Source organism: Desulfonatronum thiodismutans (assembly GCF_000717475.1).
GTDB lineage: Bacteria > Desulfobacterota > Desulfovibrionia > Desulfovibrionales > Desulfonatronaceae > Desulfonatronum > Desulfonatronum thiodismutans.
The window spans coordinates 1-57,671 of the sequence record NZ_JPIK01000013.1 but is presented as its reverse complement, the minus strand read 5'-3'; the positions used below and the strand labels follow the sequence as shown (position 1 = coordinate 57,671).

Sequence of the window (57,671 nt, the reverse complement as noted above, 5' to 3'; positions counted from 1 at the left end):
TTATGGCCAGGACCTTCAACCTCGAAGCGACTTCTGGGACCTTATACTGACCTTGGAAAGGACCTTCGCGCCGTTGTGGGCTGATCGGGCCAGGCTGCGGCTCAGTTCCCTGGACCCGGCCATGCTCGGAACCAAGGCATTGGATGCTATTTCCGGTTCGCGCCTGCTCTGCCCGCACCTGCACCTTTCCCTGCAAAGCGCGAGTCCAGCGGTCTTGAAGGCCATGGGCCGGAGCCATTACCAGCCCGAGACCATCCAGGAGTTCTGCGACCGACTGGAGCGTCGGCTCGGCCTCTACGGCCTGGGCGCGGACCTGCTCACCGGCTTTCCCGGCGAAGAGGACGCCCATTTCCGGGAAACTCTGAAGTTCTGTGCCGCATTGCCCCTGACTTACGCCCACGTTTTCCCCTTTTCCCCTCGGCCCGGAACCCCGGCGGCGAATCGCGCGGACCAGGTTCCGGAAGAGGTTCGCCGGGAACGGGCCCGCCAATTGCGCGCTCAGACAGGCACCAAGCGCCGAGCCTTTCTCCGCGCTCTGGCCAAGCGGCGCGACGCGGTGACCATGGTGGTGGAAGGAACCGCCCCGTACCAGGGCAAATGCGAATACTACGTGCCTTGCAGGCTGATCCAACAGTCGGAGGGAACCAAGGGAAAAGCGAACAAAGACGTCGCTCGGAAAGACGGCGAAACATTGTTTGGAACAATGAACGCCCTTCCTCGGACTCGGGAACTGATTCGTGTCCGCCCCCTTGGCGTGGTGCTCAAGGGACGAGAATGGGGCCTGGAGTGCGTACCTACGGAAGAGCCGAGCGACCGAGAATCAGGGAACGAGAACTAAGTGTGAATGTGGCGGTTATTCCGGCAGGATCGTGACGTTCAGCGGGATGACGTGCAGGTCTTGGCGACGGGGTTCGGTCTGGTCCAGGCTCCATTGCAGGCGGGAGGCGGGCAGGTCCAAGGCCGCGGCGATATCCGCGACAAGGCCGCTCATGTTGATCACCGGATGGCGGATGAAGACCTTGGGCAGACCGTAGGTCAGGTTGCAGGCTAGACATTTGCCCGGGCGCTGCACCAGGTGAAACTGAAAGCTCAAACGGTCCGCCGCACCGCCGTCAAAGGCCAGCTTGACGTCGAAAGCCGTTTCGTCGGCGTCGCCGTACAGGGCCTCGAAAAAATCCGCGCTTCGTTGCACGGGGAAAATTCGCTCCAGCCGTTCCGGTGTAAAAATGCCTTGGAGGTGATGGGAGTCCATAAAACTGCTATCTCTACGGTTACATTTTTTGCCGAAGCCCCTGCACGGAATCCGCCGGACTCGCCATACGCCCGGCGTCGGTGCTGACCAGCGGCGGATAATGCCAAGCAAGGACCAAACGTGTCAACAGTCGCGCGGAATCCCATAAAAAAAGCCCCATTCGAAATCGAACAGGGCGAAACGCCGCTGACGCGACGCAAGGAAGGACGGGTTTAGTTCCACGCCTGGGAGGTCGCGGGGAGCTCGGACAGCGAGGGCAGGACGACCTCGGCGGGCACGGGTTGCTCGCCGCAGACGTCCACTTCCAGATAATCGGCCTGATGTTCCACGATGTATCTGGCAAAGGCGTTGTTCAAGGCATGGCCGGAGCAATACACTTCGAAGTCGCCGGTCATGGGCATCCCGAGGACAAAAAGATCCCCGATGAAATCCAATACCTTGTGCCGAACAAACTCATCGGGGTAACGCAGCCCTTCCGGATTGATCACGCCATATTCATCCAGCACCACCGCGTTATCCAGGGAGCCGCCCAAGGCCAACCCGTTGCGCCGTAAATATTCGACCTCGCGCATGAACCCGAAGGTCCTGGCCTTGGCCACATGCCGGGTGAAGGTTTCGGGGTTGCACTCCACGAAAATCTTCTGGATACCGACCATGGGATGGTTGAAGTTGATAGTGTAGTCCACGGTCAGACGCTTCGAAGGGCGAGCCTTGATCCACTTGCCGTCCTGCTGAAACTCAATGGGTTTCTTCAGGGTCAAGAGTTTTCTAGGCTTGCTCTGCCGCCGAAAACCAGCGGCTCGAAGTAAAAAAATAAAGGAAGCCGAGCTGCCGTCCATGATCGGCACTTCGTCTCCCTCCACTTCCACGAACAAGTTGTCGATTTCCAAGCCGCGGACAGCGGCCAGAAGATGTTCCACGGTGGCGAGTCGCTGATCGCCGAACCCGAGAGTCGTGGCCATGGTCGTCTCCACCACGGCATCCGCAGAGGGCCTGTGGAAGCGAACCCCGTCCTCGCCGTGCAAGGCAAAGACGATCCCGGTATCTTCGGCAGCCGGGCGCAACACAAGGCGGACTTTGCGCCCTTTGTGCAAGCCGATGCCTGAACACTGGATGGATTTTTTGATTGTTTTTTGACAGATCATGCGCACTCCTTCTGCGTCACAACCGTGCAAAGAACATACCGCGCCACAAAAATGGAGTTATTCTTTGAAATAATTTATTTTAATTCTTGATCGTCTTTCAAAATTCGTTGCTTTCGCAACTAATGGCGTTTTTTTTTCACAACACCAAAAACACAAACGTTACCAACGCAACCGGGCCTGGGCATATCGCTCATGACCCGCGAGATCCCTATGAATCGCGATGTCCGTCCATCGGGGCGACATACCCGCGATTCGATCACAAAGGTTCTTAGCCTGGTTTGTACCGACCTCCAAAAGCACGACCCCGCCGTTGACAAGTACTTCCTGAGCGTCCCACAGCAAGGGAGGAAAGAGCTCATCGCCTTCCAATCCGCCGAATAGAGCGAGATGAGGCTCGAACCCCACGACTTCCTTGCTTAGGCTTTCCGCCTCTTTCTCCCCGATATACGGCAGGTTGGCCACGATCAGGTCCAGACTGCGCCCTTTCACGTGTCGCAACAGGTCTCCTCTGGTTCGTACACAGCGCTGATCCACGCCGTGTCGCCGCAAATTTCCGGTCGCGACGTTCAGTGCGCCAAAAGAAATATCCGTCGCCACGGCCCGAGCTTGGGGAAAAAGTTTGAGCAGGATCGCGCAAAGAGCTCCACTGCCGGTCCCGACATCGGCGAAGCAAAAGGTCTGACCCGGATCGAACAGCTTCAACACAAGCTCAACGCCTAACTCGGTATCCGGACGAGGGATCAACACTTCAGGAGTGACGTGGAAGTCCAGCCCGTAGAATTCGCGACGCCCCAGAATATAGGCCATGGGCTCGCCCGTTCCCCGTCGTGCCAGAATTGGGCGAATCCGGGCCAATTCCGATTCGCTCAAAGGCTTGTCCAGATCCAGAAAAAGATCCAAGCGATTCAGGCCCAAGGCATGGGCGATCACGAGTTCCGCGCTTAGACGTGGAGAGTCGACGTTTTTTTCGGTGAGATACCGTGTGCTTTTGGCAAGAATTTCACGGAGGATGGGCCGCGTCGGCGACATGATCAATATCCGTCGTCGGATTCGGCTTTCAAGGCTTCGGTCTGATAGTGCTGAACCAGGGCGTTCACCAACTCGTCCATCTCCCCTTCAAGGACGGATTCCAGGCGATACAGGGTGAGATTGATGCGATGGTCCGTGATTCGCCCTTGAGGGTAATTATAAGTCCGAATCCGCTCGGAACGGTCACCGCTGCCGACCTGATTCTTTCTGTTCTGATCGTAGGAAGCTTTTTGTTCGTCCTGCTTGGCCTTGAGCAGCCTGGAGCGGAGGACTTTCATGGCCTTGGCCCGGTTCTTGTGCTGCGACTTTTCGTCCTGACAAATAACCACCAGCCCCGTGGGAATGTGGGTCACGCGCACGGCGGAGTCCGTGGTGTTTACACTTTGCCCCCCGGGACCGGACGAACGGTACACGTCCACGCGCACGTCGCCTGGATCGATATGCACGTCCACTTCCTCGGCCTCGGGTAAAATGGCTACGGTCACGGCGGAAGTGTGGATCCGGCCCTGGGATTCCGTAGCCGGAACGCGCTGGACCCGGTGCACACCGGACTCGTGCTTGAGCCGGCTGTAGACCTTGTCTCCGGAGATGGCGGCGATGACTTCCTTGAAACCGCCGGTGCCGCTCTCGCTGGCTTGGATCAATTCCGTGCGCAGGCCGACTCGCTCCGCGTACCGCATATACATGCGGAAAAGGTCCGATGCGAAAAGAGCCGCCTCTTCACCGCCGGTCCCGGCTCGGATTTCCAAAATCACGTTCCGATCATCCAAAGGATCTTTGGGGAGCAGAAGAATCTGCAACCGGAGCCGCAACGACTCTAACTGCTCCTCCAAATGTGTCGCTTCGGCCCGAGCCATTTCACGGATTTCCGGGTCCGAGTCGCTGAACAGATCCTTATTGGAATGAGCATCGTCCGATAGACGAGTGAATTCCCGATAGACGGAAACTATCTCGCCAAGCTCGGCATGCCGCTTGGTCAGTTGCCGATATCGCTCCTGATCGTTGAAGACCTCGGCGGAACTGAGTTCACGTTCCAATTCCTGATATTTTTCCTGCAAGCTTTCGAGCTTGGCGAACATGGCGAATCAATCCATCTGGAAAGGGGAAAGAGCGAGAGCACGACTTCCAAGTTGCCCTAATCTTCAGAGCAGTGAATGATGAAAAACGCCCTCGTCATCAGCGGATCATGTCCGCGGGAACGAAGGCGTATTTCCCGTAGTGCTGGGAAGCGACCGACCTGTTGAGCGACGAGTCTCTTGAAATCAGGCCTTGCCGCCGACGGAAGCATACTTCTTTTTGAAGCGATCGATCCGCCCGGCCGTGTCCACGAAACGTTGCTTGCCGGTGTAGAAGGGATGGCAGTCGGCGCAGATTTCCATCTGGACATCGTTGCGTTGAGTGGTCAGGGCTTCGATCTCATAACCGCAGGCGCAATGGATCTTGCGCTTGCTTGTTTCAGGATGAATCTCTTTTTTCATTGGAAATGACTCCTTGGTGTATTTGCGAAAACGAATTAACTAGCTTGAACTGCTCGTTCTGACAAGAGCTGGGACTGACAAAAAAAACCAGGGTCTCTCGACCCTGGCTATGACCATCAGATAGAGGCGCAGGCTCTAAGCCTGCGGTTTGGGAGATCTGCCGATGTGCCGCGCATACCCTAGGGCCACCGTGCGGTAGACCAGGTGCGCCAGCTTGGACCAAGGCAGATAGGCGAAAAGCATGAAAATGCTCACCAAGTGGATGTAGTACATCGGGTAAGCAGCGCCGGGAACGTTGGCCAAGCGCAACAGCTGACTAAACATTCCGGACAGGGCCACGACCCAGATCACTCCCAGCAGGTACCAGTCGTAGTAGTTCGACTTGAACTTCGCGTCGTCCAGGTTCAGACGCCGCTTGGTTACCATCACCAAGCCGACGATCAGGGCAATAGATGCGATATTGGCCAAGATCTTAAAGGGGTTCCACAGGCTCATGGGGGTCATCAGATCCAAGCCAGTGAATACGCCCAGCCAGTAGGCTACGCCCACGTAGGCAGTAACGATGAACAGGCCGACAAATCCAAAGAAGATCCCCATATGTCCATAGTAGCGGTCAGTGTTGTCTCCACCGCACTCCTTCCACTTAGTGTGGGAAAGGATCTCGTCGATGATTACCTGCCACGTAGACTTGAGCACGGTCATTACGGGAACCCCGCCCATGGGAGCTTGTGGTGAATCATTGAACGTTTTGATCAGGGAGAGAACACCTCGAGCAAAAATCACCAAAACGGCTACTGCGATCAAGCCGAACAGCGGGTCAATAAACGCCGTCTGGGGGAAAACCAAGCGGTACAGAACCTGACCATTATCATCCACCGGCGTACCAAAAAAGCCGGAGGTCACGAACCAGGCGATCAGGAAGATCACTGCGGGGATTCCGGCCAGGATCGGCAGGTACTTTGCCGAACTCATGAACTTACCCATGATCGTCGGCTGGGCGATGTTCTGGTAGGCCATGTTGCGCATGGCCGCCATCAGGTCCGCGGGTTTCGCCCCGCGGGGACACTGGTCCGAACAGGTGCCGCAATTGTGGCAGAGCCACATGTCCAGATCACCCACCAGCTTGTCCTTCAACCCCCACTGCGCCCAGACCATCTCCTTGCGCGGGTAGGGATTTTCCTCCGGCGACAGGGGGCAGACCACGGAACACGTGGCGCATTGATAGCATTTCTTGAGTGATTCTCCACCCGCGGCCTGCATCTCCTGAATAAACTGCAGATCGGGCTCAATGCGTTTAACTTGTGCCATATTCCGTCACCTCCTAGAAGCCTTTGTATGGGTTGGCGCCGATGTCGTCGATGATGTGGTTCATAAAGTCGTCGATCATCTGCGGGACCTTGTCGTATTCGTCAATGGCCACCTGCTTCTGCTGGACACGCTCGGGCTCCAACTGCAAACGTCCGAGTGTCTCGGCGATGTTCTCCATCCGCTTGTTGCAGAGCTCGCTGCCCTTGGCAAAGTGACACTGGTAGTCGTCGCCGTATTTGCAGCCCAGCAGCAGGACGCCGTCAATGCCCTTGGACATGGAGTCAGCGACCCAGATGCTGTTGATGGAGCCCAGGCAACGGACGGAGATAAACCGAACGTATGGGGACCATTTCTTGCCTTGGAAAGCAGCCATGTCCAGAGCCGGATAGGCGTCGTTCTCGCAGACGAACACGATGACCCGGGGACCACCTTCGTCGATGTCGTCCGGCACCTCGTTTTCCTTGATCATCGAGGCAATCATGTCCACGTTGTACTCCTCAAAGGAGATCACGCGTTCCGGACACGCACCCATGCAGGTTCCGCAGCGGCGACAACGGGTCGGGTTGGGCTGTGGCGTACCCTTTTCATCGTCGTCCAGGGCGCCGAAAGGACATTCCTCAGTGCAGCGCTTACACTGGGTGCACCGAACCATGTTGAACTTGGGAAAGGAAATGTCTCCGGACCGCGGATGCACGGCCATGCCCCGATTGATGGACTCAAGGCACTGGATGGCCTTGAGCACGGCCCCGGAAGCGTCGTCCTCAGCGGCCCCCATGAGCATGGGCTGGTGCACGCAACCGGCGGAGTAGACGCCGGTCCGACGTGTCTCATAGGGGAAACAGATGTAGTTGGAATCGGCGAAGCCGTTGAACAGGTTCAAATCCGGGAAAGCCGGCCCCTGTCGGTAGGCAAAGTTCATGATCGGTTCGGCCAGGGTCGTGGGCACCATACCCGTGGCCAACACCAGGACGTCGACCTTGATCTCCAAGGGTTCGCCCAACAGAGTGTTGTCCGCCTGAACAATGATACCGCCGTCGGAATCTTCCTTGACCTCGATTACGTCGCCCTTGGTCAGAAAAATCCCGGGATCGTCCTGAGCGGCCTTGTAGTACAGCTCCTGCAGTCCGGGAACGATCATGTCCTTGTAGATGATGAACGCCTTGCCGTTGGGGTTCTTTTCACGCAGATAGCCGGCCTGTTTCAGCGACACCATGCAGCAAACCGAAGAACAGTACGGCAGGTGACCTTCCTCGGTGGAGCGCTGTCCGGCGCACTGGATAAAGGCAACGGACTGAACGGGCCGCCCGTCCGAGGGGCGCAGCAATTCGCCTTTCTTGGCCATCAACTCCATGTCCACGTTGGTGATCACGTTGGTGAACTTGCCGTGCCCAAGGGGAGCCAAAACATTTTCACCCTTCTGGATTTCCGGGGTATCAACGACAGCGATCTCTTCGCCTTCCTTGCTCTCTTCCTTCGGGGCTTCGGCCTCTACGACCCGCGCCTCGGGATCGAACGGTTTCCATCCGGTGGCCAGGACCACGGAACCGACGGGAATTCGTTCCTCGCCGTTGCCCGTGGCGATAACAGCGGTATACTGTCCAGGGGCTCCTTCAAGCTTGCTCAAGGTGGATCCGGTAAAAACGCGAATCTTATCGTTGGCGGAAACGTCGTTAATTTTCTTCTCTACGCCCGTCGGAACGGCCTGGGTGTAGGGGAAGGAGTACGGCACCTGCTTGTACATCTGAGCCGCAAATCCGCCCAATTGACCCTGCTTCTCCAAAAGGACCACGTCGTAGCCCAGCTTGGCGCCGCCCAAGGCTGCGGTGAGACCGGTGTTCCCTCCGCCGACCACCAGGATGGTCTTGGTAACTTCCGGAATCTCCGGCTGCGGAACCACGTACTTCTGCAACTTGATAATACCCATCCGAATATAGTCCTGAGCCATCATCCGCAGGGTCTCCGGCACTTCACCCTCGGCAGTCGTGTCGGCTTCAGGACGGGCATATGTCCAGGCACACTGTTCGCGCAGATTGACACGCTCCACCACTGCCTTTTCGCCGAACTGGAAAATGTCCCATTTCACCCGGGGAGAACAGGCGCAGACAGCGACACCGTCAATGGTTTCCGCATCCACGTCCGCCTGGATCATGGCCTTTCCTTCCTGGCTGCACAGCACCGGTGCGGTCTTGACCACCGGGCAGCTGCCGCCGTATTCACTTTGAACGAATTCCGCGAGTTGCCCTGCATTCAGTTGAGGGCCAATGTCGCAACCTTCGCAAATATATACACCAATTTTGCTGGACATTGCTTACCTCCCTACCACGGTTTGAATTGCTTTCAGCGCTGCACCGGTCGCGGTCTGGGCCGAGCGCATGACGTCCAGGGGCATTTTGGCGCACCCCGCCGCAATCACTCCGGCTTCCTGCGAAATACAGAATCCATCGTCGTCCTGCTGCATGCCCGCGGGAAGGGTCTGTCCAGCAACGCTCGGTTCCATGCCGGTGGCCAAGACCACCATGTCGTACCGCTCTTCCTTCTTGATTCCCTTGATGATGTCTTCGGCGGTCACCAGAACGTCGCCGGTGGCGCCGTCTTCCATGACCTGGGCGACCTTGCCCTTGACCATCATAACTTTCTCATCCTCACGGATCTTCTGGAGAAACTTGTCGTATCGCCCAGGGGTCCGGATATCGATATAGTAAATCACGATCTGCGCATCCGGATACTGGGCCCGCAAGTAGGTGACCTGTTTCAGCGATGCCATGCAGCAAATGTAGGAACAGTAGGAGAGGTGGCTCTCATCGCGTGACCCGGCGCACTGCACGAAGGCGATCCGTTCCGGGGCCTTGCCGTCGGAGGGACGAAGGATTTGACCATTGGTGGGCCCGCTGGGGCTGGCCAATCGCTCCATCTGCATATTGGAAATAGCGTTCTTGATCTTGCCAGCGCCCAAAATTTCCAACTTGGACACATCGTACGGCTTCCAGCCCGTGGCCCAAACCACGGCCCCAACGTTCAGGGTGATTTCCTTTTCCCGGTCGTCCAACTCAATGGCGTCGTACGCGCAGGCCTCGACGCACTTGGAACAGCTCTTTCCGAGACAGACCGCGGGATCAATCACGTAGCGCATCGGAAACGAATTCAGATGCGGACGATACACGGCCTTGCGCTTTTGCAGGCCGAGTTCGAACTCGGAATCCGTTTCCACGGGACAGACCTGGGAACATTTATCACAGGCGGTACAGTTGGTGTTCACGTACCGCGGGCTGATCTTGATCTTGGCCGTGTAGTTACCGGGAGAACCTGAGACGGAAACGACTTCGGCCAGGGTGAAAAATTTGACTCTAGGGTTGTTCTTGATCCGCTGATAGTTAATTTCCAGCCCGCAGGAAGGGGGACAGAGCTTGGGGAAGTATTGATTCAACTGGGAAACGCGCCCCCCAAGACACGAATTTTTCTCGATGATATACACATCATGCCCGACTTCGGCTGCTTCCAGTGCGGCAGTGATTCCGCTGAAGCCGCCTCCCACGACAAGTATTCCTGAATGTTCCATAAGTTTCCTCCGTACAGTTTGCCTGACACTGGGCCCCAGGTCCTGAATTGGCCTAAACCTCGGCTGGAATCGTGATTTTCTCCTAAAATTCACGCCTCCAACAGAGAATTAGACCAGGGATACCCTGATTTGTCCAGTGGGGGGAGAAAGAAAAAGCTGCGGGCCTCGCGGCCCGCAGCTGATATTCCGTGATTTACGGAATGACCTGGACCAAAGGCACCTTGTAGAAGGTGGTCTTCTTTGCGACCGGGTCGTACTTGGAGTTGGTGAAGCACTTCCACTCGTCGTCGTTCAAGTCGGGGAAGTCGGTGCGATAGTAGAAGCCGGGGTACCGGGTTTCCGTGCGGAACTGAATGTGCTGCATGTGCAGACGGACGGTCCACAGGCGGTGGTACTGCTCCCAGCAACGCAGCAGTTCGTGCAGGTCGCGGGCGGCCAGCTTCTTGGAGTCCTCATCCAGCATGTCCAGCAGAGTCATGCCGGTCTCCAGCAGCTTCGCGGAGGTCCGGTAGTAGGTGGAGGTTCCCGCGCCGTACTCGTCCGTGGCCTTCATCAGACGATCCATGAAGTTGCGGGGAGTGATGTACATCGGGTTGACCACCGGATCAGTGGAAGCGGACTTGCCGGCTTCGTAGTTGTAATACGGAGCATAGATCATCTTCTTCAGATCATCGTCCGTTTCCTTGATCGCCGGCTTGTAGTCCTTGTGATCCACGACCCAGCGCACCAACTGCTTGGCTGCGATGCGGCCCTCGGCGTGGGAGCCGGAGGAGAACTTGTGGCCGGAAGCACCAACGCAGTCACCGGCGATGAACAGACCGTTGACCGAAGTCATCCGGTTGTACACCTTGCCGTTGTCGGCCTTGATCTTGTAGCTGTCCGGAACCCATTCCTCGTCCGGACCGGAGCACCAGATGCCGCAGCAACCGGAGTGCGAACCCAGCAGGTAAGGCTCGGTGGGCATGATCTCGGAACCGACCTTCTCAGGCTCGATGTTCATGCAAGCCCACAGGTTGGCCTGGCCGACACACATGTCGAGGAAGTCTTCCCAAGCTTCGGACTCAAGGTGCTTCTGCTGCTTCTTGTCCAAAGTGGCGAAGGTGGTCTGCAGGGCAGTGGCGGTGTCCATGTAGATCGGACCGCGTCCGGCCTGCATTTCTTCCAGCATCATGTGGTTGCGCAGACAGGTCGGGATAATGTGACCCTTGGCATAGCCCTTCTCACGGTATCCCTTGATCATGTCGTCGTTGGTCACGCAGTAGTCTTCGCCCAGGGCGTTGACGGCCTTAGCCTTGAACAGCAGAAACCACGCGCCGACCGGGCCGTAACCATCCTTGAAGCGGGCCGGGCAGAAACGGTTTTCCATCATGGTCATTTCACCACCGGCCTGAGCGACCAGGGTGTAGCCGGAACCAGCGTTCCAGACCGGGTACCAGGCGCGGCCTTTACCTTCACCGACGGAACGGGGACGGTACACGTTCACCGCGCCGCCGCTGGCCACGAGGCAAGCGTTGCACTTGAAGACGTACACTTTGTTTTCACGCAGGGAGAAGCCCACGGCGCCGGCAACCCGATTCGGGGTGTTGGCGTCCAGGAGCAACTTCACCACGAAGATGCGCTCCAGGTAGTTGTCCTGACCAATGGCGTTCTTGGCGGCCTCGGCCACGAGAACCTTGTAGGATTCGCCGTTGATCATGATCTGCCACTTACCGGAACGAACCGGCTTGGCGCCGGTGCGCAGGGACAGGCCCTTGGCCTTGGCCTGAGCGCCGTCCAGGTTGTGTTCGCCTTCTTTGACCCAGCAGGGCAGGCCCCACTCTTCGAACAGGTGCACGGAATCGTCAACGTGGCGGCCCAGGTCGAAGATCAGGTCTTCGCGGACAACGCCCATCAAGTCTGTGCGGACCATGCGTACGTAGTCGTCCGGGGTGTTGTCGCCAAGGTAGGTGTTGATGGCGGACAACCCCTGGGCAACAGCGCCGGAGCGCTCCAGAGCGGCCTTGTCCACAACGATGTAGCTCACGCCGTGCTTGTCGGCCCAAGGCTTGATCTCAACGGCGGCGCCGCAAGCGGCCATACCGCCGCCCACGATCAGCACGTCTTTTTCGATCGTAACAACTTCCGGTTCAGCGATCGGTACCCCTTGGGGTGCGATTTTTGAAGGAATTGTGGTCATGCGAAATCCTCCTGAAAGATTTTTTGGGTTTACTCAATGAGTCAGTGAAGACTTGCACGCACTAGGCGCCGCAGGTCGGCTCGGTCCAGCACTGGGTGTAGTCGGTGTTGGTAAACTCGAACTTCTTGTTCACCACTTCGGCGGGCTTCTTCAGTTCGGTCTCGGTGAAGAGCAGTTCGTTTTCCAGGTCACCGGGAGCGGGCTTGCCCTCGTAAGGCTTGATGGAGCCTTCAGCCGTGGTCCGGATGGGGAACTTGAAGCGCTTGATGTTCCCGTTACGGAACTTGATGGTCCACATGATGGCGTCGCCGGAACGCAGCGGGATGCTGGTGCCGCCCATGGGGGCGAAGTCGGCGTAAGGGCGGGCTTCAATGGCGCCCTGGGGGCAGATCTTCACGCAGGAGTAGCACTCCCAACAAGCATCGGGTTCCTGGTTAAACGCCTTCATTTCCTGGGCATCCAGGATCATCAGGTCGTTGGGACAGATGTACATACATGCTGTCTTTTCACCACCCTTGCAACCGTCACATTTCTCCGGATTGACAAAAGTAGGCATAATTCGTCCTCCTCAGGTGTTGTAGTGTTGAAAAACAACCAAGCCTATATGAACAGCCGGGAGACCGACGTCTCCCGGCTGTACGGCTAATGAATTGAAATCGATCAACCAGCAGCGGCCTTGTGCATTTTGATCTCGACCTTCTCGGTCAGGCTGGCGTAGTACTCGCGCAGGATGACCAAGACTTCGTCGCGACCGAAGTGATCCGGCACCTCGCCGCCCTCGGAGAGCAACTTGCGCAGCTTGGTTCCGCTCAGGATGACCCGGTCTTCCTTGGTGTGCGGGCAGGTGCGCAGAGAGGCCATGCCGTCGCACTTGAAGCAGTAGAAGGTCCAGTCGATCTTCAGCGGCTTGCAGACCAGGGCCTGACCGGGAGTGGGGCAGGCTTCCTTGGCGTAAGGAATCTTGTCGAAGATGGTTTGGGCTTCGAACATGCCGTAATAGTCACCCACGCCGGCATGGTCGCGACCGATGATCATGTGGGAGATGCCGAAGTTCTGGCGGAACGTGGCGTGCAGCAGGGCTTCACGGGGACCGGCATAACGCATGTCCATGGGATAGCCGCCGTGAACCACGTTCTTTTCCACGAAATAGCCCTTGATCAGGGTGTCGATGCACTTCACGCGCCATTCAGCGGGAATGTCGCCGGGCTTCAGGTTGCCCACCAGGGAGTGGATGAACACGCCGTCGCAGACTTCAATGGCGATCTTGGCCAGGAATTCATGGGAGCGGTGCATGGGGTTGCGCAACTGCAGGGCGGCAACCGTGCTCCAGCCGCGATCCTCAAAGGCCTTCCGGGACTCGGAGGGGCGCATGTACACGCCGGGATAGGTCTTGGGGTAGTGACTCTCGGAGAGAACCTTGATCTTTCCGGCCAAGCTGACGGCCTTCTGCCCCATAACCATGTCCACGCCCGGATGCGGATCCTCGGCATGCACTTTCCAGAAGTCCTCGGGAGTCTTGGTGCCTTCGCCCATGAAGACCTTTTCGCACTCGAACTTCTTCTCGGCCTCGGTCAACTCGTACTTTTCGTCGACCTTCATGGTAGCCAGGATTTCATCATACTTGGCGTCGTACAGAGCGATCTCGTCGCCTTCCTTGATGGCGGCGGCATCTTCCTTGGAAACGGAGAGGGTCACCGGGATGGGCCAGAAGGTCCCGTCGGTCAGCAACATTTTTTCGCAGACGCCCTTCCAGTCGGCCTTGGACATGAACCCGGTCAACGGGCTGAAGGCACCAATGCCCATCATCAAAACGTCGCCCTTCTCACGAGGAGCGAGTTCGATCTTCTTCAAGCCCTGAGCTTTTTTCTTTTCCGCTTCCAGCTCAGCGCCCTGAAGCAGACATTCCGTCAGTCCTTTGCCTCCATGCGGCGGAACCAATCCAGACATAGTTTTGTCTCCTTTTCCAGTTGTTTGGGTTATGGTTTAAGACATCCCCGGCTGGCGACGATGCGCCACAAAACTATCGCGGACTTGCTCCGTCGCGTGCCGAAAACGGGGTACTCGCTATAATACCGAAGCGCTTGTGCAATATTTAACAAGCGCTTCCAAAAGTGTCAACAGAGAAAGTCAAAGCAACCACGCGGACGCTGACGGGCAACGTGGACTGGACAGTATCGCGGAGGATAATGAAAAAAACAAAAAGAAAGTAAGGCGAATCATTGAAACTAGATGTCCATGCGGGAAACTCCAGCGAGTTTCGTAAATTTAAACTCGGATTCAGTCAATCGAGGGGAATGGCGACCGACCTTGCTGTAACCGCCAGCCCGCCGAACCGATCAATCAGCACCAACGGCAAACGGTTTGCACTCCGAGTAAGAAGAAACAGGGCTTGCTGGTTGACGGTCCGTTTACCAAACCTTGCGTTTTGCCAGCTTCTTCTTAATGATTGCGGACTATCTACCCCAAGCGAAATCCTTTTTCAACCCCCTTTTTTTGTTTTTCTCAGTCTCGTCGAAATGCTTCAGCACCTGATGATTGATTCCAAGACTTGTATCCCGATGCAAATCTGGATAAATACGAGCGTTTCACGAAAGGACAACCATGAACAACCGCCCCTCCCCCCCCTCGCAAAACGACCCAGATAGACCAGGAAGCACGCCTGAAAACACTTCCGGGGCCATGCCCGACCTCCGTGCGCCGGACGACGACACGGAAAGACGGGAACCTCTTTACCGCCTCGAAGAGCGGTTGCTGCGGGAAGAACGCAACGTCGCCGCCGCGTTGCTGCGTCGATCCCGACTCCTCGCTGAAATTGCCGTCCGGCGAAAGGGTGATGCTTCACGCGCCGCTTCGAATCGCAGCGCCATCCAAAACCTGGAAAAGTCCTTGTGGACCGTCTGGGAGAACGTTCTCCAGCCGGAGGAAGGTGGTCGCTCCAAACACTGGCATCAATTGCTCTCCCAGTGCAACAACCTCGGCTACATCCTGGGCGAACAAAAAGACGTTCCAAGCGGCAGACCCTGGATTCTTCGCCCAGGAGCCCCCGGCGGAGCCGTGACGCTTCCCGGACCCACGGACGTTCTCCGGGCCGAAATCGCGATATACTGGGCCGCGGCGACCAATGCCGCCGCCCGAGCAAACCCCGTGCGGACCAACGACGACGTAGTCGAATTGATCAAGGCTTTGAACCAACTCGGTGCCGGTCTGGCCTGGGAACGCGACCATGTCACCCACTCTCCGGGACGATCCGCCGATCTGGACTTCGATCAAAAAACCGTCCATGTCGGACAAAGCCCTTTCATTTTGGCTCTGTTGCTTGCTACGGCGTTGGCCCGCCCGGGCATCGCCAAATTCAGCGGGTCCGGTTCACTGAAGATGCTTCCCTTAAAGCAGTGGCAACAGTTCCTCCCTCGCCTTGGAGCCCGGCTCCACCAGCTCAACCCGCACTCTCCCGGGCTTCCGGTCCGCCTTGAGTCCAACGGAACCCCCGAGCTGGCCCAGATTGACGATGAAACACCCGAGGAGTTGATCGTCGCCCTGCTGGTTGCCGCTCCTTTTTATTCGCGAGGACTGCGCCTGACCTGGTCCGGGGCCGGGATGCCCGAAGGTATTGGCGCGAAGCTCAAGATCATCTCCGAGATGTACGACCTGTACGGCGTCCCCCACAACGTCCAGCCCGACGCGATCACGGTTTCCCATGCCCTGCCGCGCCTGCCGGGCGGTACATATAATGACGCATCCGGTTCGCATTCCACCTTCCGTGTGCCTTTGGACCCCGACCTGAGCGCCATGCTGCTGATCTGGTCGCGTTTCACAGGATGGACCATGCGCCTGGAAGGGCTTTGGCCCAAAAAAGACTCGTCCGCTGACCCACTCCTGACCCTGCTTCGATCCTGCGGACTCGCCGTGAGCATCGATCCAAAGGGAATCCGGGCCGAAGCCGGACCATGGCCCGCTGAACCGATCCTGGACGTTCGCGGACGCTCCCAGGCCATGCCCCTGGCCGTAGTCCTGGCCTTGGGAGCGCCAAGCGCGGCCGTTCTCAAGGGCTTGCCCTCGGAGTACGACCGAGAGGTGATCGAGACCTTCTCGAACTGGTCCGGGCGTACGTGGCGACAGGAAGGCTCATCCCTGTTTTTTCAGCCAGTACCGCGAGGAACCGAACGCGGCGATCCGCGCTTCGAGCCTCCGGACGCCGCATGGGCCATGGCCGCGGCCATGCTCGCCTTCAAGCACCCCGGCATCCAGTTGACCAGCCCAGGAGAGCTGACCGGGACGTGGCCCGGATTCTGGACCCTCTACAACCATGTCCTCACCGCGTCCGCCAAACGACCCGAGCAACAACAGGGCCAACGACCCGAGCATCAACCGGGACAACGGGCGGAACGCGCCACAACCAATTCAAGCCGGCCCGCCGGACGAAATCATCCGGCCGGGTCGGGCGAGAGAGGAGACGCTCCGCCCAATGCCATCCAACGCACCAAACGCCGCGTCAAGCTCTGAGGCTGAGGCCATTGCCGCCCTGGAGGCCGAGCTGGACGACTTCACGGCCCAACAAATCGCCTGCGCCGCAAGATTCAAGGAACTGCTGTTCAGTGAAAAACCTTCCGAGGGCGTCGTCTATTCTCAGGAGATTTTTCGATTGCAGCAGGACAAACTGCGTCTGCAAGTGGAAATCGACTGCCGCCGCAACAAGATCAACCGCATTCGGCTCTTCGGACTTGCCGCTGAAAAGCAAAGCCACCCGTCCTGACGCCGCTCTTCAACCCTGACATGAGGACCCCCATGGGACGCAATCTGACCCAGAAAATCATCGGCGAGCACCTTGTATCCGGCGTCATGACGCCCGGATCGGAAATCGCCCTGCGCATCGACCAGACCTTGACCCAGGACGCCACCGGGACCATGGCCTACCTCCAATGGATGGCCATGGGGCTGGATCGGGTCCGGACAGAGCTTTCCGTAAGCTACGTGGATCACAACACGCTGCAAATGGGCTTTCAAAACCCCGACGACCATCGGTTTCTGCGGACAGTAGCCGCCCGCTACGGAATCATTTTCTCCCCGCCCGGCACCGGGATCTGTCACCAACTGCACCTGGAAAACTTCGCCAAACCCGGCAAGACCCTGATCGGCTCGGACAGCCACACCCCCACGGCGGGGGGGGTCGGCTCCCTGGCCATGGGCGCGGGAGGGCTGTCCGTGGCCCTGGCCATGGCCGGCGAGCCCTATGTCATTCCCATGCCCAAGGTCTTCCGGATCTATCTGACCGGTCGGCTGCAAGGCTGGGCCGGGGCCAAGGACGTCATTCTCCGCGTGCTCCAGCTGCTCTCGGTCAAGGGCGGCGTCGGCGCGGTCCTGGAGTACTCCGGTCCAGGAGTTGCCACGCTGACCGTACCGGAGCGGGCCACCATCACCAACATGGGCGCGGAACTGGGTGCGACCTCCTCGGTCTTCCCCAGCGACGACCAGACCCGCGACTTCCTGGAACGCATGGGGCGGGGCGAAGATTTCGCTCCGCTGGCCGCGGACCCGGACGCCGCCTATGATCGTGTCGTTGAAATCGACCTGGACGCCATCGAACCCATGGCCGCCAGACCGCACATGCCCGACCTGGTCGTTCCTATCCGGGAGCTGGATGGACTGCCCGTGGATCAGGTGGCCATCGGCTCCTGCACCAACTCCTCCTATACGGATCTCAAGACCGCGGCCCTGGTGCTGCAAGACAAGCATGCCGCACGGACCACCGACCTGCTCATCGCGCCCGGCTCCAAGCAGGTTCTCAAGCTGTTGAACCGCGAAGGCCTGCTGGACGCCCTGCTGGACAGCGGGGCCCGGCTCCTGGAGTGCGCCTGCGGACCGTGCATCGGCATGGGCGGCTCGCCCACGTCCGAAGGGGTCAGCCTGCGGACCTTCAACCGCAACTTCGAAGGTCGCAGCGGCACCCAGGACGGTCAGGTCTATCTCGTCGGTCCGGCAACCGCGGCCCAGGCCGCCCTGCACGGTCGAATCACCGCCCCTTCCACCTGGGGCCCGGCTCCGGACAAGCCGCTTCTGCCTCGGGATGTGCCCTCCATCCGCCGCCAGTTCATCATGCCGCCGGATTCCGCCGACGAGGCGGCGAGGGTGGAAATCCTCCGCGGGCCGAACATCGTTCCCCTGGAGGAATTCCCGCCTCTGTCCGAAACGATCCGGGCCCAGGTGCTCATCGTTCTCGGGGACAACATCACCACGGACCACATCCTGCCCGGCGGCGCGGCGGTCACGGCCCTGCGCTCCAACCTCCCGGCCATCAGCGAGTACATCTTCAACCGCGTGGACCCGGAATTCGTGGTCCGGGCCAGGCAGGCCCAGGTCGGGATCATTGTCGGCGGCGAGAACTACGGGCAAGGCTCCAGCCGCGAACACGCGGCCCTCGGCCCCCGTCATCTGGGTGTCCGGATCGTCCTGGCCAAGTCCTTTGCCCGGATTCACAAGGCCAACCTGATCAACTTCGGCATTCTGCCCCTGGTCTTCGTCGATCCGGCGGATCACGACCGGATGACTCAGGGACAAACCGTTGAACTGACCGCTGCCAACCTGTTCGCGGGTCCGGAAACGACCCTGGCCACCCAGGACGGCCAAGCCATCCCGGTCCGGCATGATTTGACCCCCAAGGAACTTGAGATTATCAAATTTGGCGGGCTCCTGAACCAGATCAAGGCCCTCAAGAAATAGAATCAATCTTTTATTCCCGCGTGCTCACACAGCGGGACAACACATCAAGGAGCAGCAATGCTTGACGCCATTCGTCGCAACGCCCAGTCCTGGGGCGTAAAGGTCATATTCGGGATCATCATCCTGGTGTTCGTCTTCTGGGGGGTCGGCAGCTTCCGCAGCGAGCGGGGCGACGTCCTGGCCGAAATCGACGGCAGCCCTCTGTTCCTGGAAGACTTTCAACGGGTCTACCGGCAGACGCTGGACAACCTGCGCCAGGAGAACCCGAACGTTAGCGTGGACGAGCTGGAGCGGATGGATTTCCGGGGACAGATTTTCGGCCAGATGGTCAATGCCAAGCTCATGGAGCAGGAGGCCGCCCGGCTGGGCCTGAATGTTTCCGCCCAGGAACTGCGCCAGGCCATTACCGCCATGCAGGTCTTCCACGACCTTAAGGACCGTTTTGACCCGGCCCAATACCAGGCGGTTCTGCGGGCCCATAACCTGACTCCCGCCCAGTTCGAACGCGACTTCCGCGGCGACTTGGTCATCCAGCGCCTCCAGGACTTCATCGCCCTCCCCGCCGCGGTTTCCGACCAGGAAGTCCGGGACATTTTTACCTTTGCGCAAGAAGAAGCCGTCCTGGAATATCTTTCGTTCCCCTGGACCACGGAACTGGACGACTTCGATGTCGACGAGGAAGCCGTGGAAGCCCACTACCAGTCGCAACTGAACACCTTTCAGGTTCCGGCCCGTATTCAAATTGCCTACCTGAACATCAGCCCTTCCGAACTGGCCGATCCCACCCGCGTCACCCAGGAGGAAATCGAGGACTTCTATACCGCCATGGCCCATGAATACGCCCTTCCGGAGCAGGTCAGGGCCCGACATATCCTGATCTCTCCCGAGGACGGCACGGAAGAGGCCCAAGAGAAGGCCCGAGAGGAATTGCTGGAGGTGTTGGTCCGGATTCAGGCCGGGGAGTCCTTTGCGGACATGGCCCGGGAGCACTCACAAGACGCCACCGCGGCTCAAGGCGGCGATTTGGGCTGGTTCGGACGCGGGGAGATGGTTCCCGAGTTCGAGGACGCGGCCTTTGCACTTGAGCCCGGTCAGCTCAGCGAGCCGGTGCGCAGCCCGTTCGGGTGGCACCTGATCCTGCTTGAGGACCTCCGGGAAAGCGGTGTCGTGCCCCTGGAGGAAGTAGCCGCGACCATCCGCGCCAGACTGGCCGAGGAACATGCCCTGGAGCGGCTGCCCGAGACCCTGGACCTGGCAATGGAGCAGATCATCATTGGCGAATCTTTGGAAAAAGCAGCTGAGAACCTCGACCTCCAGCTTCAAACCTCGGAGTTCTTTCCCATGGGCCAGTCCCCTGTCGGCCTGGACCTGTCGCCGGAAGCAGTGGCCGTGCTTTTCGGGCTCCAGGACGGGGCCATTACCCAGACCCCGATCCTCATGGCCGACGGCTATCTGCTGGCCCAGCGCATCGACTTCGAACCCCAGCGAGTTCGTCCTCTGGAAGAAGTCCGGGAACGGGTCGTAGCCCAGTTACGCATGGAGAAGGCCAAGGAAGCCGCACGGGCCAAGGCCGAACAGGCTCTGGAATCGATTACCGCCGAAGCCTCGGAGATACCCAGTGAGCTGCGAACCAGCGCCCCTTTCGGTCGCCAGGGCTTCATTCCCGGCCTGGGCTTTCACCCGAACCTGGGGGCGGACGCCTTCGGTGCCCCGGTTGGCGACTGGCTTCTCCAGGTCTACGAGATGCAGGACGCGTTCATCGTCGCCCGGGTCCAGGAGCGCATCGCCCCATCGGAAGAACAATGGATCGCCGAACAGGACGAGTGGCGCGAAGCCCTGCTCCAGTCCCGCCGACGCGAGTTCATGCAGGCCTTTGTGGCCGAATTGCAAAGCAAGGCCGAAATTCGGATTCTGCGCCAGGACGTTCTGCGTCCCGCGCCGCGCTGACGCCCGATTGATTTGCCCCCCCTCGTCCCGTCACCCCAAGGAGGTTGACCATGTCCGATTCCCCGCTCAAGTTGTTCGTCGCCGCGCTGCTTGTCGCCGTTGGATTGGCATTGGGAGGCTATTTCATCGGAAAGGGATTCGTGGAAGGGAGGCTGGGTGATCGCTTCGTAACGGTCCGTGGGCTGGCTGAAACCGAGGTCAAGGCCGACTTGGCCATCTGGCCCATGCGCTTCGTGGCCACGGGCGACGACCTGACCAAGGTTCATGCCCAACTGGCCGCTGACGCCGATAAGGTCGTCCAGTTCATGGTCCGGCACGGCCTGCCCAGAGAGGCCGTGGAAGTGCAGTCCCTGGAGGTCACCGACCTGCTGGCCCAGGCCTATCGCTCCGGCCCGGTGGACTCCAGGTTCATCCTGACCCAGGTTCTCGTGGCCCGCACCGAAAACGTGGACCTCATCGCTTCGGCCAGCCAGAGGGTCAGCGAACTTGTGGACGCCGGGGTGGTGCTCAGCGCGGAATGGGGTGCCGGCGGTCCGGTCTATCTGTTCACCGGGCTCAACGACGTCAAGCCGGAGATGATCGCCGAAGCCACGGTGAACGCTCGCCTGGCCGCGGAGCAGTTCGCCGCGGACTCCGGCAGTCGGCTCGGCGGCATCCGCCGGGCCAACCAGGGCCTGTTCCAGATCCTGCCCCGGGACAATGCGCCGGACATGCAGGAACACAAGCAGATCAACAAGACCCTGCGCGTGGTGACCACGGTGGAATACTACCTGGACCAGTAGTTCCATATCCAATTCAACAATTCTCTTTCGGAGTCGCTATCGGGATCGGAATCGGGATCGAATTCAGGCCATTGGCACACAAAGGTTATCGATCCTGGTAGCGATCCCGACCCCGACTCCGACTCCGAAAAGAGAATGCTGACTTTCTCTCTCCCTCGTGTCCTCCCCCGCCGACCCCGCCTCACAGGCCTCGCCCCTGACCGCCGTGGTTCCCCGTGACCAGGGCGGTGCCAGGCTGGACCAGTTCTGGATGGGCCATGCCGAGGACCTGGGCGTGGCCCGCTCCCGCATCCAGTCCTGGATCAAGATCGGCTTGGCCCTGATCAACGGCGTCCCTTGCCTGCGTCCCGGACGCCGACTTGCTCCCGGGGACCGGCTGGAACTGCGGGCAGCTTCTCAGTCCTCCGAACTGAAGCCCGAGAATCGTGAATTGCGCGTTCTCTACCAGGACGACGACCTGGTCATCCTGAACAAGCCCGCCGATCTGGTGGTCCACCCCGCGGCGGGCCTGGACCAGGGCACTCTGGTCCATCGCTTGCTCCACCATTTTCCGGAACTCGCCGGGAAGGATGCCGGTGGTATGGATACATCTCGTCCCGGCATCGTGCATCGCCTGGACAAGGACACCACCGGCCTCCTGGCCATTGCCCTGAACGAACCGGCCCGGCTGCGTCTGGCCTCGGCCTTTGCGGCGCGGGAGGTGGAAAAGGTCTACCTGGCCCTGGTCCACGGCCGCCCTCGTGCCCAAGGCGTCGTGGACGCCCCCATCGGCCGGCACCCGACCTCCAAGACCCGCATGGCCGTGACCGAAAAGGGCGGCAAACCGGCGCACAGCGCGTACACGGTGCTCTGGACCGCGCCCGAGGACCGCTTCAGCCTGGTCCAGGTGCGCATAGCCAGCGGTCGGACGCACCAGATCCGGGTGCACATGCGCCATGTGGGCCACCCGCTGCTCGGCGACCCGACCTACTGCCCGGCGTCGTTCACGGGCTGGCAGCACGAGGTTCCCGGTATGAACGCCCTGCTCCGTCGCCCCATGCTCCACGCCTGGAAACTCGGCCTGCCCCATCCGCGCACCCACCAGCCTCTATCCTTCGTGCTTCCGCCGCCCAAGGACATGCTCCGGGTGATCCTGGCCGGCTCCCGAACCACCCAGCGCGTCGGCCTGACAGGTATGCCTGGATGCGGTAAAAGCCTGTTCCTGGCCGAACTGGCGGCCCTGGGCCTGCCAACCTGGAGCGCGGACAAAGCCGTGGCGGAACTGTATCAGCCGGGGCGGGACGGTTGGGAACTCTTGCGGAGAAATTTCGGGGATCGCTTTATTCCGGACCCCGAGGGGCCGGTGGACAAACGCGCCTTGTTGAACTCCTTGCGGGAAACACCGCGCCTGCGCCGGGAACTGGAAGCCTTGATCCACCCCCTGGCTAGGCGCCATCTCGAAGACTTCTGGCAAACCCACCGCAAGCAAAGGGTCGCGGCTGCCGAGGTGCCCCTGCTGTTGGAAACCGGGTGGCCTTCGGATTTCGACCTGATCGTCGGTCTGGCCTGCGATCCGGATCGCCGCCGAAATTGGCTGCTGACCGATCGAGGATGGGACGAAAACCTGCTGGCCGACGTGGAATCCTGGCAGTGGCCGGAAGCGAAAAAAATCCAGGCCTGCCATCTCGTCGTGGCCAACCCGGGCTCGCGAGACCAACTCGCCGGGAGAGCACGCGATCTGACCGTCGTCCTGCGGTGGCTGCGCAGACAAGCCGCCCGCCGTCTTCTGTCCCGGATCACCGCCCTGGTAGCTCCGGAACGGGATGCTTCCCGCGATCAGGAATGATGATAATCAGTTAGTTCGAGCCCAATTCGATAGTTGCCTTGCACCTGGATTCCCGCCTTCGCGGGAATGACTTAAATAGGCACACTCTTCCAAGCTCGTCATTCCCGTGAAGGCGGGAATCCAGTACATGCTTGCCGCAAATGTGCGAACAATTGCAACGAGGACACCTCAAAAGCCGCATAAGGGAAGAGCATGTTCCCGCTTCGAGACAACATCCCCAGCCGAAGCCCATCCTACGGCATGTGGCTGATCATCATCGCCAACACCTTGGTTTTCATCCTCCAGTTGACCATGACCGACCGGGAGTTGCTCCGCTTCACCCACGTCTTCGGCATGGTTCCGGCACGGGTCACCGACCCGGGCTGGGCCCATTGGATCGGCTACTCCCCGAATTGGACCATGACCCTGGTCACGCACATGTTCCTGCACGCCGGATGGCTGCACTACCTGCTGAACATGTGGATGCTCTGGATTTTCGGGGACAACGTGGAAGACGTGATGGGCACTCTGCGATTCGTCCTGTTCTACCTGCTCTGCGGAATGGGGGCGATTCTGGCTCATCTGCTTTTCAACCTGGACTCCCCCGTTCCCGTTGTCGGCGCCTCCGGAGCCATCGCCGGAGTCATGGGCGCATACCTCCTGCTCTACCCCCACGCCAGGGTGGTGGCCTTTGTGCCCATCCTCTTTCTGCCCTTCTTTTTCGAAATCCCGGCGGTGATCTTCTTAGGCATCTGGTTCCTGATCCAGATCGTCTCCGGCCTTTTCTCCTTGGTATTCCAGGGCATCGGCGGCGGCATCGCCTGGTGGGCGCACATCGGCGGATTCATCATGGGCATGGCCCTGGTCCGAATATTCCAAAAACGCGGTGCCTGCCTCCACTGCACCACACTGGAACAGTGGTTTCGGGATCATAGCCGGTGAACCAGGATGGCTTCCTCACTCCCCAAACGCCCGTTGCATCAAATACCGACCCAGCCCGCCCAATTCCTTTGGTGTGTACCCGAACACCGCGCTCCAGACCTCGTCAGACTCCATGCACAGGTACAGGTCCTGGAACCCGGCCCGGCGCAGCGCTTCGACCACGTGGCGCAGTTGGCGGACCCGCGGGGGACGGAGCAGGCGTTGCTTGCCGTCCAGACCGGTGATGAATTCGGCGTAGATGTAGCGGGCCTGGGGATGGTTTTCCTCGATGCGCTGCTTGAGTTCCGGCATGAAGCGCAGCGATCCCAGGCTGATATAGGCCACGTCCTCGGGCCGGAGATGGTCCGCGATCATCTCCACGGTTTGCGTGTAGCCGTGCTCCCAACCGGGAAACGGGATCACCGGGTCGAAGTGCAGGCAGACGCGGAAGCCGGCCTGGGCGCAGGTCCGAGCGGCGCGCAAGCGCTCTTCCAACGACGCGCTGCCGCCCTCTTCGCTGGCCTGGATCTCCGGCGCGTTCATGGACCAGGCCGGCAGGACCCGGTCCGGCCTGATCACCCGGTCCATCCAGCTCAGATCCACGACCTTGGATTTCAGTTCCAGGCAGGCTTGTGGATACGCGCCAAGGAACTCGACCAAATCGCGACTGTAGCCGGTCAACGGCTCCAGGGTCAGGGAATCGGTGAATTCCCCCGTGCCCAGTCTCCAACGCCGATCGGATCGCTCCCTGAAGGCCGACTCCAGCTCGGCGAACAAATCCGCCTGATTGGCCCAGACCTTGAGCACCCGGTCCTGAAAGTAGGCCTGAAGGATGCAGTAGGAACAGGACAAGGGGCAGTTCTCGCCGATATGCACGATCCGGTACCCGCAGCAGTGATAGTGCCGTGTCCCTGGGCAGGAACGCAAAAACCGGCCTTTGTAGTGCTTCAGATACACCACGCCCTGTCCCGCCTCGGCCTCGCCCCCGTCTCGCCCGGCACTTGCCCCGCGCCGCCCGATCTGGAGCGAACCCGCCGCCCCTTCATCATGGCCGCGAACCTCCACGGGCAGATGTGCCAGCCGCCCCAACACCCGCTTGGTCATGGGCGTATCCAGAACGGATTGATCCACAAGAACGCCCTTCAGGTCGCGAAGGTGCGCCGGCAGGGTAACGGGAGAAGCGGGATGTTGCATGTTCGTGGTCCGGTTGGAGTTGACTTCACGGCTTGCTTGGGCAAGGGAGTTTTTGCCGGATGCGGAGCACCGCGTCCAGTGCTCGAGATGTGATTTCCGGCCCATCGTCTTCGTCGGTCGCTTCCAACCAAGCCATCATGCCCACTCCCCCCGCCCCGCCCATCAGCGTCACCATTCTAACCAAGGACGCCCAACGCCTGCTCGTCGAATGCCTGCGGGCCGTCTCCGGTTTTCCGGACGTGGTCGTGCTGGACAACGGCTCCACCGACACCTCCCTGGACATCGCCGCGACCTTCGCCAACGTCCGCGTTTTCCAAGAGCCCTTCACCGGCTTCGGCCCCCTGCACAACCGGGCCTCGGAGTTGGCCGCCCACGACTGGATCCTGTCCATCGACAGTGACGAGATCGTCACCCCGGAACTCTTCGCCGAGATCGCCTCCCAAGAACTGGACCCGGACTGCGTCTACTCCTTCCCCATGGAGAACTACTTCAACGGTAAGCGCATCACCACCTGCGGTTGGCACCCGGACCGGCACGTCCGCCTGTACCATCGCGGGCGAACCCGGTTCACGGACGCGGCGGTGCATGAAGGCGTGATCACCGCCGGCTTGCGCGAAATCCGCCTCAATCATCCGGTCCGGCACTACTCTTACGCCTGCGTCGCCGACTTCCTGACCAAGATGCAGCGCTACACCGATCAATTCGCGGCCCAGCACGTTGGGAAAAAATCTTCCGGCCCGCTGAAGGCCGTGCTGCACGGCGGCTTCGCCTTTATCAAGTCCTACCTGCTCCAGCGCGGGTTTCTCCAGGGCTACGAGGGCCTGCTCATCTCGGCCTACAACGGCCACACCGCGTTCTACAAATATCTCAAGCTGTACGAGGCCAATCAGCGTGCTCGCCGTCCTGATGTACCATGACGTGGTCCCCGACGCAGGGAAGTACGCCAACGACCCCGCCCTGCTCCGCGCCCACCTCGAATACGTGCGCGACACCCATCCCGTGGTTCTGCCGGGAGAGCCGCTCCAGCCAAGCAAGCTCAATGTCTGCCTAACCTTTGACGACGCCCATGTCGGCTTCTTTCATTTCGCCTATCCGCTGTTGCGGGAGCTGGGGCTGAAGGCGGTGGTCGGCGTGTCCACGGACGTGATCCGGGAAGAAACCACCGCCCCGATGCAAGACCGCCTGCGCGTCTCTTCCCAAGCCGGGCGCAACGGGAACACGGCCTGTTTCTGCACGTGGCCGGAGCTGCGGGAAATGCAGGACAGCGGAGCCGTCCAGATAGCCTGCCACTCCGCCGGGCACGTGAACCTGACCGGATCGGGCGTGGACCTGGACCGGGAGATTCGAGGAGCCGGAGAAATCATCGCCGATCACCTTGGCCGATTCCCGAACACCTACGTCTATCCATCCGGCCTGCTGAACCGCCGGATCGACCGCCTCACAGCCCGCCATTACCTCTACCGGATGCGCATCGGCGCGGCCCTGAACCACGGCTGGCGCAACCCCGGAGGCGGCCCGCTCTACCGGCTCCAGGGCGACGGACTGCACGACGAGCGCGGCCCCCTGGGGGCGCTCTGGAAGCCGAGGCTTCGGTATTACTGGAATATATGGCGCGGAAGATGACCCGCACGGGCCAGCCCTCCCTGTTTTGCATCCGACCAGCTCCGCTGATACGCTTTTGCTGAAACGTGAAACAGGAATACGCGATCTTCTCGGAAAAAACCTCAAGCAAAGGAATACAACCATGATCAAGACACCTCTCGCTCCTCTCCCCGGAGTTCAATCCTGTCCCGGCCCCGTGGTCCTCGTGATCATGGATGGAGTCGGTCTTGGCCCTCGGGATGCCAGCGACGGCGTCTTCGTTTCCTATACCCCTATTTTGGATGCGCTACTTGAGGAACCGCTGATGCTCCCGCTCAAGGCCCATGGAACCGCAGTGGGGCTGCCCTCGGAGGACGACATGGGCAATTCCGAGGTAGGGCACAACGCTCTGGGCGCGGGGCGGGTCTTTTCCCAGGGGGCCCGCTTGGTCAACGAGGCCATCGCCTCGGGCCGAGTCTTTGAGGGCGAGGCCTGGGGCCGCGTGATCCAGTCCGGACTGGACGGCGGAACGGTGCATTTCATCGGCATGGTCTCCGACGGCAACGTTCACAGCCATATCGACCAACTCCGCGCCCTGCTGGACGGCTGCGTCCGGGCCGGAGTGCGCCGGGTCCGGGTGCATGCCCTGCTGGACGGCCGAGACGTGGATCAGAGAAGCGCGCCGCGCTACGTTGAACCGCTGGAATCCCGCCTGGCAGGACTGTCAACGGATGGAAGGGATTATCGGATCGCCTCGGGCGGGGGCAGGATGGTCACGACCATGGACCGTTATAACGCGAACTGGAAGGTGGTGGAAAAAGGCTGGCAGGCCCACGTCCTGGGTCAAGGGCGACCCTTTGCTTCAGCTTCCGAGGCGATTTCGACCTACTACCGGGAAAACCCGAAAATAACCGACCAGTACATGGACAGCTTCGTGGTCGTGGATTCCGACGGACCGGTGGGGACCATTGAGGACGGCGACGCCGTTGTCTTCTTCAACTTCCGCGGAGACCGGGCCATCGAGATTTCCCGAGCATTCGAAGAGGCGGACTTCTCCGAGTTCGACCGGGTCCGCCGTCCGGACGTGTTTTACGCCGGAATGATGCAATACGACGGGGACGCCTTGATCCCCAAGAACTTCCTCGTGGAACCGCCGACCATCACCGGAACCGTCAGCGAGCACCTCTGCGCCACGGGGATCACGTCCTTCGCCATTTCGGAAACCCAGAAATTCGGCCACGTGACCTACTTCTGGAACGGCAACAAGTCCGGATATATCGACAAAAAACTCGAGGCCTACGAGGAAATTCCCTCGGACAGAATCGCCTTCGACCTGCGGCCCTGGATGAAGGCCGCCGAGATCACGGACCGGGTCGTGGAGGTCATTGCCCAGGGCAGCCGCCGCTTCATTCGCCTGAATCTGGCCAACGGCGACATGGTCGGCCACACCGGAGTGGAGCCGGCGGTCCGGATCGCCGTGGCCACCGTGGATACCTGCCTGGAACGGATCCTGGACGCGGTGGCCCAGGCCGGAGGGATCGCCGTGGTCACCGCGGACCACGGCAACGCGGACTGCATGTGGACCGAGAAAAACGGCAATCGCTCCCCCATGGTCGCCCACACTCTGAGCCCGGTCCCGTTCATCGTCAAGGACTTCTGCGGCCGCAACGCCATCCAGCTCGCCCACGTTCCGGAACCAGGCCTGGCCAACGTCGCCGCGACCCTCTGCACCCTGCTGGGCCACGTTCCGCCTGAGGGTTACGAGCCTTCCCTGGTGACCGTAACGACCAAATAGCCTCTCCCGAGTCAACCGCCCGCTTCGCTCAAGGCTCGGGGGTCGCCAAGAAAAACACTTTTGAAAGCAGGGAAAAAGGTAACTACTCAGCTCATCCGAGAATAATTCGGACGGGATACCGGCCTTCGCCGGTATGACTGACTTGGAAACGACATGGTACGATACGTCATTCCGGCGGAAGCCGGAATCCAGTCCAGGTGGATGACCAAGTACCGAATGTGCTGAATAGTTACGGAAAAAGCTGCTTTCAAAAACGACTTGCCGTCCCGGCAAATTTGCCGTCAGGCGGCGAGCCTTTTGCCTTCCGCATCTTTCCAGCGGAAGGCAAAAATCTCTTCTTGGCGACCTTCGTGCCCTGAGCGAAGCGGGCGGTAAAATTCTTCAAGCGTCGACAGGTTTAAAGTCCTTCCCTTCATTTCGTCCGCATTCGGCGCACTCCGTCCCATTCCTCAGGAGCCGCCGGGGGATGGTCGCGACAAATTTCCAGATACCCGGCGGACGGGGGATCAACCTCGGCCAAGGCGGCGAACAACCGTGCGGCCTCGGTGAAATCGGCCCGGTAATAGGCGCGCAGCCCCTCGGCGAAGCGGTCCAGGTCGGCGGCTCTTGCGGATGCCTGATCCCTGCTCAGGGGCTCGTACACGGTCACCGGCTCGGCGCGGCCGACCACGGCCACCCGACCCAGTTCACGCATGGGGATATCGTCACTGGATTGTTCCAGGACCGCTTTTCTTGTGGCCTCGGAAATCAGGGTGAAGCTGCCGAACTGCTTGTTCACGCCCTCCAGACGCGCGGCCAGGTTCACGGCGTCGCCGAGCATGGAGTAGTCGAAGCGGGAATGGGAGCCCATGTTGCCCACCACGGCCGGGCCGGTGTTGATGCCGATGCGCATGAACAGATCATGGCCGGTTCGCTCCCGAAACCTCGGCCGCAGTTCGGCCAGCCGGGCTTGGCAGCGCAGGGCGGCCCGGACCGCGCGCCGGGCATGATCCGGCACGTCCAGGGGCGCGTTCCAGAAGGCGATGATCGCGTCGCCCTCGAACTTGTCCACCGTGCCGCCCTCGTCATGGATGATCTCGGTCATGGCCGTGAGGTAGTCGTTGAGCAAGGCGGTCAAGGCCTCGGGGTCCAGGTTCTCGGAAATGGTGGTGAAGCCCTGCAGGTCGGAAAAAAAGATGCTCAGCTCCTTACGCTCTCCGCCCAACTTGAGCTTGTCAGGATCGGCGATGAGCTGTTCGATGACCAGGGGGCTGAGATACTGCTGAAAGGCGTTCTTGATGAACCGCCGCTGCCGACCTTCGGTGGCGTAATTAAAAAGCAGGCCCAAAACCCCGGCCATGCCCACGCCGACCTCGGCCGCCACCAGGGGCGTCCACCAGCCGTTTTGATAGGCGAGCACGGCCAGGGCCGCGGGTACGGCCAGCAGCGCCAAAATGGCCATTGCTCCGGCCAGCGGCGAGCGCCACACGGCCAAGGCCAAGCCGGTGAGCAGGCACAGGCCGAGGATCAGCCCCACCGTGACCGGACCGGGAAGCTCGCGTTGAAAATCCCCGGACAGGAAGTTGTCCAGAAACGTGGCCTGGATTTCCACTCCGGGGTAGACCCCGCTGACCGGCGTGGGTCGCAGATCGAACAGTCCGGGAGCGGAAAAGCCGAAAAATACGTGTTTGCCTCGGAGTTCTTCCGGAGCGATCACCGCAGGCAGGTCTTCCAGCAGCCGCAGTTCGGACTGGATCACCGCCGCCGCGCTGTAGGCCGCATGGGTGCCGGAGGGCCCGCGAAAACGCAGAATGGCCGCGCCGTCGGCGTCCAAGGGAATGAAACGGTCGGACAGGGTCAGACCGCGCCGCTCAAGTAAGGCAGATGGAGAGGGTTGGTTCGCGTCGGAGGGGGCTTTGCCGGCCGCGAGGAACGCTGCCAGGCCCAGGGAGGGAACGGCCCGGCCGTCGAAGACGTCCAGGGGCCGCATCCTGCGGAACACGCCGTCCATATCCGGCCGCAGCTGCACGTTGCCCAACACGCCCGCCGCCGCGGCCAGTTCAGGGCGCGGCGGGCTGATCCGGGTGGCCAGAAGATGGGGGGCCGCGCCGGGCCACTCGTCCAGACCGGCCACGCTCCAGGCGGGTTCGGGAAAGCTTTCAGGCCAGCCGGGCAGTCCGCCCGCTGCGGCACGGCTCAGAAACAGGGCCAGGGCCGTGGGGCCGAAGGAGGCCAGAGACTCGGCCAGCACGGCGTCGTCCTCAACCCCGTAGGCCGAAGGCTCCAGGAAGAGCACGTCAAAGGTCAGGGAGGCCACCTGGGCCCGGCGGCAAAAGTCCACCACCGCCGAGTAGACCTCACGGGGCCAGGGCCAGCTCAGACCGCCTTGCTCCTGCCCCCAGTCCAGGCTTTGCTGATCCAAGAGGATCAGGGCGATGTCCTCCGTGGCCGACCCCGGAGCGGCCAGCCAGGCCACGCGCATGTCCCAGGACTTGGCCTCCCAACGATCCCAGAGGCCCAGACTCCAGGGCAGGAGCGCCAGGAACGCGGCGGCTAGGCCGGTGATCGCGGCCTGGCGAAGGATCTTGGCGGTCAGGAAGGGCTTATCCGGCTTCTTTGGAAGCATCTCCGCATTCCCCGTCGCGCTGGAGGCATTGTTCTTGAGCCGCCCGCTTCGCCCAAAAAAGGACAACGCAAAGGGCTCCAAGAAGGAAAACATCATTCCCGCATTGGGACAATGCGGGAAACACGCTTCTTATCAGAGCAAGACGCGGAACCGTCAGCCGGAGTGAAGGCTACGGACGAACCTTGAGGACTTGGCCAGGGTTGATCCGGTCTCCGGAAATGTTGTTCAACCGGCGCAGGTCGTCCACGCTCACCCCGTAGGCTCGGCTGATCCGGAACAGGGTTTCGCCGGGCTGTACTTCGTGGGTCACCGGTCTGGATGCAGCCGGGCGTTGCTGCTCGGTCGGCCCCGGGGCAGGCTGAGGAGCGGGAGACGGGGTCGCGACGGCCTGCTGCTGCCGGGGCTGGGCCGGTTGCTGGGCGGGCTGTTGCACCGGTTGAGGGGCGGGCTGCTGTCTGGCTGGCTGGGTCGCGGCTTGGCGCTGTTCCGGGCGCGGCGTGGACTCGGCGGCTTGCTCCTTCATTTCGCGCGAAAGCTTGTCCACCCGCATGGTCAAGATGCTAAAATCTCCCTGCATCCGCACCAAGGCCTGCTGCCGCCCACTCTCCTGATTTTCCAACCCGACAAGCTTGGTCTCGATGACCTCCAGCCGAGCCAGGATATCATGAAGATCACGATCCGATTTACTCCCTCCGCCGGAAGAGGCGATGATCACCAGCAGAACCAGCACAAACAGGCCGACGCCTCCCAGGATCACATATTTCCCTCTTCCTTCGAGCGTGTCTCGCAACGTCCCCCGCTCCTCTTCGGGAGCTTCGACTTCTTGGCGCTCTTGCTCCATGGACTCCAATTTCTGCAACCAGCTTTTCTTATCCATAACAATGTACTCCCATTGGTGGTGTTGTTTCCATCATATTTTCAAAAATCCTTTCAAGTTGCAAGCATCCTCAATCATTTTCCAGAGCAAAGCAACCGTGAGAGCAAACCTGCCCCTGACCTTTTTCTCTCTCTAGCCGTCCACCTCCGCGGGAGTTCAGTTGATAAGCCTTCCGCTCTCCAGTGAGACAACCATCTCATAGCCCACGCCGTTTTCCGACGGCATCCCCCCGACACGATCAAACCCCGAACTGCGGGCATCCCGAAGATCCTCAACGACTTCCTCTCCCCCCCTGAACAGAAACAACGCCTCCATGTCGGGCAGGGATTCCACGAGTTCCAGGCCTTTTTCAACGCCGAGCACCATCAGCCCAGTGACCAGAGCGTCGGCCAGGGTCGCGTTTTCGGCCAGGACGGTGACGCTGGCCACGCCATTTTCCAGCGGGCGGCCGGTGCGTGGGTCCAGGATGTGGCTGAAAAAATGTCCATCACGTTCGAAGAATTGCCGGTAGTCGCCGCTGGTCAGTACAGCGCCGCGGCCAGGGCGCAGCACCAGCAGGACCTCGTCCCAGTCTTGGCCTCGTTCTGGTTGGTTCACCCCGATGCGCCACGGCTCCCCTTCCGAGTTGCGTCCGGAAACACGGACGTCGCCGCCGATGTCCACCAGAAAGTCTCGAATCCCTCGGTCCACCAGCAGTTCGGTTAGCGCGTCCACGGCAAACCCCTTGGCCACGGCCCCCAGATCCAGTTGCACGTCCGGATGCAACTTGCCCAGCCGTCCGGGTGTCGAGGCGTCAACCCTGTGCAGCCCCACTGAGGCCAGTGCATGGCGCACGGCTTCTTCCGAGGGAGGATGCCGCGTTTCCCGGTTCGCGGCTCCCGGGCCGAAGCCCCAGAGGTCCAGCAAGGGTTTGACCGTCGGGTCGAACGCTCCTCCGGTCTGATCGTAAATCTGAGCGGAAACGCGGAGGACGTACTCGAAGTCTTCGGAGATGGGCATGGATTCGCCCATGGCCAGGGCGTTGAACCGGGAGATTTCACTTTCCGGGCGATAGACGGACATGGAGGCGTTGATTCGCTCCAGGCGGTCGCGGATGGCCTGATCCAGGCCGGAAAGGGCCGAAGCCGGGGGATTTATCGTGCGCACCGCGTACGCCGTGCCCATGGTCGTCCCGCGAAAGACATGTTCCGAGGGTTGGTCGCAGCCAAAGAGCAACGACAGAATTCCGGTCAGTAGAGCAACGCGAAGTGCGTGGGAAAAACAGATACGGCGATTATCCGGAAAAGTATGAGATGGAGTAATCAGTTTCTTTCCTTCCAGCAGAGAGGATTGCGGCTACCGTGCATCACAGCAACGACAATAATAAATCCATCGAGGATTCGGTAGTATATTGCAAAGGGAAACTTACCGATCAATGCTCGGCGAGTATCCCGATGAACAACAGGATACATAAGTGGATTATTCTGAATCGCATCCAGCGATTCATCAATTTTATCCAAGAATTCATGTCCGAGACCAAGAAATTGCTTTTCATACCATACAGATGCATTTTCGATATCCGTCTCGGCTTCTTTTCTGAATCGCACTATATGCTGCACAGCTTTTCTCGAACTCTCTCGATGACTATTTTGGCATCAGTCCCATAGTCAAGGTCCGACTCAAACGCATCAAGGCGAATATTCAGCAATTCCCGTTGAGCGTCGCTTATCTCAATGAGCTGTTGGTCAGCCGCGATGGAGTCCCAAATTTCCTCAACAATCCGTATCCTTTGATCAACGGGTATTTCACGTAACTCAAGATTGTGCATGACCTCTCCCCGTGTGTCATGTTGTGAAAAAACGTTGCGTACCGGACAAAAGCCCTCAATTCATGTACCAGCCCAGAACACGCCAGGAGATGTGCCCTGCTTGGTCCACGTCGTACTCCAGCCAGAGATTGCCGCGGACGTGGCCGTCCTCGAACCCGGCCAGAACCCATTTGTCGGTGAGCACGTAGGTTTCTCCGGTGATGATGTGCATGCTGCCGCCGAAAAAGGCCTCGGCCGGGATCAGGTCCGAGCGGTCGGCGAGGTCCTGGATCAGGTCGTAGACCGGGTTGGACAAGCCCTTGCGCTGCAAGCGGCGCAGCTCGAACTCGCTCAGCCTGGGCTGGATTTCGCGCTGAATGGAGAGCAGCGGAGCCAGGTTGGCCACGTCCAGCTGCTCCCGTAAGTCACGGCTTTCCATTTCGCACAGGCGCAGAGCGTCCCGGGATTGGTGCAACTTGGCGTAGAGAGACAGGCAGGCTACGGCCAAGGCCAGGGCGACGACCCAGGGGAGGATATGTATGGAACGGGTGATCACCTGAGCCTGCCTGTTTCGCCCGCTATGCCCGTCGTGCCTATACCCCTCGGGGCCTCTGTTTGAGGATGAATGCCGAGCTTCCGGGCCAAGCCCGCTGCTTCAGGAAACTTCCGGCTCAATTCCCAAAGCCGGTTCTCCACGACCCACAGATTGAGCGGCACGGCCAGGGCCACGATGCGTTCCAATATTTGGCCCGCCTCGGCCCAGTCCGGTTGCTCGAAAGACAGCAGTTCCAGAAGGTGCCCGGCCAGGCGGATATCGAATTCCCTCAGCGGTCGCCAGTTGGTGCGCAGAAAGGAGAGGAATTCCTCCTGGTCGTCAGCCCCCCGACCCAGGACGAGTACAGCCCAGGCCAGAGCGGGAAGGTTGAGCATCCAGACATCCTCACGAATCGGACGATGCTGGTCTTCCTGATAGCCTTGAAAATGGCCCGAGGCCGACCTCGCGAATCGAAGCTGCCCCAGCCACCAAGCCTGAGTTTGGCGTTCCAACAAGGCCAGGGAGACTAACTCACGCCTGTTCCAGGCCAAGTCCGCCACGGAGCAGGAATGCACGGCTCCTTCCGGGGTATTCACGGTCACGACGCCGACGCCCCGCTCGACTTGCTCCGCCTTCCAACTCCAGGAGAATGCCTCGGCGACTCCGGTGTCGGACCACGTCAGCCGACCGCGACCCCGAACCTCCGGTCCGTCGGGCCCAGGCTCCAACTCCGGCTCCAGGACCAGTTCCGCTCCAAGCCAGTTTCGCTGGATGGATCGCCCGTGATCACGGCTCAAGACCGGGCCATCTTCATCCACGCCGTCCATGAGCAGGCCGAGCTGTGTCCAGGAAGCTAGGTTCATGCTTCGGGGCAGGACATGGGTGCCCCACAGGTCCGCTCCCGTGCCCTTGCCCGGGATGTTCGACTCCGCCGCGGCCATGATCCGAACGAAATCCGGTGACCAGTCTCCGGATCCGGTGGACTGGGCCAGTTCCATGGAGCGCAGGGCGTAGGCCATGGCGTTGAGGGGCTCCACCCGGCTGATCTCGTCGAAGAACCAGGCGCAACTGGCCAGGGAGCACATGGCCCATTCCTGCATGGCCAGCAGGTTGACGGCGGTTTTCCGCTCCTCCGGAGAAAGTCCTGGAGTGGCATGCTGGTCGAGAAAATCGGTTCGCGAGACGCCATGAGCCAACACCCGGCCATAATCCAGCAAGGCTTGTCGGGGGTCGGTGAAACAGCCCCGCCCAACAGTGAAATAATGCTCGTCCACGCGCTGCTTGTTGCGATGCAGGGCATCGCGTAGCGGCCCGCGCCAGCGTTGATTCCAGCCTGGATGCCCGCCGTCGGCGCAGCCGCAATCCGAGCGCCAGCGCTCCACTCCATGGACGCAGCTCCAGGAGGACGGCTCATGGAGCAGTATTCGGCGAGCGGGCGGATTGTCGGCCAGATAGGCCGCGAAGTTGGTCAGGCTCAATCCATCCCGCCCCCGGCGAATCTGCTCCAGGACATAAGCCAGGGCCATCTCTCCGAAGGAAAAATGGTGACCGTAGGTCTCACCGTCCGTGGCCACGCAGAGCAGGCCCCGGTCCGCGGCCTGGGTAATCCGCTGGAAGTAGCGCTCACCGTCTTCCAAGAGCCGTTCAAAGGCCACGGCCTGGGAAATCGGCCCGTGATAAAAAAACACGGCCAGCTCCCGCCCGGAAGACAACGCGGCGGCATACGGCTCGCGAATGTCCAGACTGGTTTCATCCACGTCGCGCTGGTTCGCGCCGTCCATATCCGCCACGGCCCGGGCTTGGCGCGGGGCCAGGACCACGAAGCGGAATCCGGCCTGGGCCACGGCTTCCAGGGTCGGCATGTCCACGGCTGCTTCGGAGAGCCAAAGCCCTTCCGGATCACGCCTGTAACGGACCCGAAAGTCCGCCGCGGTCCAGGCCAGTTGCGCTTCCTTGTCCAGGGGCGAGGCCAGGGGCATGATGATGTGATGGTAACATTGGGCCAGGGCATTGCCGTGTCCCCAGCGCTCCAGGCTCTGGCGGTCGGCATCCAGAATCCGGGCATAGCACGCGGGATCGGCCTGTTCCAGCCAGGAAAGCAGGGTCGGGCCGAAATTGAAGCTGGTCCAGGCGTAGCAATTGACCAAGTCCGTGATCCGCCCCTGGGCGTCCCTGCGTCTGGCCCAGGCCAACGGCGCGTAGGACTCCTCCAAAATCCGCTGGTTCCAGTTCAGCCCCGGCGCGGCACTGCCCTCGGGCAGCAGCTCGCGCAGCCACGGATCAACGCGCGGGGGCTGATAGTAATGCCCATGGATGCAGACCTTACGCGTGGTCGTCATGCTCGTTCCTCCACTTCCCCGGTCGTTTCTTCCCGGATTCTATCCCTGGCCTCCCGGCCGCTAAAGCCTCGTTTGGCTGCGAAAAACTCCAGGTTCTCCTCGGCATCGCAGGGACGCAGGTACAGCGGTTCGATGGGCGTTAAGCCGAATGTGGCGTTCATGGCCGCCTGAATCAAGACGTGGCTTTGGGGAGCATCCCAGGAAGGATCAAGAATGCGCGCCTGGGGCAATCCGGCTTTGATCCACTCCAGGTTGCGCCGCACCCCGCTGCCCAACAGATACAACGGATGGTCGTCATTGCCCAAAACCGCATGGAGATCGTCCGGAACGTCCACGGCCAGAATTCGCGGATCGTTCAGGGGCATGACGCGAGGTTCGGTCGAGATTTCCCGGGAAGCAGAAGGGACGGTGATCTGAAACGACTGGGCATGGACCAGCCGGGTCCGGGCATGGGTCAGTACGGCCAAGCGGCCCTGGAGCAGCGGGGCCGGGCCAGCGGCCAGCAAAGGCAGGTAATCCAGCCCGGTCATGGGCAGGCCCGCGCCCAAGGCCAGACCATAGGTCGTTGCCAGACAAAGGCGCAGGCCGGTGAAATTGCCCGGCCCCCGGACGCAGGCGATGCCGGAAAGATCGTGCATTTTCAGCCCGAGAAGATTGAGAGCTTGCTCCAGGGCCGGGACCAGAAAGCGCATTACCCGTGCCGGAGCAGCCCATTCCTGGTGCAGGACCAGGGAGGTTCCCTGAGACAGAACTATCTGGACCCGATCCTCCACGCCGTTCAGCGTCAGCAGGAGGCGCTGAGATGAACCACCGTCGCTTCCAGCAATACTGGCCCCCGTGGAAACACGGTCACTTGAAGAAGCGATGGATGTCATTGAACACCGCGAAGGTCATCAGCGCGATCAGAAAGGCGATCCCGATCTTGTAGGCGATTTCCTGCATCCTGGGGTTGAGCGGTTTCCCGGTGATCGTCTCGATGGTGTAGAAGAGAATGTGCCCCCCATCCAGAACTGGTATCGGCAAAAGATTCAGCAGGCCGAGATTGATGCTGATCAGCGCGGTCAGGGCCAGCAGGTTGGTCAGCCCTTCGGAGGCCTGCTCGCTGACAAGTTGGGCGATGAGGATCGGTCCGCCGATGTTGTCCGCCGGAATGATCCGTTCGATGAGTTTGATGATTCCCTGCACCGTAAGCACGACGATGGTCCAGGTCTGTTCCGCCCCGGCGATCAGGGCCGTGCCCGGACCCAAGGCGATGGATTGAGTCTGTCCCGAGGCCGTGATGCCCAGCATGGCCACCTTGATGTCCTCGCCGAACAGGTTCTGGCGGACCTCCACCCGGGGCTGGGCCGAGACGTCCACCACCCGGTTCTCCCGCTGCACTGTCAGGAGCATGGTTTGCCCCTCGGACTGCTGAATACGCTCGGCCAGTTCGCTCCAATAGCGGATGTCCTGGCCGTTGACACTCAGGACCATATCCCCGTCCCGCAGATCCGCGGCCTGGGCCGGACTGTCCTCCAGTACCTGACCCACTACGGGCAGCAATTCCTGCTGTCCGTGCGCCCAAAAAAGCCCCCAGTAGATGACTACGGCCAGGACAAAGTTGAAGACCGGGCCGGCGGCCACCACCAGGATACGTTGCCAGGGCGGCCGGAGGCTGAAACTGGATTCAGGCGGAATCCCCTCGCCCAGCTCGTCCTGGGCGCTCTCTCCGGCCAGCTTGACGTATCCGCCCAGAGGAACGGCGCAAAGCCGATATTCCGTGTCGCCGTATTGGAACCCGAACAGCTTCGGCCCGAATCCCAGCGCAAAAACCGGCACGCCGATCTTGAACAGCCGGGCCACGAGGAAGTGGCCCAGTTCATGAAAAAAAATCAGAACCCCAAGGACGAGAATAATGGCTAAGACGCTTTGCATTCGAAACTCAATGGCTGTTTGGTTGGAAGGAAGCTCCGGCTCGTCTCGACATGTGGTGGAAACAATCGATCAATTTCAGTCGGCTGTCCATCTCGGTGGAGCGGGAGCAAGCGAAACGGTTTTGGGAGATACTTTGAGACTTCCCGGCCGCAAGTCAAGTCTTGCCAAGGAAACTCAGACCCCGGCGGTGATTTCGGCCGAACGTCGCGTCTGGCCCTGGACGAGAGCGCTCAGTTCCAGGACGCCTTCCAGGGAATCCACTGGCTGCCCGGCATGGTCGTCAAGGGCGTAGCGGATCAGGGCCGGGATGTGCATGAAGGGGATGCGTTCGCGCAGGAACAGGTCCACGGCGGCCTCGTTGGCCGCGTTCAGGACCACCAGATGGCTTGGGCCCGCGCGGTACGCCTCCCGAGCCAGTTCCAGACAGGGAAAGAGATCGGTCCTAGGCTCACGAAAAGTCAGTGTTCCAGCCTGTAGCAGATCCAGGGGGGCCAGGCTCAATCCCAGACGCTCCGGGTACCCAAGGCAATGGGAAATGGGCACCTGCATGTCCGCGGGACCCAAGTGGGCCAGCAGAGAGCGATCCGTGAATTCCACCAGGGAATGAACAATGCTCTGGGGGTGGATCAGCACGGCCACCTGATCCATATCCAGGCCGAACAGCAGGCAGGCCTCGATCACTTCCAGACCTTTGTTCATCAAGGTCGCGGAATCCACGCTGATCTTCGCGCCCATGGACCAGTTGGGATGAGCCAGGGCCTGACCCACCGTGACCGCGTCCAGCTCAGCCGCGTCCATATCCCGAAACGGACCGCCCGAGGCCGTGAGGATGATCCTCCGCAAATTGGAGGACGTTTCCCCGTGCAAGGACTGGAACACCGCGTTGTGCTCCGAGTCCACGGGCAGGATCATGGCCCCGTATCGGCGGCAGGCGTCGCGGATCATGGCTCCGGCCAGGACCAGGGATTCCTTGTTGGCCAGGGCGATGATCTTCCCGGCCCGGGCCGCGGCCAACGTGGCCGGTAATCCGGCAGCGCCCACCTGAGCGGAGAGGACCATTTCGGCTTCAGGCATCCGGGCCAACCCCTCGTAGCCCCCCTGTCCGTGAACGATGTCCGGAGCATAACCGGAGGGCAACAGCCCCCGCAGTTCCTCGGCCAGGGCCGCGTCCAGCACGGCCAGCACCCCGGGCCGCCACCGCGCGGCCTGTTCGGCCAAAAGCCGGACGTTGCGTCCTCCGGCCAGTCCCAGCACGAAAAAACGTTCCGGATGTTCGCCGATCACCGCCAGGGCGCTGCGACCGATGGAGCCGGTACTGCCCAGGATGACCAAGCCGCGCGGTACGGACGTCGCGGCCGAAGGCAAGGCGCTGATGTATCGGCAAGCGTGGAGGGATGGCATGGAGGGCGAAATTGAAGCGATGAAGGACTGGGGCACAATCTAAAAGAAAGGATAAACAAGGCTCAAAGCCGCATACGCCGGTAAAACAAAAAGCAGACTGTCGATACGGTCCAGAATGCCGCCGTGACCGGGCAGCAGGGTTCCGGAATCCTTGACGCCCTGGGAGCGCTTCACGGCGGATTCGAAAAAGTCCCCCACCTGAGCGGCCAGGTTCAAGGCCACGCCGAGGAGGATGAACGCCGACATGCTCGCCGTACCCCAGGCAAGCCCCACGATCAGGCAGGCCCCAACGCAGGCCGCCATGCCTCCGGCGCTGCCCTCCCAGGTCTTCTTGGGACTGATGGACGGCCAGACGTGGCGGCGGCCCAACTTGGAGCCGGTGTAATAGGCGGCCGTGTCGGAGAGAAACGCCGCGGCCACCACCAGCAGCAGTTCCGGCCACGCCAGCCCCAGGGCGAAGTGAAGCAGCAAGGGCAGATAGCAGCAGCCCAGAAAAAGCAGCAGCACGTCCGGAAACGACGCGGTTTCGGGATCAGCGCTATAGTTGACCAGAAACAGAACGCCGAACAGGCAGAACAGCCCGGCCAGGGCCGCCGGTGCGGCGGTCGGCGCCAAGTATGCGGCCAGCAGAAAAAGCGCCCCGCCGACGACGCCCAGCAGTTTCCACCCCGGTCGCTCCTGTTTCCAGAACATGGAATACAATTCCCATTGGCCCAGCGCGGCCAGGATCATCACAAGAAGCAACAGCGGCACCCCGCCGGAAAACAGAATCCAGAGCAGGATGGGCAACGGAAGCAGCCCGGTCAACAGGCGTTTGTGGTGCGAGGTCAGGGGCATGATGATGCTGGTCGGAGGTTTGTGGCGAAGATGGGATTCAAGGATGGAAATGGCTCTGGAAACGGGAAGGGTCAGGCCGCGGGTTGCTCCAGCCCCCCGAACCGTCGGGAACGTCTGGAATACTCGTCCAGGGCCGCTTGCAGGCAGTCTTCGTCAAAGTCCGGCCACATCACCGGCGTGAAGACCAGTTCGCTGTACGCGGCCTGATACAGAAGAAAATTGCTCAGCCGCTGCTCCCCGCTGGTCCGGATGATCAGGTCCGGGTCCGGCTGGCCGGCCGTGTCCAGATTGTCGGCCAGGAGTTGTTCCGTGATCCTCTCCGCGGGTATGCCCTGGCTGACGAGCTTCCGGCAGGCCCGGACGATCTCTTCGCGGCCGGAATAGTTCAGGGCCAGATTGACGACCATGGACTTGCAGTGGCTGCTCTTGGAGCAGACGTGCCGCAGGATCTGGCGCAGGGCAAAGGGGAGTTCGTCCCAGTCTCCGAGCACGTGCAGCCGGATATCCCGCTCCAGCAGGGAGTCCATCTCGCTCTTGAGATAAGACTGGAGCATCTCGAACAAAAACGAGACCTCCTCCCGGGGCCGGGACCAGTTCTCCTTGGAAAACGTATAGAACGTAACATGCGGGATGCCGAGCTTGCGGCACTGGGTGACGATCTTGCGGGCGGAGCGGGTACCGGCTTTATGGCCTTCGGTGCGCGGCAGGCCGTGGTGTTCGGCCCACCGCCCGTTGCCGTCCATGATGATGGCGATATGCCGGGGGAGGGAGGACAAGTCGGCTCAAATCTCCATGATTTCTTTTTCCTTGACCGCGAACACTGCGTCAGTCTTGGCGATGTAGTCGTCCGTCAGCTTCTGGACGTCGTCCTGGGTCTTGCGAAGCTCGTCCTCGGTGATCTCCTTGGCCTTTTCCTGCTTCTTCAGCGCATCATTGGCGTCGCGCCGAATATTGCGGATGCCGACCTTGGCCTCCTCGGTGAACTTCTTGGCGATCTTGACCAGTTCCTTGCGCCGTTCCTCGGTCAGAGGCGGAATGATAATCCGCAGGGTCTTCCCGTCGTTAACCGGGTTCAGGCCCAAATCAGACTTGAGGATGGCCTTTTCCACATCCTTGAACGCTCCGCGATCCCAAGGCTGGATGGAGATGGTCCGGCTGTCCGGGATGGAGATGGAAGCCAGTTGATCCAAAGGGGTCGACGTGCCGTAATAGTCCACCCGAATCCCGTCCAGCAAGGCCCCGGAGGCCCGACCGGTGCGCAGCCTTTTGAATTCCCTGTCCAGGCTTTGCAGGGACTTTTCCATGCGTTCCTTGTTGTCGTCCAGTACGGATGCCATGCTTACTCTCCTCCTGTGACCAGTGTTCCCGTCGGCTCTCCCAGTGCGACCCGCTTGATGTTGCCCGCGGTGAAGAGGTTGAAAACCACGATGGGCAGATTATTGTCCATGGCCAGGGAAATGGCCGTGGAGTCCATAACTTGCAGGCGCTTTTTCAGAACGTCGATGTAGGAGATGTGCGAGAACAGCTGGGCGTCTTGATCCTTTTTCGGATCTTTATCGTAGACTCCGTCCACCTTGGTGGCCTTGAGAATGGCCTGGACCTTGAGTTCGGCCCCGCGCAAGACCGCGGCAGTGTCCGTAGTGAAGAACGGGTTGCCGGTGCCCGCGGCGCAGATCACCACCCGCTTTTTCTCCAGATGCCGGATGGCCCGGCGGCGAATGTAGGGCTCGGCCACCTGCTGCATGGGGAAGGCGGTCATCACCCTGGTGGTCAGCCCCAGCTTTTCCAGCCCGTCTTGCACGGCCAGGGAGTTGATCACCGTGGCCAGCATGCCCATGTAGTCGGCCCCGGCCCGGTCCATGCCACGGGAGGCGGCTGAGAGGCCGCGGAAAATATTTCCTCCGCCGATCACCAGGGCCAATTCGACACCCAGTTCGGCGACCTCGACCATTTCCCTACAGAACGTATCGATGGTCTCGGGGTCGATCCCGAACTGGTTGGGACCGGCCAGGGCTTCGCCGCTGATTTTCAGCAATATCCTGGGATAGCGCAGTTCTGTCATGCCTACTCCAGCGGCCCGGGCCGCCCGTTGAACGTGTTCACCGTGGGGGCGCGGCGCGCCGTGTCCCCACGGTCATCTGTCTTTTGTTACGCTTCTTCGCCCGATATTATGCTTCTTCGCCCAGGGCCATCCGCACGACCCGTCCGACCTGGATATTTTCGCCGAGCACGGCGATGGTTTCGGTGATCAGATCTTTGACCTTGCGGGAGTCGTCTTTGATGAAAGCCTGCTCCAGGAGGCAGACTTCCTGGGCGAACTTGTTCATCCGACCTTCCACGATCTTGGGGATGATGTTCTCCGGCTTGCCCTCGTCCCGGGTCTGCTGAGTGACGAATTGGCGCTCCCGCTCCAAAACGTCCTCCGGAATGTCCTCCGGAGCCACGCACAGCGGAGCCGTTGCCGCCACCTGCATGGCCAGATCCTTGGCCAACTCCAGGAACTTCTCGTTCTTGGCCACGAAGTCGGTCTCGCACTTCAACTCGACCATCACCCCGATCTTGCCGTTGGAGTGGATGTAGGACCCGATATACCCCTGGGACGTGGCCCGGCCGGACTTCTTCTGGGCCTTGGCCAAACCTTTTTCACGCAGCCAGAGCTTGGACTTTTCCTGATCCCCGCCACACTCCTGCAGCGCTTTTTTGCAATCCATCATGCCCGCGCCGGTACATTCGCGCAGCTCCTTTACCAAACTTGCGGAAATAGCCATTTATTTCTCCTCCGTAGCGTCTATTTCAATTTCCGTTTCAGCCCCTTCGTCTTCCGCGGCGGCCTGGGTCAGCGCGGCCCCGGCGGACTTTTCAGCGACCTGGTCCATGTCGCGCATCCTGGCGGCGCCCTCGGTGCAGGCGTCGGCGATGCTCGCGGAGAACAGCTTGATGGCCCGGATTGCGTCGTCGTTGCCGGGAATGATGAAGTCGATCAGGTCCGGATCGCAGTTGGTGTCCACCACGGCGACCACCGGAATGTTCAACTTGCGGCATTCCTGGATGGCGATGTCTTCCCGGTTCGGGTCAATGACGAAAGCCGCCTGGGGCAGGGATTCCATGTCCTTGATTCCGCCCAGGGCCAGGTTCAACTTTTCCACGTCGCGCTGCATGCGCACGATTTCTTTTTTGACGAACCGGTTGATGGTTCCGTCCTCGAACATGGTTTCCAGCTTCTTCAAACGCTGAATGCTGCTGCGAATGGTCTGAAAGTTGGTCAGGGTACCGCCCATCCAGCGATGAGTCACGGAAAACATGCCCACCCGCGCGGCTTCCTGCTTGATGATCTCACGGGCCTGGGGCTTGGTGCCCACGAACATGACCTTGCCGCCCTGGGCCACGGTATTGGCGATGAAGTCGTGGGCCTTCTGGAACATCTTCACGGTCTGCTGCAGGTCGATGATATGGATGCCATTGCGCGCGCCGAAAATGTACGGCCGCATCTTGGGATTCCAACGCCGGGTCTGGTGACCGAAATGCACGCCGGTCTCCAACATCTGCTTCATTGTCACGTACGCCATTACACTACTCCTTAGAACTGGTGGGTTTTTCCTCCACCCTCCGAACCTTGAACCCGCTCACTTTCGTCACGGACGAAAGACCCTCGGGCTCCACGGAGGATGTGCGAATTTCGAACCGTGCACAATTAGGCTAAAAATGAACAACTGGCAAGCAAAAAAACAAGCAGCCTCCTGTCGAACGCATCGAAACCCTTTACAGACGTTTCGGATTGCGATACCCAATTTTTCATAGCTGGGGGAGCCGTAAGGCTGAGAGGGGGCACGCGCCCCGACCCTTGGAACCTGACACGGATCATGCCGTCGTAGGGAAGCACCGCGAGAGACCGCCTTTCCGGACCGCAGAGCTTCACGCCAGGTTCCGAAAAGGCGTTTTTTATTTGCCAATCGGGGGGGGGCATGATGCAGGTGATCATCAACGGCAAGCCGGAAGAGATCTCAACGGGGGTCACGCTCCTGGAAGTCATTGAGACCAGAAAGTTGGATCCGACCAGGGTCGTGGCCGAGTTGAACCGGGAGGTCGTGCCTGGTGAACGTTTCGCGAACACGGTCATGAATGAAGGCGATAGTCTGGAACTGCTGCAGTTCGTGGGAGGTGGCTGATGCGGGACATGATGGACGACCTGTTCGAGATCGGCGGGGAGCGCCTGGGCAGCCGTTTGCTCACTGGAACGGGCAAGTACGGCGACGACGCGGTTATTCCTGATGTCTGCGTGGCCTCCGGGTCCGAGGTGATCACCGTGGCCTTGCGGCGGGTGGATTTCCAGGCCGCAACCGGCAACGTCATGGACCACATCCCCAAACACATGCGCCTGCTGCCCAACACCTCCGGCGCGCGCACCGCGGACGAGGCCGTGCGCATCGCCCGGCTGGCCAGGGCCATGGGATGTGGGAACTGGATCAAGATCGAGGTCATCGCGGACAACAACCACCTGCTCCCGGACGGATACGCCACGGTGCGGGCCACGGAAGTCCTGGCCGCCGAAGGGTTCGTCGTCCTGCCCTACGTCAACGCGGACCTGTATGTGGCCCGTGACCTGGCTTCCGCCGGAGCCGCGGCGGTGATGCCCCTGGGCGCACCCATCGGTACTAATCGCGGCCTGCAAACCAGGGAGATGATCCGTATCCTGATTGAGGAGATCGACCTGCCGATTATCGTGGACGCCGGGCTGGGCCGGCCTTCCCATGCTTGCGAGGCCATGGAGATGGGCGCGGACGCGGTGCTGGTGAACACGGCCATTGCCACGGCCGCCGATCCCGTGAGCATGGCCAGAGCCTTTGGTGAAGCCGTGCGGGCCGGGCGGCGCGGGTTCCTGGCCGGGGCCGGACTACAGCGCCTGAAGGCCGAGGCTTCCTCGCCATTGACCGGCTTTCTGGAAGGATAATGCCCATGAGTTTTGCCGAAGTCATGGGCACCTATGCCGGCCTGGACATGCCCAAGGCCATCCATGGCTACCAGCGCCAGGACGTACTCCGAGCCCTGGACAAGGACCGCCTCGGCCCGGATGACCTGTTGACCCTGCTCTCGCCTGCCGCCGGGACCATGCTGGAAGAACTGGCCCGCAAGGCCGCGGCCGTGACCCTGCGGCATTTCGGCCGGGCGGTTCAGCTGTTCACCCCGCTCTATGTTTCGGATTTCTGCACCAACCGCTGCGTGTATTGCGGCTTCAACGCGGAACAGAAAAACAAGCGCCGTCAGCTTACCCTGGAGGAGGTCCGGGTTGAGGCCGAGCACATAGCAATCACCGGATTGCGCCAGATCCTGTTGCTCACCGGCGATGCCCGGGCCAAGGCCCCGCCGGAGTATCTGGAGCAGGTTCTGGCCGTGCTTCGCGGATTTTTCCCCAGCCTGCTCCTGGAGGTCTACGCCCTGACCCAGGAGGAATACGCCCGGATGATCACCGCCGGGGCCGAGGGGCTGACGATTTATCAGGAAACCTACGATCCAGAACAATATGCCCGGATGCATCCCAGCGGCCCCAAACGGGACTACGCCTTCCGCCTGGACGCACCGGAGCGGGCCTGCCGGGCAGGCATGCGCTGGGTGGGGATCGGCGCGCTCTACGGCCTAGGCAATTGGCGTACCGACGCCTTCTGGGCCGCCCTGCACGCCCGCTGGCTGCAGGATCGCTATCCCGGCGCGGAAATCGGCCTGTCCCTGCCCCGGATGCGCCCTCATGCCGCGGGCTGGCAGCCTGAGCATCCGGTTTCGGACCGGGATCTGACCCAGATCCTCCTGGCCCAGCGCCTGTTCCTGCCCCGGGCAGCCATCACCCTGTCCACCCGGGAAGCCCCCGGGCTGCGGGAAAACCTCCTGCCCCTGGGCGTAACCCGGCTCTCCGCCGGGGTCTCCACGTCCGTGGGCGGCCACGGGGCGGATCAGGCAGGAACCCCGCAGTTCGAGGTGGCCGACGACCGCGGCGTTGGCGAGATCGCGGCCATGCTCCGGTCCAAGGGCTATCAGCCGGTGTTCAAGGACTGGCAGCCGTTGGCCGTTCGTTGAAAAACTCCCATTTGCTGCGTCGCTGCAAAAAGGCCAAAGTCTCACGTATGATCAAATACGCTTCAACCTTGCCTTTTTTTTACTCCTTGTACTTGGGTTTTTTGAACGAACTGCCCGAAACGTTTGTTTTAAACCCCCAACGCCCAGCTTGATATAATTTCCTCATGAATATCATTGAACAAGGCATCGCCCATCACATCGGCCCGGAGGCCCTGGCCCGCCTGCAACGGGTGCGCGTCGGCCTGGCCGGGGCCGGTGGTCTGGGCTCCAACTGCGCCCACGCCCTGGTCCGTTCCGGGTTCAAGCGCTTCGTGCTCGTGGATTTCGACCGGGTGGAACCCTCCAACCTGAACCGGCAGTTCTTCTTCCCGGACCAGGTCGGCCTGCCCAAGGTCGTAGCCCTGGCCGCCAACCTGCTGTGCATCAACCCGGATCTGGAGTTGGAACTGCTGGAGTCGCGGATCATGGAAGACAACGTTCAGGGCCTGTTTGCCGGTTGCGATGCCGTGCTGGAATGCGTGGATGACCCGTCCGTGAAAAAGCTGCTGGCCGAGGCCATGCTCCCCACCTCGGCCTTGTTCGTGGCCGCCTCGGGCATTGCCGGATGCGGGAACGCCGACCGGATTCGCACCAGACGCCTCCGGGCCAACTTCTTCCTCGTGGGCGACGAGCAAACCGCCGCCTGTTCGGATACTCCCCCGCTGGCCCCCCTGGTCGCCGTGGCCGCGGCCAAGCAGGCCGACGTGGTGCTGCATCATTTTTTGCATCTTCAACACCCTCTCCATCCACATCATCAAGGAAGCGTCTCATGAACAATCCCTTGCACAACATCGACCTGTACTGCCTGACCAGCGAGGAGCACTCCCTGGGTCGGTCCAACCTGGAGGTGGTCCGGGCCATGTTGGACGCCGGAATCAAGCTCATTCAGTACCGGGAGAAGGACAAGCTCGGACGGGTCAAGCTGGAGGAATGCGCGGCCATCCGGGAGCTGACCCGCGAGGCCGGAGCCCTGTTTCTGGTCAACGACGACGTAGCCGTGGCCCAGGCCATGGACGCGGACGGCGTACACGTGGGCCAGGACGACCTGCCTGTCCCGGTGGTCCGCCGCCTGCTCGGACCGGGCAAGATCATCGGCCTGTCCACCCACTCCCCGGACCAGGCCCGGGCCGCTGTGGCGGCCGGGGCGGACTACATCGGCGTGGGGCCGATCTTCGCCACCAAGACCAAGAAGGACGTCTGCGCGCCGGTGGGCCTGGAATATCTGGAATGGGTCACGGCCAATCTGTCCATTCCCTTCGTGGTCATCGGCGGGATCAAGGAGCACAACATCGGGGAAGTGATTCACAGAGGTGCGTCCTGCGTGGCCATGATCACGGAAATCGTCGCCAAGCCGGACATCGCCGGGCAGATCCGGGCCCTGCGCAACGCCATGAACAATAATATAAAGGAATGACGATCATGAACTGGACAACCCAGATGGATGCGGCCCGCAGGGGCATTATCACGGACCAGATGCGCACCGTGGCGGCCAAGGAAAATCTGCCCGTGGAAACCCTAGTGGAGCGCATGGCCGCGGGCGAGGTGATCATTCCGGCCAACAAGAACCACGCCCACCTGGACCCCGAGGGGGTCGGACGGGGATTGCGCACCAAGATCAACGTCAACCTGGGCATTTCCAAGGACGCCTGCGACATGGACCTGGAAATGGAAAAGGTCCGCCACGCCCTGCGCCTGGGGGCCGAGGCGATCATGGACCTGAGCTGCTTCGGCAAGACAAGGGAATTCCGCCAGGCCCTGATCGCCGAGTCCCGGGCCATGATCGGCACGGTGCCCATCTACGACGCCGTGGGGTTCTACGACAAGAACCTGTCCGACATCACCGCTGACGAGTTCTTCGACGTAGTCCAGACCCATGTGGACGACGGCGTGGATTTTCTGACCATCCACTGCGGTCTGAACCGGCTGACCGCGGAGCGGATCGAGAAAACCGACCGCCTGACCTCCCTGGTCTCCCGGGGCGGCTCCCTGCTCTACGCCTGGATGAAGGAGAACGACGCCGAGAACCCGTTCTACGAGCATTACGACCGGCTCCTGGACATCTGCGTAAAGCACGACGTGACCCTGAGCCTGGGCGACGGCTGCCGCCCGGGCTCCCTGCACGACGCCACGGACGCGGTCCAGGTTCAGGAAATGATCGTCCTGGGCGAACTGACCAAACGGGCCTGGGAGCGCGACGTCCAGGTGATGATCGAAGGCCCCGGACACATGGCCCTGAACGAGATCGCCGCGAACATGGTCCTGGAGAAGCGGCTCTGCCACGGCGCGCCCTTCTACGTGCTCGGCCCCCTGGTCACGGACGTGGCCCCGGGCTACGACCACATCACCAGCGCCATCGGCGGAGCCGTGGCCGCGGCCGCTGGCGCGGACTTCCTCTGCTACGTCACCCCGGCGGAACACCTGCGCCTGCCCACCTTGGAGGATATGAAGGAAGGGATCATGGCCGCCCGCATCGCGGCCCACGCCGCGGACATCGCCAAGGGCATCCCCGGAGCACGCAACTGGGACGACAAAATGTCCAAGGCCCGCGCCGACCTGGACTGGGAAGGCATGTTCACCCTGGCCCTGGACCCGGAAAAAGCCCGGGCCTACCGCGCCTCCTCCCGCCCGCACCACGAGGACTCCTGCACCATGTGCGGCAAGATGTGCGCGGTCAGGACCATGAAGCGGATCAAGGAGGGGAAGGATATTCGGCTGGATGATTGAGGGGGGAGCGAGGGGAGTGAGTGAGGAGATAGCTTGAAATGGCCCCACAAGGACGCGCCAACCTTTCAGGCCAGCATCGCCTCGATACCCGCGACGAACTGCCCAAAGCTCCTAGACCTGTTCCGGTCGATCCGCATGTTCGGAGCGATGCGCCGGGCCGCATCGATCTTTGGGTAAGAGTTTCTGTAGATGCCGTGCTTCTTCAGAAAGCGGTGCAGAGCTTCCCAGGTTCCGCCGTTGTCCGGATTGCGGAAGATACCGCTCGTCGGCGTGATCCTGGGCAGTCTTGTGAACGCCCCTCGCAACGCCTCTGGATCGCCTATGAACCAGGATTCCAGTTCTTCGATCACGATCCGGTTCACCACGAAAAAACGGCCACGCTCATCCGGTCGGGATTTGGAGGGCAGGCCCGCCTGTGCTGATGCTTGCTCCAGTCTGTCCTTCAGCAGGACACAATCGTCATCATCACGATCAAGCAGCACCACGACACGCAAGTTCTCGCCCTTGTCGATACGCGTCCGGTAAGCTCGCAATCGGTCCTCAAGCACCTTGAGCAGTTTGTACTTGCTTCCGAGGTTGATCACCTTGGCACGGGCACGGCCACGCAACATTCCGGGGAGTAAGTGCCGCAGAGCCTCCTCGGCGGAAGCTTCTTCAACGATCAACTCGAGCTGGATCATGGCTCATCGTCCAGACCCATAAGGCTTTGGGGATTCAGGGGATCGCCGACGTCGAAATGCCCCTCCATCCAAAGTTCACCCAGGTTGGCTCCCTGGTCCAGAAATTCTTGAACGCCGGGCATGTCGCTGGCCCGCCGTGCCCGCGTGTATCCATCCGCGGTCCGGTACAACACACGAACCTCTTTCGGCTGAAGAGGATTGATAAAAAAGGGCGAATGGGTCGTGACGATGAGCTGGGTGTGGTCGGAGGCTAGTCGGCACTCTTCCGCCAACTCGGGCAACAGCCGGGGATGCAGGTAGTTTTCCGGTTCCTCGATACCCACGAGTCGGGGAGGCTCCGGGTCGTAGAGCAGGGTCAGGTAGGCCAGCAGCTTGAGGGTGCCGTCGGAGGCGAAACGAGACAAGACCGGCGTTGAAAATGGCGCGTCCTTGACCAGCAACAGCAGACGACTGTCCTGAAGCACCTCTGCCTGCACCTTTTCGATCCGCGGGATGCGGCGGCGCAAGGTCTCGAAAATCCGCTCCAGTCGCTCCGGATGCTGTTCGCGCAGGTACTGGACGACATTGGGCAGATTGTCGCCGGTGGGCGAAAGCCGCTCCTCGGCGCCCGCTTCGGGATTGCCCCGGACAGCGTCAGCGGACAGATAGGAAAGATGCCAGCCGGTGATGAAATTTCGCAAGGCAATGACCCGCGGATTCTCCGCCAGCGTACCCAGAGTGCTGACCGCCAGCACCTCCGGCCCGGACAGCGGCTTGTCCACACGGATGTCGCTCGGCTCGGGTTGTTCGCCGGTGATCACCTTGCCCTTGCCGTAACGGTAGTCCAGAAAAAGGAAAGGGGCGGCCGGATGGCCCCGCTTCCAGCGCAAAAACTCCCGCTTCACCACGGGCCCCTTGGCCTGTTCCTCAATTTCCAAATGGTAGGTAATCAGGTAGGCATCCGGCTGTTCACGATACTTGACCTCGATGACGATCGGCCCGCCCTGATCTCTGCTGCGCAACTCGCGAAAACGGCCCCGACGATCCCAAGCCTTGCGCAGACCATCGGAGAAACATTCGGAGAGAAACGCGAAAACATCGAACACCGTGGACTTGCCGCTGCCATTAGGCCCCAACAGCACGGTCAGCGGCGTCAGTTGATCAAGAGTCAGCTCTCTCAACGCACGGTAGTTGCGCACGGAGAGGCTCTCGATGCGGGGCGGATTCGGATTGTTGGTCATAGGTTTTCTCCGTTTGACACTCTCTTCAGATGGCAAAATCAAGAACCTGCAAAAGCTGCCCTCGGATCTCCTTTGCCGAGGCCGCGAGATCGACAGTGGCAAATCGAATCTCATGGTTCTGGATCATCACGGCTTCGTTAACCATATCGCCCACAGAAGGATGCAGAAGTAGCCCCGATGCCTTCTCAGCGAGCAGATCGCCACGGCCTTCCTGTGACCTCAAATATGCATATATCTGGTATACATACCCGCTGCGTAGAGATTCTTCTCGATACCAGCCCCGAGTGACAACGGAGTTGAACTTGGTGTCGATAACAATACGACGTTCCGTACCAGAGTGATCAAGTATGATGTCGGTCCGCATGGAGGGTAGGATTCTGTCTATACCTGGACTTTTACTCTCAATCTGCCAATCAATCACCTTGCCGGAGCCGACACGCCACCCTTTTCCTGAAAGCACAACATCATAGAATCCAGCGACACCTTTCTCGTAAAGTTTGCGAACCCAGCTTATTTCACGATCCGGCAACGGCAATTGCCTAGAACCCTCGGCTTCCGTTGGTAAGGCAAGGTTAAAAGCCAAATAGGCTGCGGCAACCATTGGTTGGTCATCTACATCGTGCCTGCCAAAGCGGGCGATGAAAACTTCGCCACGACCAGGCTGTTCCCCGGTTACCCCCATCTGCCTTAAACTTGCGGCCAACGCCTTGCATCGGCGGGCCAGTCCATTACGGCGGACTACTTTGGAGATATTCTCAAGGGCCGAACGTACAAAGCGGTTTCGAGCAGTATCAATGGTCAATTCATCGAACCGGCAAGCCACTTTTCCCCGGTCAAGCAAACGACGCCTTTCGGTATTCAGCAGATTGATACGTCCGCGTACCCGGTTCAGTTCAGCTTCCCGCGACTGGTAGCCATAGCTCAAATTGCGTTGGATGCGGCGTTCAACCTGACGGCAGAGTATTTCCGCCACCAGATCGGGAATATCATCTGGATTGTCCTCTACAGCGACCTTGGCATTCTCAATATCTCGAAATAGTTCCGATGCGTAGAGCATAAGCAGCCAAAGGTTGCGTACCGGGATGCGGCCGATCCGACCTCCATCATCCTTTGAACATGATGCATGTTCGGGTGTCCCCAAAGTCACGGTTAAAAACCTTCGAGTAGACGTTCCCTGGCTTGCTGGGACTTTTCAAGCGCATCAAACCAGTACTCGTCGAGCAGTGGACCGATTTCCGTATCAACGACTTGGCGGAACCATTCTCGGGGATTATTGATAGGTATGCCGAACGGAGGCGTAACATAACTGTGTCCCAAACGGAACTGCGGTCCGAGGCCGGTATCCGCGGAAATTACGTTGTTCAGGGCAGTGAGGCGCTGTTCAATCTCAGCAAGGATGTCAACGTCAATACCGCACTGGGACAGAACCCAGTCTTTCCAGGGCTTGCCCAGTGAGGGTTCCAGGTCAATGAAGGCAAAACGACGCCGTAGTGCCAGATCGACCAGTGCAAGGGAACGGTCGGCAATATTCATCGTACCGATGACGTACAAGTTGTCTGGGATAAATACTCGTTCGCCATCCGACTGCTTATAGGAAAGCTCCAGGGCTTCGTTCGGCGTTCTCTTGTCCGCCTCAAGCAGCGTCAGCATTTCCCCAAAAATCTGTGCGGGGTTCCCTCGGTTGATCTCTTCGATGACGACGACGTGTCGTGATGTGGGCTCTTTCGAGGCTGACTTCATCATCTCCAGAAACGGGCCGTCCACAAGAGTAAGTTTTCCGTCGCCGATCGGTCGCCAGCCGCGAATAAAGTCTTCGTAAGAGAGGTTTGGGTGAAATTGGACAGCTCGGACTTTGCTGTCGTCGCGTTGCCCGATCAAAGCAAAAGCCAATCGCTTTGCCAGCCACGTTTTTCCAGTTCCCGGCGGCCCCTGGAGTATCAGGTTTTTCTTGGTTCGTAGGCGTTCAAGAATTTTTTCGATTTTTTCTCGCGAGATGAAGCAACCATCCGAGAGAATGTCGTCTATCGAATACGGAACTATTGGCCGTGATTCATCCATCGGTGATGATGATGTTGATGCAAAAAAATCTGTAAAAGTACTATACTTCTCCAACTCCGATTGAGGCTGATTTAAAAATTCCAGACCTTTCTCGGAAATTTGAACAAAACCTCTTTTGGGAAAAACAACAAGTCCTGCTTTCTTAAGGTAAGACTTTGCCCAACCTGCTCGATTATCGAACAACGGCTGGCCAGTAGAATCAAGGGTAATGACGTCATACTTCTCCAGTCCCATCAGGGACTTGAGTTCCCGAAAGACATCTTTGGCAAGATGTTCCTTGCCATCAATCAGGAGCCTCAAAAGGGGGATCATTAACTGATCGAATTTTGGGAACAAATCTTTCAAATCGGCATCTGCTTCGTCTAGCTCAATGTCTTCCTCAAACATTTCAGCATCCTGCCCATCAGTGTCTGTCGCCTTTGGATGGAAGGACTTTCCGCTGTCTTTATAGAGCCATGCCGCTAGAGAGAGCTCAGGAAAAGAGTGGACGGGGTAAGCGTCCTCTTGAAAGCGTGCCTCAAGGGTATCCAGCAGTTCGAGATAATCACGCGCACTACAGCGGCCTTTTGGGCCGTTTTTTCCGATTTGGATATTGAGTTTTTTGCGGATGTAATCCTGTGATTGACCGTCAAGCGTAGGGAAGCTCCATGGGCGGATCCAGTAAAGCCCCATGGTCAGATTCCACCCTACTCCCCAGCGTTTTGAGGCGTTGTCGAACGCCGCGGTAAATGCTGATCGTGTTTCGGCATCATTCGTATCCGAGAAGGCAATCGCTTGGGCAAATATCTCCCATAGAGCGTCTATGTCGTCTGGTTGGCGTTGATAGCTGTAAGCAAAAAACCATGACCTTTGATTATTTACAACGGGAATCCCCTCAAAGGAATCGGGAACCGGTACCGATACGCCAAGAAGGCTCGCCAGCTCATTCGCCAAAGCTTTGCGATTGGCATCTGTAATCCCCCTGTTGAAAATGCCCATGACGGTAAATGGGCATATATCTTTCAGTGGTCCGCCGGGAACACCTTTCTCGTACTGATCATTCAGGATGGACATGCAGTCATGTCTTTCGGCAATGGCGTGGATGCTGGAAACCAATTCACTGCGTCGATTCCTGAAGGAAAGGATCTGGTCAGCCATCGCCTCATAAAAACGAGTCCAGTTGAAGCGACGCTTATCGGCGGTTGTGTCGCCAAAACGCTCACGCCAATAGGGAGCATTGCGAAACCGATTGATGTCTTGAGGCTTTTCCTCAAACGCAAAGCCAATCAGCGCGTCCGTGGTCCAATCACCCGGCAAGACACGCCAAACCGTGCTTCTGTTGGTATAGAAATACCATTCACGCGGAGGATCATATGGTTTCCAATCAACCTTCAATGTCCGTCCGTCGCCAAAATTCTCCTTGACCGTGCCAATGGCCTTGATTGCCATGACGGAAACGGTTTGGCTGCGGTTATCAAAAGGCAGATCGTGTTTTCGTGTATAGGACGATTTGATCGCAATACGATCTCCAGCCTGGATGGACTTGACCGTGTCGAGATATTTGTCCTGATACCCATTCTCCCAAATGCCTTCCCGCAGGAAACGGGGTGTTTGATCACCGGTTCCACCGTATGTAGCCCCGACAAACCAGCAGGCTCGGGCTCCGGCTCCTTCAGGTTTAGAATTCATGATCTGCTCTCCCTGGACACTTGTTCACAGAATCCGATCTCTTTGTCAGTCAAAAAAAACGATACAAAATTGAAACATTGACTCATTCACAACGGCACGTCCCAGGCCAAACGAGTTCAAGGAATCAGGGTCAGGTCTTGTATTTCAGCATTTTGACAACGCGAGGCCGCGTCGGTTCGCTTGCCAGCAGGCAAGTCGCGGCGGACAGGACGGCGAGGGCGGCGCACTCTGCACCCGCCTGATTGTCCTCGGCATCCAGCCGCTCCAGGATCTCCAGCGTCCGGTTCACATTCCCGTCGCCGCCAAGGCCCGAAAATGGTTTTCCGTATCCCAGGCCGCCAGCGCATACGCGCCCGACTCCTCAACCAGCTTGTTGGTGCTCAACTGTTCGTTGAAAAACCCCCAATTGCCGCGTCGTCCCGCATCTACTTGGGATAACAAATCTTTCAAGCGTCAGAGTGTTCCCTACCCAAGTAGGTGCGGGATTGCTCCTTGCACTTGAGGGTTTTTGAACGGACTGCTGGATAAAGAGCTGAGCATGGGGCAGGCGCGAAAGCGCCGGTCAAAGCTGGGATCATCTTTTGCTTAGCAAAAGTCTTAGTTAAAGGAAAGGCGTTTTCTTTAACTTAAGAAAAGGCTAAGGTAACGATCAAAGGCATAAACCCGGCCCCGTTGCTGCCCGGTGGTTTCCACAAGAATTCCCTTATTTCTCAAAGACTTGATCAATGCGTTGGCCGTGGGGGTGGACACCTTCAGTTCCCGTTCCAGGTCGCTCGCATCGATCACCGGCTTGCGATACAGCAGGTTGAGCGTTTGGTGAGCGGTTGCCGCCCGTTTGCCCATCCCCATGACGGATTGTTCGACTTCGCTGCGCAGGGCCAGGATCTGCCGGAATACCTCCCGCCCCTTAGCGGCTGTTTGCGCAACGCCGTTGAGAAAGAAGCGCACCCAGTGGATCAGGTCGTTGCCAACACGAACCCGCATCAGGGCGTCATAGTAGCTGGCCCTGTTGCGCTCGAAAAAGTCTGAAAGATATAAAGAAGGTTTGGCCAACAGGCCGTGGCTGATCAGGTAGAGCGGGATGAACAGGCGGCCTATTCTTCCGTTGCCGTCCAGAAACGGGTGAATGGTCTCGAACTGGTAGTGGCTGATGGCGGCGCGAATGAGATGGGGGACGATGATCTCCTCGTTGTGCCAGAATTTCTCCAAGTCACTCATCAACTCGGGCACGTTATCCCGGTGCGGTGGAATAAAAGTGGCATCGTTCAGACTCGAACCACCGATCCAGTTCTGACTGGTTCGAAATTCTCCAGGCAACTTGTGCTCGCCACGTGCGCTGCGCATCAGGATCGCGTGTGTTCGCTTCAGCAGCCGGTTGGACAGCGGTAGATTCTGCAACTCGATAATCGCGGTGTTGACCGCTTCGATGTAATTACGCACCTCGCGCCAATCATCACGTTTTTCCGGGCTGATCTGCTCTTCCTCCATCAGTGCTTCGCCGATGCCGGTCTGAGTTCCCTCGATCTTGCTGGATGTCTGCGCCTCCTTGACCACGTGCATCTGAATGAACAGATCGATATCCGGTACGATCAGTGAAAAGGCGTTCAGCTCGCCCAGGGCCCGGGTGGCCTGCTCCAACAAGGTGTTGATGGCGGGGTCTTCCCATGTCCAGGGGTGATTGACGGGAACCGGCTCAAAGCTCTGGTACTGGTAGCGCTTAGCCCACCGTCCGGCTTTGAATGTTTCGAATTTCATGGATTCCCTCCCAAAACAAACCTCACTGTTTCCCGGCGCAGCCTTTCACAAGTCAGTATGAAGCTCAAGATCGAATCCAAGGGGCGGAGCAAGCGGTTCGGATCGGGTTCAGGTCTTGTATTTATACTGCTTGAGGTTGAATATTTAAATTTGATGGCGTTCCAAGAGGGCCATCGCTGTTTTTGGGCTCGCGTTGCATCATTTTATGCCGCCCTTTCAGGGCTATTATTGTTGGGGGGCGTTTTACCCAGGGCGTTGCCCTGGGCTACGGTAGTTCGCCCTTTCAGGGCTTGTCTGAAGCCCCAACGGGGCGACATATTATAGCCCAGGGCAACGCCCTGGGTAGATGAAGTTAAAACAAAAATAGCCCCGTAAGGGCGGCATAAAGGCGTCATCAGAAAATTTTTTTATTGTTTCACCCTAAACCAGTATAATCAGCTTTCATCCATTCCGTTGTCCAATAATTCCTTTTCATCCGCATC

The 57,671-nt window shown here is 60.0% G+C and carries 52 protein-coding genes and 1 riboswitch (1 of these 53 running past the window's edge); of the genes, 17 read left to right on the top strand and 35 right to left on the bottom strand.

Features of this window, described 5'->3' with window-relative positions:
• On the top strand, positions 1-838 hold the 3' portion of the coding sequence (locus GY33_RS0110315) for a MiaB/RimO family radical SAM methylthiotransferase (RefSeq protein WP_051822504.1). 590 nt of this gene lie to the left of the window's left edge; 838 of the gene's 1,428 nt are visible here — the last part of the coding sequence; its start codon lies beyond the left edge, outside the window; it ends in the stop codon at positions 836-838.
• Between the two features lie 15 nt (positions 839-853).
• Here GY33_RS0110315 and GY33_RS0110310 read toward each other — a convergent pair whose 3' ends face one another.
• From GY33_RS0110310 to sat, 11 genes are all read right to left on the bottom strand, one after another.
• Positions 854-1,252 (bottom strand): hypothetical protein, encoded by a 399-nt coding sequence (locus GY33_RS0110310; RefSeq protein ID WP_031387262.1) that lies wholly within the window; start codon positions 1,250-1,252, stop codon positions 854-856.
• Positions 1,253-1,464: 212 nt separating this feature from the next.
• On the bottom strand, positions 1,465-2,394 hold the full coding sequence (gene lpxC / locus GY33_RS0110305; RefSeq protein ID WP_031387261.1) for a UDP-3-O-acyl-N-acetylglucosamine deacetylase: 930 nt from the start codon (positions 2,392-2,394) through the stop codon (positions 1,465-1,467).
• 162 nt (positions 2,395-2,556) lie between these two features.
• Positions 2,557-3,426, bottom strand: coding sequence for a peptide chain release factor N(5)-glutamine methyltransferase (gene prmC / locus GY33_RS0110300; protein ID WP_031387260.1), 870 nt, complete (start codon positions 3,424-3,426; stop codon positions 2,557-2,559).
• A gap of 2 nt (positions 3,427-3,428) precedes the next feature.
• On the bottom strand, positions 3,429-4,505 hold the full coding sequence (prfA, locus tag GY33_RS0110295) for a peptide chain release factor 1 (protein ID WP_031387259.1): 1,077 nt from the start codon (positions 4,503-4,505) through the stop codon (positions 3,429-3,431).
• Between the two features lie 183 nt (positions 4,506-4,688).
• On the bottom strand, positions 4,689-4,904 hold the full coding sequence (rpmE, locus tag GY33_RS0110290; protein WP_031387258.1) for a 50S ribosomal protein L31: 216 nt from the start codon (positions 4,902-4,904) through the stop codon (positions 4,689-4,691).
• Between the two features lie 135 nt (positions 4,905-5,039).
• Positions 5,040-6,212 (bottom strand): quinone-interacting membrane-bound oxidoreductase complex subunit QmoC, encoded by a 1,173-nt coding sequence (gene qmoC / locus GY33_RS0110285; RefSeq protein WP_031387257.1) that lies wholly within the window; start codon positions 6,210-6,212, stop codon positions 5,040-5,042.
• Between the two features lie 13 nt (positions 6,213-6,225).
• Positions 6,226-8,517, bottom strand: a complete 2,292-nt coding sequence (locus GY33_RS0110280) for a hydrogenase iron-sulfur subunit (RefSeq protein ID WP_031387256.1) — start codon at positions 8,515-8,517, stop codon at positions 6,226-6,228.
• Between the two features lie 3 nt (positions 8,518-8,520).
• Positions 8,521-9,768 (bottom strand): CoB--CoM heterodisulfide reductase iron-sulfur subunit A family protein, encoded by a 1,248-nt coding sequence (locus GY33_RS0110275; protein ID WP_031387255.1) that lies wholly within the window; start codon positions 9,766-9,768, stop codon positions 8,521-8,523.
• A gap of 193 nt (positions 9,769-9,961) precedes the next feature.
• The gene (gene aprA, locus GY33_RS0110270; protein WP_031387254.1) at positions 9,962-11,944 is read right to left on the bottom strand and encodes an adenylyl-sulfate reductase subunit alpha; all 1,983 of its coding nucleotides are present in this window, start codon (positions 11,942-11,944) and stop codon (positions 9,962-9,964) included.
• 61 nt (positions 11,945-12,005) lie between these two features.
• Complete coding sequence (gene aprB / locus GY33_RS0110265; RefSeq protein ID WP_031387253.1) at positions 12,006-12,500, bottom strand: adenylyl-sulfate reductase subunit beta; 495 nt, start codon at positions 12,498-12,500, stop codon at positions 12,006-12,008.
• Positions 12,501-12,604: 104 nt separating this feature from the next.
• On the bottom strand, positions 12,605-13,891 hold the full coding sequence (gene sat / locus GY33_RS0110260; RefSeq protein ID WP_031387252.1) for a sulfate adenylyltransferase: 1,287 nt from the start codon (positions 13,889-13,891) through the stop codon (positions 12,605-12,607).
• Positions 13,892-14,545: 654 nt separating this feature from the next.
• Here sat and GY33_RS0110255 point away from each other — a divergent pair.
• From GY33_RS0110255 to GY33_RS0110225, 7 genes are all read left to right on the top strand, one after another.
• Positions 14,546-16,447: a 3-phosphoshikimate 1-carboxyvinyltransferase gene (locus tag GY33_RS0110255; RefSeq protein WP_152555164.1), complete on the top strand. Its 1,902-nt coding sequence runs from the start codon at positions 14,546-14,548 to the stop codon at positions 16,445-16,447.
• Complete coding sequence (locus GY33_RS0110250) at positions 16,410-16,697, top strand: hypothetical protein (protein WP_035271841.1); 288 nt, start codon at positions 16,410-16,412, stop codon at positions 16,695-16,697. Before GY33_RS0110255 ends, GY33_RS0110250 begins: the two co-directional genes overlap by 38 nt.
• Before the next feature lie 32 nt (positions 16,698-16,729).
• Positions 16,730-18,661: an aconitate hydratase gene (locus GY33_RS0110245; protein WP_031387249.1), complete on the top strand. Its 1,932-nt coding sequence runs from the start codon at positions 16,730-16,732 to the stop codon at positions 18,659-18,661.
• A 57-nt stretch (positions 18,662-18,718) separates the two neighbouring features.
• A complete protein-coding gene (locus GY33_RS0110240; RefSeq protein WP_031387248.1) occupies positions 18,719-20,608 on the top strand; it encodes a peptidylprolyl isomerase in 1,890 nt (629 codons plus the stop codon).
• Positions 20,609-20,658: 50 nt separating this feature from the next.
• The gene (locus tag GY33_RS0110235) at positions 20,659-21,390 is read left to right on the top strand and encodes an SIMPL domain-containing protein (RefSeq protein ID WP_031387247.1); all 732 of its coding nucleotides are present in this window, start codon (positions 20,659-20,661) and stop codon (positions 21,388-21,390) included.
• 157 nt (positions 21,391-21,547) lie between these two features.
• On the top strand, positions 21,548-23,215 hold the full coding sequence (locus tag GY33_RS0110230) for a dephospho-CoA kinase (RefSeq protein WP_051822503.1): 1,668 nt from the start codon (positions 21,548-21,550) through the stop codon (positions 23,213-23,215).
• A gap of 192 nt (positions 23,216-23,407) precedes the next feature.
• The gene (locus GY33_RS0110225) at positions 23,408-24,136 is read left to right on the top strand and encodes a rhomboid family intramembrane serine protease (protein ID WP_031387245.1); all 729 of its coding nucleotides are present in this window, start codon (positions 23,408-23,410) and stop codon (positions 24,134-24,136) included.
• A gap of 15 nt (positions 24,137-24,151) precedes the next feature.
• On the opposite strand, the gene GY33_RS0110220 is transcribed toward GY33_RS0110225, so the two are convergent.
• Positions 24,152-25,309 (bottom strand): SPL family radical SAM protein, encoded by a 1,158-nt coding sequence (locus GY33_RS0110220; RefSeq protein WP_031387244.1) that lies wholly within the window; start codon positions 25,307-25,309, stop codon positions 24,152-24,154.
• 137 nt (positions 25,310-25,446) lie between these two features.
• Between GY33_RS0110220 and GY33_RS0110215 the strand changes: the two genes are divergently transcribed.
• The 3 genes from GY33_RS0110215 (at position 25,447) to gpmI (ending at position 28,685) form a co-directional block, all read left to right on the top strand.
• Entirely contained in the window at positions 25,447-26,226 is a 780-nt protein-coding gene (locus GY33_RS0110215) for a glycosyltransferase family 2 protein (RefSeq protein ID WP_031387243.1), read from the top strand.
• Positions 26,201-26,932 carry a polysaccharide deacetylase family protein gene (locus GY33_RS0110210; protein WP_031387242.1) on the top strand — a complete coding sequence of 244 codons (732 nt, stop codon included), beginning with the start codon at positions 26,201-26,203 and terminating at the stop codon, positions 26,930-26,932. Before GY33_RS0110215 ends, GY33_RS0110210 begins: the two co-directional genes overlap by 26 nt.
• Positions 26,933-27,053: 121 nt before the next feature.
• Positions 27,054-28,685, top strand: a complete 1,632-nt coding sequence (gene gpmI, locus GY33_RS0110205) for a 2,3-bisphosphoglycerate-independent phosphoglycerate mutase (protein ID WP_031387241.1) — start codon at positions 27,054-27,056, stop codon at positions 28,683-28,685.
• Positions 28,686-29,097: 412 nt separating this feature from the next.
• Here the strand turns inward: gpmI and GY33_RS0110195 are convergent, their stop codons facing one another.
• From GY33_RS0110195 to rpsB, 16 genes are all read right to left on the bottom strand, one after another.
• Positions 29,098-31,290 carry a CHASE2 domain-containing protein gene (locus tag GY33_RS0110195; RefSeq protein WP_051822565.1) on the bottom strand — a complete coding sequence of 731 codons (2,193 nt, stop codon included), beginning with the start codon at positions 31,288-31,290 and terminating at the stop codon, positions 29,098-29,100.
• Positions 31,291-31,459: 169 nt separating this feature from the next.
• Positions 31,460-32,167, bottom strand: coding sequence for a LysM peptidoglycan-binding domain-containing protein (locus GY33_RS21340; RefSeq protein ID WP_051822502.1), 708 nt, complete (start codon positions 32,165-32,167; stop codon positions 31,460-31,462).
• Positions 32,168-32,323: 156 nt separating this feature from the next.
• Positions 32,324-33,382 carry an FAD:protein FMN transferase gene (locus GY33_RS0110185; protein WP_051822501.1) on the bottom strand — a complete coding sequence of 353 codons (1,059 nt, stop codon included), beginning with the start codon at positions 33,380-33,382 and terminating at the stop codon, positions 32,324-32,326.
• An 86-nt stretch (positions 33,383-33,468) separates the two neighbouring features.
• Positions 33,469-33,765, bottom strand: coding sequence for a type II toxin-antitoxin system RelE/ParE family toxin (locus GY33_RS20510; protein WP_084185077.1), 297 nt, complete (start codon positions 33,763-33,765; stop codon positions 33,469-33,471).
• Positions 33,753-33,974, bottom strand: coding sequence for an addiction module protein (locus GY33_RS0110175; RefSeq protein WP_031387237.1), 222 nt, complete (start codon positions 33,972-33,974; stop codon positions 33,753-33,755). The genes GY33_RS20510 and GY33_RS0110175 overlap by 13 nt, the downstream gene beginning before the upstream one ends.
• Positions 33,975-34,029: 55 nt before the next feature.
• On the bottom strand, positions 34,030-34,509 hold the full coding sequence (locus GY33_RS19820) for a hypothetical protein (protein ID WP_051822500.1): 480 nt from the start codon (positions 34,507-34,509) through the stop codon (positions 34,030-34,032).
• On the bottom strand, positions 34,506-36,827 hold the full coding sequence (locus tag GY33_RS19815) for a DUF3536 domain-containing protein (protein ID WP_051822499.1): 2,322 nt from the start codon (positions 36,825-36,827) through the stop codon (positions 34,506-34,508). Before GY33_RS19815 ends, GY33_RS19820 begins: the two co-directional genes overlap by 4 nt.
• Positions 36,824-37,702, bottom strand: coding sequence for a tRNA (adenosine(37)-N6)-threonylcarbamoyltransferase complex dimerization subunit type 1 TsaB (tsaB, locus tag GY33_RS19160; RefSeq protein ID WP_084185075.1), 879 nt, complete (start codon positions 37,700-37,702; stop codon positions 36,824-36,826). The genes GY33_RS19815 and tsaB overlap by 4 nt, the downstream gene beginning before the upstream one ends.
• Positions 37,677-38,741 (bottom strand): RIP metalloprotease RseP, encoded by a 1,065-nt coding sequence (rseP, locus tag GY33_RS0110155; protein ID WP_031387233.1) that lies wholly within the window; start codon positions 38,739-38,741, stop codon positions 37,677-37,679. Before rseP ends, tsaB begins: the two co-directional genes overlap by 26 nt.
• Positions 38,742-38,915: 174 nt before the next feature.
• Positions 38,916-40,142: a 1-deoxy-D-xylulose-5-phosphate reductoisomerase gene (gene dxr / locus GY33_RS0110150; protein ID WP_031387232.1), complete on the bottom strand. Its 1,227-nt coding sequence runs from the start codon at positions 40,140-40,142 to the stop codon at positions 38,916-38,918.
• A 39-nt stretch (positions 40,143-40,181) separates the two neighbouring features.
• A complete protein-coding gene (locus GY33_RS0110145; RefSeq protein WP_031387231.1) occupies positions 40,182-40,979 on the bottom strand; it encodes a phosphatidate cytidylyltransferase in 798 nt (265 codons plus the stop codon).
• 71 nt (positions 40,980-41,050) lie between these two features.
• Positions 41,051-41,755 (bottom strand): polyprenyl diphosphate synthase, encoded by a 705-nt coding sequence (gene uppS, locus GY33_RS0110140; protein WP_035271838.1) that lies wholly within the window; start codon positions 41,753-41,755, stop codon positions 41,051-41,053.
• Positions 41,756-41,761: 6 nt separating this feature from the next.
• Positions 41,762-42,316, bottom strand: a complete 555-nt coding sequence (gene frr, locus GY33_RS0110135) for a ribosome recycling factor (RefSeq protein WP_031387229.1) — start codon at positions 42,314-42,316, stop codon at positions 41,762-41,764.
• 2 nt (positions 42,317-42,318) lie between these two features.
• Positions 42,319-43,041 (bottom strand): UMP kinase, encoded by a 723-nt coding sequence (gene pyrH / locus GY33_RS0110130; protein ID WP_031387228.1) that lies wholly within the window; start codon positions 43,039-43,041, stop codon positions 42,319-42,321.
• Between the two features lie 106 nt (positions 43,042-43,147).
• Entirely contained in the window at positions 43,148-43,747 is a 600-nt protein-coding gene (gene tsf, locus GY33_RS0110125; RefSeq protein WP_031387227.1) for a translation elongation factor Ts, read from the bottom strand.
• Positions 43,748-44,545 carry a 30S ribosomal protein S2 gene (gene rpsB / locus GY33_RS0110120; RefSeq protein WP_031387226.1) on the bottom strand — a complete coding sequence of 266 codons (798 nt, stop codon included), beginning with the start codon at positions 44,543-44,545 and terminating at the stop codon, positions 43,748-43,750.
• Between the two features lie 224 nt (positions 44,546-44,769).
• Positions 44,770-44,871, top strand: a riboswitch (TPP riboswitch).
• Positions 44,872-44,941: 70 nt separating this feature from the next.
• Here rpsB and thiS point away from each other — a divergent pair.
• The 6 genes from thiS to thiC all read left to right on the top strand — a co-directional run bounded on the left by thiS (position 44,942) and on the right by thiC (position 49,808).
• Positions 44,942-45,145 carry a sulfur carrier protein ThiS gene (thiS, locus tag GY33_RS0110115; RefSeq protein WP_051822497.1) on the top strand — a complete coding sequence of 68 codons (204 nt, stop codon included), beginning with the start codon at positions 44,942-44,944 and terminating at the stop codon, positions 45,143-45,145.
• Positions 45,146-45,153: 8 nt separating this feature from the next.
• Positions 45,154-45,927 (top strand): thiazole synthase, encoded by a 774-nt coding sequence (locus tag GY33_RS0110110; protein WP_031387224.1) that lies wholly within the window; start codon positions 45,154-45,156, stop codon positions 45,925-45,927.
• Between the two features lie 5 nt (positions 45,928-45,932).
• Positions 45,933-47,045 carry a 2-iminoacetate synthase ThiH gene (gene thiH, locus GY33_RS0110105; protein WP_031387223.1) on the top strand — a complete coding sequence of 371 codons (1,113 nt, stop codon included), beginning with the start codon at positions 45,933-45,935 and terminating at the stop codon, positions 47,043-47,045.
• A 164-nt stretch (positions 47,046-47,209) separates the two neighbouring features.
• On the top strand, positions 47,210-47,857 hold the full coding sequence (gene thiF / locus GY33_RS0110095; RefSeq protein WP_051822496.1) for a sulfur carrier protein ThiS adenylyltransferase ThiF: 648 nt from the start codon (positions 47,210-47,212) through the stop codon (positions 47,855-47,857).
• Positions 47,854-48,498, top strand: coding sequence for a thiamine phosphate synthase (gene thiE, locus GY33_RS0110090; protein WP_031387221.1), 645 nt, complete (start codon positions 47,854-47,856; stop codon positions 48,496-48,498). Before thiF ends, thiE begins: the two co-directional genes overlap by 4 nt.
• A gap of 5 nt (positions 48,499-48,503) precedes the next feature.
• The gene (gene thiC / locus GY33_RS0110085) at positions 48,504-49,808 is read left to right on the top strand and encodes a phosphomethylpyrimidine synthase ThiC (RefSeq protein WP_031387220.1); all 1,305 of its coding nucleotides are present in this window, start codon (positions 48,504-48,506) and stop codon (positions 49,806-49,808) included.
• 65 nt (positions 49,809-49,873) lie between these two features.
• Here thiC and GY33_RS0110080 read toward each other — a convergent pair whose 3' ends face one another.
• The 7 genes from GY33_RS0110080 to GY33_RS0110055 form a co-directional block, all read right to left on the bottom strand.
• Positions 49,874-50,488, bottom strand: a complete 615-nt coding sequence (locus GY33_RS0110080; RefSeq protein WP_031387219.1) for a DUF4276 family protein — start codon at positions 50,486-50,488, stop codon at positions 49,874-49,876.
• The gene (locus tag GY33_RS0110075) at positions 50,485-51,708 is read right to left on the bottom strand and encodes an AAA family ATPase (RefSeq protein ID WP_035271834.1); all 1,224 of its coding nucleotides are present in this window, start codon (positions 51,706-51,708) and stop codon (positions 50,485-50,487) included. The genes GY33_RS0110080 and GY33_RS0110075 overlap by 4 nt, the downstream gene beginning before the upstream one ends.
• A 25-nt stretch (positions 51,709-51,733) precedes the next feature.
• Positions 51,734-52,855: a 5-methylcytosine-specific restriction endonuclease system specificity protein McrC gene (gene mcrC / locus GY33_RS0110070; protein ID WP_268746642.1), complete on the bottom strand. Its 1,122-nt coding sequence runs from the start codon at positions 52,853-52,855 to the stop codon at positions 51,734-51,736.
• Between the two features lie 2 nt (positions 52,856-52,857).
• On the bottom strand, positions 52,858-55,434 hold the full coding sequence (locus GY33_RS21550; protein WP_035271832.1) for an McrB family protein: 2,577 nt from the start codon (positions 55,432-55,434) through the stop codon (positions 52,858-52,860).
• A 130-nt stretch (positions 55,435-55,564) separates the two neighbouring features.
• Positions 55,565-55,723 (bottom strand): hypothetical protein, encoded by a 159-nt coding sequence (locus GY33_RS21545; protein WP_200874861.1) that lies wholly within the window; start codon positions 55,721-55,723, stop codon positions 55,565-55,567.
• On the bottom strand, positions 55,720-55,884 hold the full coding sequence (locus GY33_RS21540) for a hypothetical protein (RefSeq protein WP_200874860.1): 165 nt from the start codon (positions 55,882-55,884) through the stop codon (positions 55,720-55,722). Before GY33_RS21540 ends, GY33_RS21545 begins: the two co-directional genes overlap by 4 nt.
• A gap of 171 nt (positions 55,885-56,055) precedes the next feature.
• Positions 56,056-57,189: a Fic family protein gene (locus GY33_RS0110055; protein ID WP_031387215.1), complete on the bottom strand. Its 1,134-nt coding sequence runs from the start codon at positions 57,187-57,189 to the stop codon at positions 56,056-56,058.
• Positions 57,190-57,671: the final 482 nt, after the last annotated feature.

Bases quoted from the DNA above. Each gene is read 5' to 3' on its own strand.
- GY33_RS0110310 (WP_031387262.1), bottom strand. From the start codon at position 1,252: ATGGACTCCCATCACCTCCAAGGCATTTTTACACCGGAACGGCTGGAG.
- prmC (WP_031387260.1), bottom strand. From the start codon at position 3,426: ATGTCGCCGACGCGGCCCATCCTCCGTGAAATTCTTGCCAAAAGCACA.
- prfA (WP_031387259.1), bottom strand. From the start codon at position 4,505: ATGTTCGCCAAGCTCGAAAGCTTGCAGGAAAAATATCAGGAATTGGAA.
- rpmE (WP_031387258.1), bottom strand. From the start codon at position 4,904: ATGAAAAAAGAGATTCATCCTGAAACAAGCAAGCGCAAGATCCATTGC.
- qmoC (WP_031387257.1), bottom strand. From the start codon at position 6,212: ATGGCACAAGTTAAACGCATTGAGCCCGATCTGCAGTTTATTCAGGAG.
- GY33_RS0110280 (WP_031387256.1), bottom strand. From the start codon at position 8,517: ATGTCCAGCAAAATTGGTGTATATATTTGCGAAGGTTGCGACATTGGC.
- GY33_RS0110275 (WP_031387255.1), bottom strand. From the start codon at position 9,768: ATGGAACATTCAGGAATACTTGTCGTGGGAGGCGGCTTCAGCGGAATC.
- aprA (WP_031387254.1), bottom strand. From the start codon at position 11,944: ATGACCACAATTCCTTCAAAAATCGCACCCCAAGGGGTACCGATCGCT.
- aprB (WP_031387253.1), bottom strand. From the start codon at position 12,500: ATGCCTACTTTTGTCAATCCGGAGAAATGTGACGGTTGCAAGGGTGGT.
- sat (WP_031387252.1), bottom strand. From the start codon at position 13,891: ATGTCTGGATTGGTTCCGCCGCATGGAGGCAAAGGACTGACGGAATGT.
- GY33_RS0110255 (WP_152555164.1), top strand. From the start codon at position 14,546: ATGAACAACCGCCCCTCCCCCCCCTCGCAAAACGACCCAGATAGACCA.
- GY33_RS0110250 (WP_035271841.1), top strand. From the start codon at position 16,410: ATGCCATCCAACGCACCAAACGCCGCGTCAAGCTCTGAGGCTGAGGCC.
- GY33_RS0110245 (WP_031387249.1), top strand. From the start codon at position 16,730: ATGGGACGCAATCTGACCCAGAAAATCATCGGCGAGCACCTTGTATCC.
- GY33_RS0110240 (WP_031387248.1), top strand. From the start codon at position 18,719: ATGCTTGACGCCATTCGTCGCAACGCCCAGTCCTGGGGCGTAAAGGTC.
- GY33_RS0110235 (WP_031387247.1), top strand. From the start codon at position 20,659: ATGTCCGATTCCCCGCTCAAGTTGTTCGTCGCCGCGCTGCTTGTCGCC.
- GY33_RS0110225 (WP_031387245.1), top strand. From the start codon at position 23,408: ATGTTCCCGCTTCGAGACAACATCCCCAGCCGAAGCCCATCCTACGGC.
- GY33_RS0110220 (WP_031387244.1), bottom strand. From the start codon at position 25,309: ATGCAACATCCCGCTTCTCCCGTTACCCTGCCGGCGCACCTTCGCGAC.
- GY33_RS0110215 (WP_031387243.1), top strand. From the start codon at position 25,447: ATGCCCACTCCCCCCGCCCCGCCCATCAGCGTCACCATTCTAACCAAG.
- gpmI (WP_031387241.1), top strand. From the start codon at position 27,054: ATGATCAAGACACCTCTCGCTCCTCTCCCCGGAGTTCAATCCTGTCCC.
- GY33_RS0110195 (WP_051822565.1), bottom strand. From the start codon at position 31,290: ATGCTTCCAAAGAAGCCGGATAAGCCCTTCCTGACCGCCAAGATCCTT.
- GY33_RS21340 (WP_051822502.1), bottom strand. From the start codon at position 32,167: ATGGATAAGAAAAGCTGGTTGCAGAAATTGGAGTCCATGGAGCAAGAG.
- GY33_RS0110175 (WP_031387237.1), bottom strand. From the start codon at position 33,974: ATGCACAATCTTGAGTTACGTGAAATACCCGTTGATCAAAGGATACGG.
- GY33_RS19815 (WP_051822499.1), bottom strand. From the start codon at position 36,827: ATGACGACCACGCGTAAGGTCTGCATCCATGGGCATTACTATCAGCCC.
- tsaB (WP_084185075.1), bottom strand. From the start codon at position 37,702: ATGACATCCATCGCTTCTTCAAGTGACCGTGTTTCCACGGGGGCCAGT.
- rseP (WP_031387233.1), bottom strand. From the start codon at position 38,741: ATGCAAAGCGTCTTAGCCATTATTCTCGTCCTTGGGGTTCTGATTTTT.
- dxr (WP_031387232.1), bottom strand. From the start codon at position 40,142: ATGCCATCCCTCCACGCTTGCCGATACATCAGCGCCTTGCCTTCGGCC.
- GY33_RS0110145 (WP_031387231.1), bottom strand. From the start codon at position 40,979: ATGCCCCTGACCTCGCACCACAAACGCCTGTTGACCGGGCTGCTTCCG.
- frr (WP_031387229.1), bottom strand. From the start codon at position 42,316: ATGGCATCCGTACTGGACGACAACAAGGAACGCATGGAAAAGTCCCTG.
- pyrH (WP_031387228.1), bottom strand. From the start codon at position 43,041: ATGACAGAACTGCGCTATCCCAGGATATTGCTGAAAATCAGCGGCGAA.
- tsf (WP_031387227.1), bottom strand. From the start codon at position 43,747: ATGGCTATTTCCGCAAGTTTGGTAAAGGAGCTGCGCGAATGTACCGGC.
- rpsB (WP_031387226.1), bottom strand. From the start codon at position 44,545: ATGGCGTACGTGACAATGAAGCAGATGTTGGAGACCGGCGTGCATTTC.
- thiS (WP_051822497.1), top strand. From the start codon at position 44,942: ATGATGCAGGTGATCATCAACGGCAAGCCGGAAGAGATCTCAACGGGG.
- GY33_RS0110110 (WP_031387224.1), top strand. From the start codon at position 45,154: ATGATGGACGACCTGTTCGAGATCGGCGGGGAGCGCCTGGGCAGCCGT.
- thiH (WP_031387223.1), top strand. From the start codon at position 45,933: ATGAGTTTTGCCGAAGTCATGGGCACCTATGCCGGCCTGGACATGCCC.
- thiF (WP_051822496.1), top strand. From the start codon at position 47,210: ATGAATATCATTGAACAAGGCATCGCCCATCACATCGGCCCGGAGGCC.
- thiE (WP_031387221.1), top strand. From the start codon at position 47,854: ATGAACAATCCCTTGCACAACATCGACCTGTACTGCCTGACCAGCGAG.
- thiC (WP_031387220.1), top strand. From the start codon at position 48,504: ATGAACTGGACAACCCAGATGGATGCGGCCCGCAGGGGCATTATCACG.
- GY33_RS0110080 (WP_031387219.1), bottom strand. From the start codon at position 50,488: ATGATCCAGCTCGAGTTGATCGTTGAAGAAGCTTCCGCCGAGGAGGCT.
- GY33_RS0110075 (WP_035271834.1), bottom strand. From the start codon at position 51,708: ATGACCAACAATCCGAATCCGCCCCGCATCGAGAGCCTCTCCGTGCGC.
- GY33_RS21550 (WP_035271832.1), bottom strand. From the start codon at position 55,434: ATGAATTCTAAACCTGAAGGAGCCGGAGCCCGAGCCTGCTGGTTTGTC.
- GY33_RS0110055 (WP_031387215.1), bottom strand. From the start codon at position 57,189: ATGAAATTCGAAACATTCAAAGCCGGACGGTGGGCTAAGCGCTACCAG.